General features: G+C 60.4%; 41 protein-coding genes and 1 tRNA gene (1 of these 42 cut by a window edge). 14 read left to right on the top strand and 28 right to left on the bottom strand.

From position 1 onward, the window contains the following. Together HMPREF2874_RS01060 and HMPREF2874_RS01055 are read left to right on the top strand one after the other, a co-directional pair. A protein-coding gene (locus HMPREF2874_RS01060; protein WP_070648567.1) for a GTPase crosses the window boundary here: on the top strand, positions 1-60 show its 3' portion. Its footprint begins 489 nt before the window's first position; 60 of the gene's 549 nt are visible here — the last part of the coding sequence; its start codon lies off the left edge, out of view; the stop codon is at positions 58-60. Positions 61-90: 30 nt separating this feature from the next. After that, positions 91-1,524 (top strand): D-mannonate dehydratase, encoded by a 1,434-nt coding sequence (locus HMPREF2874_RS01055; RefSeq protein WP_070648566.1) that lies wholly within the window; start codon positions 91-93, stop codon positions 1,522-1,524. Between the two features lie 11 nt (positions 1,525-1,535). Here the strand turns inward: HMPREF2874_RS01055 and HMPREF2874_RS01050 are convergent, their stop codons facing one another. Continuing rightward, positions 1,536-2,168, bottom strand: a complete 633-nt coding sequence (locus HMPREF2874_RS01050; protein ID WP_070648564.1) for a LysE/ArgO family amino acid transporter — start codon at positions 2,166-2,168, stop codon at positions 1,536-1,538. 204 nt (positions 2,169-2,372) lie between these two features. Between HMPREF2874_RS01050 and HMPREF2874_RS01045 the strand changes: the two genes are divergently transcribed. Together HMPREF2874_RS01045 and HMPREF2874_RS01040 are read left to right on the top strand one after the other, a co-directional pair. Beyond that, positions 2,373-3,290 carry a LysR family transcriptional regulator ArgP gene (locus tag HMPREF2874_RS01045; protein ID WP_070648562.1) on the top strand — a complete coding sequence of 306 codons (918 nt, stop codon included), beginning with the start codon at positions 2,373-2,375 and terminating at the stop codon, positions 3,288-3,290. A 14-nt stretch (positions 3,291-3,304) separates the two neighbouring features. Further along, the gene (locus HMPREF2874_RS01040) at positions 3,305-4,315 is read left to right on the top strand and encodes a hypothetical protein (RefSeq protein ID WP_070648559.1); all 1,011 of its coding nucleotides are present in this window, start codon (positions 3,305-3,307) and stop codon (positions 4,313-4,315) included. An 81-nt stretch (positions 4,316-4,396) separates the two neighbouring features. Here HMPREF2874_RS01040 and HMPREF2874_RS01035 read toward each other — a convergent pair whose 3' ends face one another. Continuing rightward, a complete protein-coding gene (locus HMPREF2874_RS01035) occupies positions 4,397-4,711 on the bottom strand; it encodes a cell division protein CrgA (protein ID WP_049333728.1) in 315 nt (104 codons plus the stop codon). 150 nt (positions 4,712-4,861) lie between these two features. Between HMPREF2874_RS01035 and HMPREF2874_RS01030 the strand changes: the two genes are divergently transcribed. Genes HMPREF2874_RS01030 through HMPREF2874_RS01025 form a run of 3 tightly spaced genes read left to right on the top strand, consistent with a single transcriptional unit; the run spans position 4,862 to position 6,436 of the window. Beyond that, positions 4,862-5,611 carry a class E sortase gene (locus HMPREF2874_RS01030; protein WP_070648557.1) on the top strand — a complete coding sequence of 250 codons (750 nt, stop codon included), beginning with the start codon at positions 4,862-4,864 and terminating at the stop codon, positions 5,609-5,611. 15 nt (positions 5,612-5,626) lie between these two features. Continuing rightward, positions 5,627-5,788 (top strand): hypothetical protein, encoded by a 162-nt coding sequence (locus HMPREF2874_RS09295; protein ID WP_049333732.1) that lies wholly within the window; start codon positions 5,627-5,629, stop codon positions 5,786-5,788. A gap of 15 nt (positions 5,789-5,803) precedes the next feature. Then, on the top strand, positions 5,804-6,436 hold the full coding sequence (locus HMPREF2874_RS01025; protein WP_070648556.1) for an aminodeoxychorismate/anthranilate synthase component II: 633 nt from the start codon (positions 5,804-5,806) through the stop codon (positions 6,434-6,436). A 210-nt stretch (positions 6,437-6,646) separates the two neighbouring features. Here HMPREF2874_RS01025 and pknB read toward each other — a convergent pair whose 3' ends face one another. From pknB to HMPREF2874_RS00955, 14 genes are all read right to left on the bottom strand, one after another. Then, positions 6,647-8,773, bottom strand: a complete 2,127-nt coding sequence (gene pknB, locus HMPREF2874_RS01020; protein ID WP_070648552.1) for a Stk1 family PASTA domain-containing Ser/Thr kinase — start codon at positions 8,771-8,773, stop codon at positions 6,647-6,649. Positions 8,774-8,820: 47 nt separating this feature from the next. Continuing rightward, positions 8,821-10,572, bottom strand: a complete 1,752-nt coding sequence (locus HMPREF2874_RS01015) for a protein kinase domain-containing protein (RefSeq protein ID WP_070648550.1) — start codon at positions 10,570-10,572, stop codon at positions 8,821-8,823. Then, positions 10,569-12,008: a peptidoglycan D,D-transpeptidase FtsI family protein gene (locus tag HMPREF2874_RS01010; RefSeq protein ID WP_049342958.1), complete on the bottom strand. Its 1,440-nt coding sequence runs from the start codon at positions 12,006-12,008 to the stop codon at positions 10,569-10,571. Before HMPREF2874_RS01010 ends, HMPREF2874_RS01015 begins: the two co-directional genes overlap by 4 nt. Further along, positions 12,001-13,461: an FtsW/RodA/SpoVE family cell cycle protein gene (locus tag HMPREF2874_RS01005; protein ID WP_049333744.1), complete on the bottom strand. Its 1,461-nt coding sequence runs from the start codon at positions 13,459-13,461 to the stop codon at positions 12,001-12,003. The genes HMPREF2874_RS01010 and HMPREF2874_RS01005 overlap by 8 nt, the downstream gene beginning before the upstream one ends. Next, a complete protein-coding gene (locus HMPREF2874_RS01000) occupies positions 13,454-15,169 on the bottom strand; it encodes a PP2C family protein-serine/threonine phosphatase (RefSeq protein WP_070648548.1) in 1,716 nt (571 codons plus the stop codon). Before HMPREF2874_RS01000 ends, HMPREF2874_RS01005 begins: the two co-directional genes overlap by 8 nt. A 3-nt stretch (positions 15,170-15,172) precedes the next feature. Then, on the bottom strand, positions 15,173-15,637 hold the full coding sequence (locus tag HMPREF2874_RS00995; RefSeq protein ID WP_049333748.1) for an FHA domain-containing protein FhaB/FipA: 465 nt from the start codon (positions 15,635-15,637) through the stop codon (positions 15,173-15,175). After that, complete coding sequence (locus HMPREF2874_RS00990; protein WP_070648546.1) at positions 15,637-16,566, bottom strand: FhaA domain-containing protein; 930 nt, start codon at positions 16,564-16,566, stop codon at positions 15,637-15,639. Before HMPREF2874_RS00990 ends, HMPREF2874_RS00995 begins: the two co-directional genes overlap by 1 nt. A gap of 230 nt (positions 16,567-16,796) precedes the next feature. Then, positions 16,797-16,883: transfer RNA gene (locus tag HMPREF2874_RS00985), tRNA-Leu, on the bottom strand. Positions 16,884-17,008: 125 nt separating this feature from the next. Next, positions 17,009-17,296, bottom strand: coding sequence for a PLDc N-terminal domain-containing protein (locus HMPREF2874_RS00980; RefSeq protein ID WP_070648544.1), 288 nt, complete (start codon positions 17,294-17,296; stop codon positions 17,009-17,011). A 203-nt stretch (positions 17,297-17,499) separates the two neighbouring features. Next, the gene (locus HMPREF2874_RS00975; RefSeq protein WP_070648543.1) at positions 17,500-19,071 is read right to left on the bottom strand and encodes an alanine/glycine:cation symporter family protein; all 1,572 of its coding nucleotides are present in this window, start codon (positions 19,069-19,071) and stop codon (positions 17,500-17,502) included. Positions 19,072-19,383: 312 nt separating this feature from the next. Next, complete coding sequence (gene lysX / locus HMPREF2874_RS00970) at positions 19,384-22,836, bottom strand: bifunctional lysylphosphatidylglycerol synthetase/lysine--tRNA ligase LysX (protein WP_083309803.1); 3,453 nt, start codon at positions 22,834-22,836, stop codon at positions 19,384-19,386. Positions 22,837-22,878: 42 nt separating this feature from the next. Next, entirely contained in the window at positions 22,879-24,237 is a 1,359-nt protein-coding gene (gene nhaA, locus HMPREF2874_RS00965; protein ID WP_070648539.1) for a Na+/H+ antiporter NhaA, read from the bottom strand. Positions 24,238-24,480: 243 nt separating this feature from the next. Beyond that, positions 24,481-25,005, bottom strand: coding sequence for a ferritin (locus HMPREF2874_RS00960; RefSeq protein WP_049333759.1), 525 nt, complete (start codon positions 25,003-25,005; stop codon positions 24,481-24,483). Positions 25,006-25,545: 540 nt separating this feature from the next. Then, the gene (locus tag HMPREF2874_RS00955; protein ID WP_070648537.1) at positions 25,546-26,094 is read right to left on the bottom strand and encodes a MarR family winged helix-turn-helix transcriptional regulator; all 549 of its coding nucleotides are present in this window, start codon (positions 26,092-26,094) and stop codon (positions 25,546-25,548) included. A 1,475-nt stretch (positions 26,095-27,569) separates the two neighbouring features. Between HMPREF2874_RS00955 and HMPREF2874_RS00950 the strand changes: the two genes are divergently transcribed. Together HMPREF2874_RS00950 and HMPREF2874_RS00945 are read left to right on the top strand one after the other, a co-directional pair. Next, the gene (locus HMPREF2874_RS00950) at positions 27,570-28,193 is read left to right on the top strand and encodes a superoxide dismutase (protein WP_049333763.1); all 624 of its coding nucleotides are present in this window, start codon (positions 27,570-27,572) and stop codon (positions 28,191-28,193) included. Between the two features lie 520 nt (positions 28,194-28,713). Beyond that, the gene (locus HMPREF2874_RS00945) at positions 28,714-31,554 is read left to right on the top strand and encodes a class I SAM-dependent DNA methyltransferase (RefSeq protein WP_070648535.1); all 2,841 of its coding nucleotides are present in this window, start codon (positions 28,714-28,716) and stop codon (positions 31,552-31,554) included. A gap of 147 nt (positions 31,555-31,701) precedes the next feature. On the opposite strand, the gene HMPREF2874_RS09450 is transcribed toward HMPREF2874_RS00945, so the two are convergent. The 5 genes from HMPREF2874_RS09450 to HMPREF2874_RS00920 all read right to left on the bottom strand — a co-directional run bounded on the left by HMPREF2874_RS09450 (position 31,702) and on the right by HMPREF2874_RS00920 (position 36,744). Continuing rightward, a complete protein-coding gene (locus HMPREF2874_RS09450) occupies positions 31,702-32,112 on the bottom strand; it encodes a hypothetical protein (protein ID WP_246823736.1) in 411 nt (136 codons plus the stop codon). Positions 32,113-32,388: 276 nt separating this feature from the next. Beyond that, entirely contained in the window at positions 32,389-34,131 is a 1,743-nt protein-coding gene (locus HMPREF2874_RS00935) for an ATP-binding cassette domain-containing protein (protein ID WP_141754186.1), read from the bottom strand. A gap of 544 nt (positions 34,132-34,675) precedes the next feature. After that, positions 34,676-35,488: an NUDIX hydrolase gene (locus HMPREF2874_RS00930; RefSeq protein ID WP_070648529.1), complete on the bottom strand. Its 813-nt coding sequence runs from the start codon at positions 35,486-35,488 to the stop codon at positions 34,676-34,678. A gap of 248 nt (positions 35,489-35,736) precedes the next feature. After that, positions 35,737-36,057, bottom strand: coding sequence for a putative quinol monooxygenase (locus tag HMPREF2874_RS00925; protein WP_005507364.1), 321 nt, complete (start codon positions 36,055-36,057; stop codon positions 35,737-35,739). A gap of 102 nt (positions 36,058-36,159) precedes the next feature. After that, positions 36,160-36,744, bottom strand: coding sequence for a TetR family transcriptional regulator (locus HMPREF2874_RS00920; RefSeq protein WP_070648527.1), 585 nt, complete (start codon positions 36,742-36,744; stop codon positions 36,160-36,162). A 173-nt stretch (positions 36,745-36,917) separates the two neighbouring features. On the opposite strand from HMPREF2874_RS00920, the gene HMPREF2874_RS00915 reads away from it, so the two are divergent. Together HMPREF2874_RS00915 and HMPREF2874_RS00910 are read left to right on the top strand one after the other, a co-directional pair. Then, on the top strand, positions 36,918-38,483 hold the full coding sequence (locus HMPREF2874_RS00915) for an MFS transporter (RefSeq protein ID WP_070648525.1): 1,566 nt from the start codon (positions 36,918-36,920) through the stop codon (positions 38,481-38,483). 290 nt (positions 38,484-38,773) lie between these two features. Continuing rightward, positions 38,774-40,075 (top strand): NADH dehydrogenase, encoded by a 1,302-nt coding sequence (locus HMPREF2874_RS00910; RefSeq protein ID WP_070648523.1) that lies wholly within the window; start codon positions 38,774-38,776, stop codon positions 40,073-40,075. A 406-nt stretch (positions 40,076-40,481) separates the two neighbouring features. On the opposite strand, the gene HMPREF2874_RS00905 is transcribed toward HMPREF2874_RS00910, so the two are convergent. The 6 genes from HMPREF2874_RS00905 to HMPREF2874_RS00880 all read right to left on the bottom strand — a co-directional run bounded on the left by HMPREF2874_RS00905 (position 40,482) and on the right by HMPREF2874_RS00880 (position 48,691). After that, positions 40,482-41,555: an alcohol dehydrogenase catalytic domain-containing protein gene (locus HMPREF2874_RS00905; protein WP_070648521.1), complete on the bottom strand. Its 1,074-nt coding sequence runs from the start codon at positions 41,553-41,555 to the stop codon at positions 40,482-40,484. A gap of 183 nt (positions 41,556-41,738) precedes the next feature. Next, positions 41,739-42,611: an anchored repeat-type ABC transporter permease subunit gene (locus tag HMPREF2874_RS00900; protein WP_070648519.1), complete on the bottom strand. Its 873-nt coding sequence runs from the start codon at positions 42,609-42,611 to the stop codon at positions 41,739-41,741. Continuing rightward, positions 42,608-43,483, bottom strand: a complete 876-nt coding sequence (locus HMPREF2874_RS00895; protein ID WP_070648517.1) for a metal ABC transporter ATP-binding protein — start codon at positions 43,481-43,483, stop codon at positions 42,608-42,610. The genes HMPREF2874_RS00900 and HMPREF2874_RS00895 overlap by 4 nt, the downstream gene beginning before the upstream one ends. Further along, positions 43,480-44,553, bottom strand: coding sequence for a choice-of-anchor M domain-containing protein (locus HMPREF2874_RS00890; RefSeq protein ID WP_070648515.1), 1,074 nt, complete (start codon positions 44,551-44,553; stop codon positions 43,480-43,482). Before HMPREF2874_RS00890 ends, HMPREF2874_RS00895 begins: the two co-directional genes overlap by 4 nt. Positions 44,554-44,646: 93 nt before the next feature. Next, entirely contained in the window at positions 44,647-46,401 is a 1,755-nt protein-coding gene (locus HMPREF2874_RS00885; protein WP_070648513.1) for an anchored repeat ABC transporter, substrate-binding protein, read from the bottom strand. Next, positions 46,388-48,691 (bottom strand): TIGR03773 family transporter-associated surface protein, encoded by a 2,304-nt coding sequence (locus HMPREF2874_RS00880; RefSeq protein ID WP_070648511.1) that lies wholly within the window; start codon positions 48,689-48,691, stop codon positions 46,388-46,390. Before HMPREF2874_RS00880 ends, HMPREF2874_RS00885 begins: the two co-directional genes overlap by 14 nt. A 260-nt stretch (positions 48,692-48,951) precedes the next feature. On the opposite strand from HMPREF2874_RS00880, the gene HMPREF2874_RS00875 reads away from it, so the two are divergent. After that, complete coding sequence (locus HMPREF2874_RS00875; protein WP_070648509.1) at positions 48,952-51,924, top strand: choice-of-anchor M domain-containing protein; 2,973 nt, start codon at positions 48,952-48,954, stop codon at positions 51,922-51,924. Positions 51,925-52,150: 226 nt separating this feature from the next. On the opposite strand, the gene HMPREF2874_RS00870 is transcribed toward HMPREF2874_RS00875, so the two are convergent. After that, positions 52,151-52,594 carry a DUF4190 domain-containing protein gene (locus tag HMPREF2874_RS00870; RefSeq protein ID WP_070648507.1) on the bottom strand — a complete coding sequence of 148 codons (444 nt, stop codon included), beginning with the start codon at positions 52,592-52,594 and terminating at the stop codon, positions 52,151-52,153. Between the two features lie 301 nt (positions 52,595-52,895). Here HMPREF2874_RS00870 and HMPREF2874_RS00865 point away from each other — a divergent pair, with 301 nt between their 5' ends. Further along, the gene (locus HMPREF2874_RS00865; protein WP_049342976.1) at positions 52,896-53,180 is read left to right on the top strand and encodes a pyrophosphorylase; all 285 of its coding nucleotides are present in this window, start codon (positions 52,896-52,898) and stop codon (positions 53,178-53,180) included. A 296-nt stretch (positions 53,181-53,476) separates the two neighbouring features. Beyond that, positions 53,477-57,671, top strand: a 4,195-nt coding sequence (locus HMPREF2874_RS00860) for a DUF6531 domain-containing protein (protein WP_246823735.1), incomplete at its 3' end; no start/stop codon positions are given.

Genomic DNA, 57,671 nt, shown 5'->3' with positions numbered 1-57,671 from the left:
CTACTCATGGGTGCGTATGCCCGTTTCATTGGAGCTGAACTCCAGAAGGAAAAACTATAAGGTATTCTCGACCCTGTAGAGTGGTATGTCATGAGCACACAGGACCAGAACACCGCACAGCAGAAGGACGCACGCCCCATCTGGGCACGACTGCGCACCAACGCGGCTGCGGGAGAGGTACAACCTCAGCAATACAGCAAGACCGATGTGCTGAAGCAGAGCAATACCTGGTTCCGCAAGCAGGGCGTGCCCCTCATCATTCCTGCACGTCAACGTGCTCTTGATGCCTTCCCGCGCTCCGTGCCCTGGATCCTGTGGGCGAGCATCATGCACGTCTGCTATATCTTCCTACGCGATATCCTCATTCTCGTAGTTGATGACGCAAGGGGTTCCCTCCCGGAATACATTAAAGCCATCACGACCAACACTGCACTCAGCGATGAAGTGCTACCCATGCTCGTGCTCGGTGGCATCTTCCTCGTGATGCCGATAATCTCCGGTGTGTTCATTACTCTTGCCCATATGCTCATGGTCCGCACCCCGCAATGGGTGCAGATTACCGCGGGCGTTCTCACCGTGCTGGTTGCCTGGGCGCTCTTCGTCACCGGAGTATTCGAAGACAGTAACCTTGACGGCTTCGACTTCGTCTACGACGGAGCCCAAGCCTTCCCGCTCATCGTCGTGGGTATCTACCTTGCCATCTTCCTCGGCGTAGACACTGTACTGGGCTGGTCGCTCAAGCACGCTATCCACCAGCTCGCCTCCCTGCCGCCCATGATCGCGAAAGTACTGCCCGTGCTCATGGTGTCCGTGCTCTTCATCTTCGTGAACGCAGACCTCTGGAAGCTCGCCAACGGGCTCAGCTTCCCGCGCACCTGGGCTGTTCTGGGGCTTATGGGGCTACTTGCCGTGTTTGTGGTCGTCACGACCTCCCTAGAGCGCACGGCGCGTCTCCTGGGGCAGCGGAAGGGTGATGACATTGCACGCTTCACCGACAGCGACTACGAACAGGCCGCAGCCCGCGAAGGCGGAATCTGGAACACCGCCCAAGACTGGGTCGAAGAGAAGAAAATCCTCAAACACCGACCCCTCAAAACCGCCGCCTGGGGCAACCTCATCATCATCCCCATGATCGGGCAGATTATTCAGGCAACCCTCTTCATGCTGCTCGTCTTCGGGTTCTTCATGGGGTTCGCCTCCATTGCCATTAATGACGCCACTATCGAATCCTGGATGGCGGTCAAACCCGAACACCTCAAAATCCTCGGCGTAGACACCAACATCAACGCCGTGGTCATCAAAGTGTCCATGATTGTTGCCGTGTTCTCCGGGCTCAGCTTCGTCGCAACCACCAGTAGCGACGAAAAATACGCCCGAAGCTTCCTCAAGCCAATGATCGAGCGAATCAAGCACATCCTGATAATTCGCGATATCTACCTGGGTCTGCTCACAATGCCCAAAAACGAAGTACTCGTACCCCTCAGTGAGGATAATAGTGCGGAAAAAGAGCCTGACAAGGGATAAAAGGCAGGGTGCTAGTGGGCGGATAGGTCCATGGTGAGCAGGTTGAATACCAGATACACCATGAGTAGGGCCACCGCCGCATCAAGTACACGCCAGGCCTCCGGGCGGGCAAAGAGCGGACGTAAAATTCGTGAGCCGTAGCCAATCATGAGGAACCACAGCACGCTACCGCAGCAGCATCCCAGGTAATACCACCAGCGGCCGGGATCGCCCTGCGTATTAGCCAGAGAACCGAGGAAAATCGTTGTGTCCAACCATGCCAGCGGATTGAGGTAGGTGACCGCCGCCGTGGTTAGCAGGGCCGCCTTCAACGACTGCGCATCCTCGGTACCCTCCTCAACGACAACCGCATGCGGGGTGAAAACACGCTTCGCCGACTCGTAGCCGAACCACGCCAAAAACGCCGCACCCACATAGCGGAACACCTCAATAAACCACGGCGCCGCATCCAGCAGAGCACCAAGACCCACGATACCCAAGCCAATCATCAGAGCATCCGAGAGTACGCAGAAGATAATAATCGGGGTAATATGCCTGCCCAAAATACCCTGACGCAGTACAAAAGTTCCCTGGGCACCAATAGCCGCCACCAAAGAAATCGTGGTGGTAGCACCCAGAAACAGCAAGGACAGGGAGGTGGACATCGTGAAACTTTCTATGCGGGTCAAACGGGGCGCGGGCTTCGCGGATATGCGGGTGGTGGCTCCTCTAATACCAGCCTGCCAGGCAAAAGCCCGTGATACAGGGATATTGCCGCGTTAGCTACAGTGTGAAGCACCAGAGACGAGAATACGGGAAAAAGGACCCTAAATCTATCTAAATATTTTTACACTGCGTAAGATATTCTTATGACACGTTTCAGTACCGACCAGCTCACCACCTTCGCCACCGTCATCGAATACGGCACCTTCGACGCGGCGGCAGACATTCTGCGAGTGAGCCCCTCTGCTATCTCTCAGCGCATCAAAGCCATGGAACAGATCGCCGGAAAGGTCCTGCTACGTCGAAGCAACCCCGTCACCCCCACTGACGCCGGACAAAGCGTGCTGCGCATCGCCCGCCAGAGCGAATTCCTGCAGCAAGAAATGGAACGCGAGCTCATGGGCGCCGGAGGATTCCAAAGCGTCTCCGTGGCGGTCAACGCCGACTCGCTCGCCACCTGGTTTCTGGATGCTGTGGGCACGCTCAGCCGCGAAGACAGCATCTTCTGCGACCTGCGACGAGAGGGAGAATTTCACTCCTCCGCCATGCTCCGCTCTGGAGAAGTCATGGCAGTCATTACCTCCAAACCCGAAAAAATCCCCGGCTGCTCCGTCGAAACCCTCGGTGTGGCACGCTACTGGTGCGTCGCCACCCCCGACTACGTACAGCGATACCTCCCCGGCTGGCCCAAGCGCGTAAGCCGCGAAGAACTCAATCACGCCCCCGTCGTCGAATACGACCGCAAAGACTTTGTGCAGGACGTGGCACGAGTCCTTATCGAACAAGAAGTAGGTCTGGAGGCTGAAGAAACTTTCACCCAAAGCCCCACCATCTACATTCCCTCCTCCCCGGACTATGCGCGCGCCGTCAGTGCCGGTATCGCCTGGGGCCTCATTCCCGAAGCGCAGTGTGCCGAGGAGCTCGTAAGTGGGCACCTCATCAAGCTCGCCGCAACCCCCGTAGAATTCCCTCTCTACTGGCAGCGCTGGAACATTAACTCGCCCGTCATGGAGACCGTAACCCGCCGCGTTCACGAAGCGGCACGAGGTGACCTCATCTACTAGGAAGGGGTGGTTCCGTGGGCTTTGTGGAACGTCACCAGGTGGCCCTCTACCTCGTCTCTATGGCAGTGGGGGTTGCCTGCGCGGGACTACCGGGCTGGAGTTGGGTTTCCGAGCAGCTTGTACCCTATGCACTGGGGGCGCTACTGTGGACTAGCTTTGCGCTCATGCCACTGGCCGGCGTGCGTACAGGTCACCACAAGAAGTTCACCCGCACGGTGGTGCTGGTTGCCGCTTTGGGGACTCCAGTTCTGGTTGCGCTGCTCGTTCCTCTCTTTATTCCCGAGGGTGGTCCCGTTGCTTTAGCTGCGGCGATTGTTCTGCTGGCTCCATGCGTGGATTACGTTGTGGTTTTTACGTGTATTGCCGGAGGGGAATATCGAGGTTTGCTGGCGGCAACACCCTACCTACTTAGCGCTCAGCTTCTTTCTGTTCCTATGTGGACTAGTGTATATGTGTATATGGGAATATTGAATATGGGGGTAGTTGGAGAAATATTCCCCCTCCCCGTCGAAAGATACCTCAGCCTTGCACCGCTCATCGTGCCCCTAGTAGCCGCTTACCTGGCGCAACGCTGGTCAACCCGCTCACCGCAGCGTCAGCAAACCTACGAACGCGTACGCAGTGCAAGCGATAAAGCCATGATTCCCCTCATGTGTTTACTCCTTGTACTCATGTGCTCTGCCTACGCCCCAGCCGTCCTTAACGAAGCACAAATCATTCCCCGACTCGCCGGACTCTACCTGACTTACGCCATCCTCGCAGGAGGTGCTGCATGGTGCCTCAGCAGGGTTTTGAGCCGACCCGAGCGTATCTCCGTAACCTTCAGCGCCGTCACCCGCAACGCCCTCATCATCTATCCCGTCGTCGCGCTCTGCGCACAACGCCTGGCACACAACGGGAACCCAGAAGCGAGCCTCATGAGCGCCACCGTACTCACCCAAACCCTCACCGAACTGCTCATCATGGTCGCCATGACCGCAATCTTCCGGGTCAGAACAAAGAAAAGCACAGCAGAGGCTCTCTAGCCCCAGCCCTACCAAACACTCAACTCCCAAACGCAGAGAGGCGGCCGCCCCGTAACGGGACGGCCGCCTCCTCAATACGCTCTAGCGCCAGCGGGTCATCATCAGCATACTCACCATCATGGCGCCCACGCCGATGCTGACGTTCCACATGCCCAAGTCAGGAATCGGGAATAGGCCCTGCGTAATGTAGAAAACAATAATCCACAGGATGCCCAGGGCCAGCAGCGAAAACATGATGACTCGGTACCACAGCGGAGTCTGCTCCTTCAGCTGCGTACCGCTCTCCATCTCATGGGCAATCTCGCGCAGACGAATCTCGCTTGCGTCCTCCACCTCAGACTTCTCGGACTTCTGAGACTTCTTCTTGGACGATGCCTTAGCCGAGTTGGACGACATACTTCCTCCGCTTATTGTTGTATGGGTAACCTAAAAATATACGTTTACACCTATCTTTGCAGACTTACGGGATGATTTCACCTCGCCCGAGCGTTAAACACAGCGTATGACGACTGAGAAACGCAATGCCACTAACCCCAAGGAGAGAGCATGAGCCACGGAAAGGCCCACGATGCCGCGCGCCGACCCCGCACCGTGCTGCAATGGATCATCCAGATTACCGGCGAGCTCCTCATTACTGCGGGCGTTATTCTGCTTCTCTTCGTTGCCTGGCAGCTGTGGTGGACCAATATCGACGCCGACCGTACCCAGTCCCAGGCCGTCAGCACCCTCGTACAGGAGTTTGACGCGCATCCGGCCGAAGCCCCGCCCAGCTGGGACCCTAACACCCCTCCCGCCGGGCTGAGCGAACCCGAACACGGTGAGGTCTTCGGAGTCGTCTACATCCCCAAATTTGGCGCGGATTATCATCGCCCCGCCACCCAGGGCACCAGCGCCGACGTGCTCGACTCCCTCGGACTCGGCCACTACGACGGGACTGCCATGCCCGGCCAGATCGGCAACTTCTCCCTCGCCGGCCACCGCCAAACCCGCGGTAAGGTCCTCAACGACATCGACCTGCTCACCGAAGGCGACCACATCTACGTGCGCACCAAAGACGGCTACTACACCTACACCGTCTACAGCCACGAAATCGTGCAGCCCGACCAGGTTGAAGTCATCGAACCTGTGCCCGGCCGACCCGGCGTGGCCCCCACCGAGCGTCTCATGACCCTCACCACCTGCCACCCTCGCTACGGCGATACCGAACGATACATTGTGCACGCCCGATTCGAATCGTGGCGTCCCGCCTCCGCCGGCGCCCCCGCAGAAATCGCCGCCTCGGTGGCCGGATCTTAAGGAAAGGAAAAGAACATGTACGGATGGATTTTCCGACACCTGCCCGGGCCCCTGTGGCTGCGCATCATTATTGCCATCGTGCTGGTGCTCGTAGCCGTCTACCTGCTCATGGAGTACGTCTTCCCGCACTTCGCCGAGTACGGCCCCTTCAACCAGAACGTCACCATCAACCATTAGCACTAGGACAACACCATGACTCGCATCCTTGTCATCGACAACTACGATAGCTTCGTCTTCACCCTCGTGGGATACCTGCAGCAGCTCGGCGCCGAGACCACGGTCATCCGCAACGACGAATACGACCTGGACCACGTGCTGAAGCTCGCGGAAGACCACGACGGCGTGCTCATCTCCCCGGGCCCCGGAGCGCCCTCTGAAGCCGGCGTCATTATTGACACCATCCGCTGGGCGGCTGAGGCAAAGAAACCCCTGCTGGGCGTCTGCCTGGGCCACCAGGCCATTGCCGAGGCTTTCGGCGGCACCGTTACCCACGCCCCCGAACTAATGCACGGCAAGACCTCGAAGATGGTGCACGAGAACGTTTCCGTCTTCAAAGACGTGCCCTGCCCCTTCACCGCGACCCGCTACCACTCGCTTGCGGTCGTACCCGAGAGCATGCCGGACGTCCTGGAAACCACCTCCACGACCGACAACGGCATCATTATGGGCCTGCGCCACCGCGAAGCCCCCATGCACGGCGTGCAGTTCCACCCCGAGTCGGTCCTGACCGAAGGCGGCTACCTGATGCTCGGCAACTGGCTCGAAGAAACCGGCCTGCAGGGCGCCGCAGAACGCGCTAAGAGCCTCTCGCCCCTCATGGCCTAATCCCCTTAGCCATTAGAGCCCTCAGTGGCTTATATCGCCTCCAGAAGCCCCGTAGTAGGCATACTACGGGGAAGCCTGGAGGCGATACTCTATCTGAGCCCATAGTCGCGAGCAAGCCCGGGCACACGGACAGGCACACGAAAGGGGCGGCGCCCCACACCCAACGGTGTAGAGCGCCGCCCCTTTTTCGCGGCTAACCTCTAAAACCCCTTAGCGGGAGTTAGCGTTCGCGTTATTACCCTGAATCGTACGGGTACCCGCAGTAGCGGACGCAGCCGGTGCCGGAGTAGCCGAAGCGGTAGAACGCTGCTGGTTCTGGTTACCGGTGGTAGCGTTCTGGTTACCGGTCGAGGCGGCAGGCTGAGTAGCCTGCTGGTTACCGGTAGAACGCTGCTGGTTCTGGTTACCAGTGGTAGCGTTCTGGTTACCGGTCGACGCTGCCGGCTGAGTAGCCGCAGCAGTCGGGGCAGTCGTCTGAGTCGGGGTAGCAGCCACGCGAATCGTCACGGTGCTGTTCTGCGGCACCAGGGTACCGGCCGCAGAGCTCTGCGAAAGCACGGTACCGGCGGGACGCTCGGTCGTCTGAACCGTCTCAATGTTGGTGTTCAGCAGAACATCCTGAGCGGTCAGAGCGGCAATCGCCTGATCCTTGGTCAGACCCACCAGCGAGGGGACCTTCACCTTACCCGAGGACAGGACAATGTTCACGGTGCTACCGGCCTCAACCGTCTGAACACCCTTATCGTCCGTCGAACCCTTCTCGGGGGACAGCTCAACCACCATACCGGCAGGCACCGAAGCGCTCTCCACGGTGGAGACACGGCCGTCCACCAGACCCAGGTCCTTCAGCGCGTTACGCACGTACGCCTCGCTCTGGCCCTGCAGGTTATCGGGCAGCTTAATCTTCTCCGGGCCGCTCGAAACGGTCACGGTCACGGTCGAGCCCTTATTAACCGTAGAACCGACACCCGGGTCGACGCTGATCACGTCGCCCTTCTTGATGTTGTCGGAGTAGCCCTGACGGTACTCCACCACGAAGCCTCGGTTACGCAGCTGGTTATCGGCATCATCGCGGGAAACGTTCACCACGGCCGGAACCTGAACCTGCGGAACCTCGTTCAGCTTGTTCTGGTAATACAGCACCGAGCCGACGCTAAATGCCAGTAGCGCGGCGATGAGAATACCAACCAGGAAGCGCGTCCACGCACGCTTGCGGGGCGAACCCTCATCGTAGTCGACGTACTCCTCATCCTCGTACGGTTCCTCTTCATCCTCGTAGTCGAAGAAGCCGTTGAGACCGCCGTCCTCCACCGAAGCCTCGGTAATCGAGGTGGTGTACGGTGCGTAATCCTCGCCCAGGGACGCGGTGGTTGCCGACGGCACGAACGCAGTCGTCATGGCGGCGTCCTGAGCCACTGTTTCCTCGCCGGGACGAATCACGGAGACCAGCGCCTGCTCGAACTCGGCAGCGCTCTGGTAGCGGTCGTCCGGGTTCTTAGCCAGACCCTTCAGAATGACCGTGTCCAGACCTGCCGGAACCTCGAGCGGGGTGAACTTGCTCGGGGGCTCGGGGGTGTCGGAGAGATGCTTAGCAGCCAGATCCACATTCGACTCGGCGTCGAAGGGGGAACGGCCGGCAATCATCTCGTAAATCACGCAAGCGGCCGAGTACAGGTCGCTACGGGCGTCGACCTCCTTGCCGCTGACCTGCTCGGGGGACATGTAGCGTGCGCTACCCATCACCACGTTCGCCTTGGTCAGCGCCTCGCCGGCCTCCTCAATCGCGCGAGAAATGCCGAAGTCCATGACCTTAATCTGGCCCGGCTGACCCTTCGCGATATCCTCGCTGGTACGGTCCAGCACCATGATGTTCGCCGGCTTAATATCGCGGTGAATGATGCCCATCGAGTGGCTGTACTGGAGCGCGCCCAGCAACTGCTCGGCATAGCCCAGCGCATCGCTCACCGGCAGGTGACCGCCGCGCGACAGGATGGTGCGTAGGGTGTGCCCCTCCACGTACTCCATCACGATATAGGGGATGAGCGTAGACTCGCCCGCGGCCTCATCCACGCCGTAGCTCTGGGAAGGATCGAACGAGCCGGTGTCATACACCGCAACAATCGCAGGATTATTCAGAGACGCGACGGCCTCCGCCTCCCGCTTGAAACGGGCACGGAAGGTCTCATCCTGGGCCTGCTCCGGACGCAGAATCTTAAGAGCCACCTTGCGGCCGAGGCGGGTGTCCTCAGCAGCGTAAACGGTCGCCATCGCACCGGTACCGATTACCTCGAGTACCTTGTAACGGTTATCAACCGTGTCGGGAACCGACAGGTCCATAAGTTCTCCTGGATCAATAAGACAAAAACTAAATCAAAACGTAGGGGCTAACGCGCCGTGGCGGAAGCCGACGCAGACGGTGCAGCGGAAGCGCTGGCACTCGATCCCCTACCCGAATTGGAAGAGGCCACATACATGTCTACATTACTACCAACCGTCACCTTAGTGCCAGATGAAGGGGTAGTACGAAGAACCGTGCCGGGGGCCGCGGTATCCGAATTCTCGTAGTGAAGAGAGACATTCACGCCGAGCGCTGCGACGGCCTTCGAAGCCTCGTCCACGTTCTTACCCTCAAGGTTCGACGGGAGAGTCACCGACTTCGGACCGGTCGAATAGCGCACCGTGACGCTATTGCCCTGCTCCAAAGTACCCGTCGGAGAAACCGAAATCACCGTGTTCTCCGGCTGAGTGGACTCCACACCCTCCGTCTTGGGGGAAAGGCCGAGGTTCTTCAGCTCGTTCACCGCATCCTGCAGCTCACGACCCTCGTAGTTCACCGCGTTCACGGTTACCTTCTTCTTGGAAGAGGTCGTGGCCGCAGCCTCGCTCGTCTCCACCGTCGACACCTTACCGGTGTTCGTCGGTTCCGAAGAGGCCGAAGCGCTCGCCGAAGACTCCGGGGACGTGCCGCCTCCACCGTTATTGGTGAAGAACACGGTCCAGATGCCGCCCAGAATCAGCAGGATTGCCAGCAGCATCGCGACCCACATCCACACGTTCGGGCCGCGCTTCGCTGCAGGAGCAGGAGTAGACTTCACGCGGCCCGAAGCCGGACGCATCGTCTGCTCGCTCGTGCGAGGAATCGGCGCTGTCGTCGGTTCCGGCGAGAAACGCCCGCCCGAACCGAAACGCGGTGCGGCGGAGGCGCTAATCGGCTCAGCCGCAACGTTCATAGTGTCCATGGCCACGGTTGCATCGTCGGCATTCTCCTCGGCCAGGAACTGGGCCAGGGAGGGCACAGCCTTCACCGCTGCCTTCAGGTCGCGGCGGCGAATCGCATCCACCGCAGAAGCCAGAGCGGTCGCATCCTTAGGACGCTGAGCCGGGTCCTTCGCCAGCAGGCACATAATCAGCGCGCGTGCCGCGGCCGGAATGCTCTCCGGAAGCGGCGGCGGCGGATCGTTCACCTGAGCCAGCGCAATCGCAATCTGCGACTCACCGGTGAACGGGCGTCGTCCCACCAGGCACTCGTAACCGATAATGCCCAGAGAATACATATCAGAAGACGCGGTCGCAGCCTGACCGGTAGCCTGCTCGGGAGCCAGGTACTGGGCGGTACCCATCACCTGACCGGTCGCAGTCAACGGCACCTGGTTTGCCAAGCGCGCGATGCCGAAATCGGTCACCTTCACGCGGTCGTCCGGGGTGATAATCAGGTTACCGGGCTTCACATCGCGGTGCACCAGGCCCTGCGAGTGCGCGGCAGCCAGCGCACGAGCGGTCTGCGCGATAAAGTTCAGGACGCGGTCCGGCGGCAGGGTACCCTCGCGCTCGATGATGCTCGACAGGGGGCTACCCGGCACGAGCTCCATCACCAGGTACGCGGAGTTATCCTCCTCGCCGTAGTCGAACACGTTCGCCACGCCGGGGTGGTTCAGCAGCGCCGTGTTGCGAGCCTCCGCGCGGAAACGCTCCAGGAAGCCGGGGTCGCCGGTGTACTCTTCCTTCAGAATCTTGACCGCAACGATGCGACCAAGCACCTTATCGCGAGCCTTCCACACCTCACCCATACCGCCAATTGCGATACGCTCGGTCAGGGTGTAGCGCCCGCCCAGGGTAATATCAGCCGCAGGCCTCACTTGTTCAACACCGCCTCAAAAAGTTGCTTACTTGTACCGGTTGCCAATTGTGCGCCGGTCGCCACGTCAATATCTTCGTACACCACCGCGATGGCAATCTGAGGGTCATCGGCCGGAGCGAAACCGGTGAACCAAGAATTATTCAAACCCGCCGTCGTCTCTGCGGTACCGGTCTTACCCGCCACCTTCACGCCCGCGACACCGGCATTACGTGCAATACCATTATCAACCGAATTCACCATCCACTGCTTCACCTGGTTGGCCACCTCGGGGGAGGTGGAGGTGCGGAGCTTCTCAGCCGAGAACTCCTGCAGGGTGCTCAGGTTGCTGGTCTTCACCGAACGAATCAGGTTCGGCTTCATCTGCACACCGCCGTTCGCGATCGCCGCGGAGGTCATCGCCACCTGCAGGGGCGTGGTCTTCACGTTGTACTGGCCGACGGCCGACTGAGCCAGCTGGCTCTGCGTCATATTCGAAGGGAACGAAGACTTCGACACGGTCAGCGGAATCTTCAAATCCTGACCGTACCCGAAGTTCTCGGCGGTCTTAGCGATACGCTCCTGACCCAGGTCCATCGCAATCTGCGCGAACGGGGCGTTACAGGACTGCGCCAACGCCCACTCAATCGTTGCCTGAGTTCGGGTGGAACACTGGCCGCCCGTGTAGTTCGGCAGGCTGATGTTCGTGCCCGGCAGAGGCAACTGCGCGGGGTTCGCAATAACCGACTCGGCGTTGTACTTACCCGACTCGAGGGCCGCGACCGCGTCAATAATCTTGAAGGTCGAACCCGGCGAGTACGTATTACCGGCAATCGCTCGGTTGAAGAGGGGCTGATCCTCATCTGCCGTTAGCGCCTGGTAGTTCGCAATCACGGAAGAACCCGAGTGGGAGGACAGCAGGTTCGGATCGTAGGAGGGGGATGAAGCCATCGCCAGAATCTCGCCGGTCTTCGGGTTCAGCGCCACGACGGCGCCCTTACGACCCTGCAGAGCGTTGTAGGCGATGTCCTGAAGCTTCGAGTTGATGGTCAGCTCCACGCTGGCACCCTGAGCGGAGGAACCGCTGAAGAGCTGCGCCACGCGATCGTAGAACTGGCTATCGCTCGTGCCGGCGAGCTCCTTATCCATGGCGGCTTCCAGGCCGGTCGCGCCGTAGATGGTGGAGAAGTAGCCGGTCAGAGCCGCGTACTTGAGCGGGTGGTTGTACACGCGCTGGTAGTTGTACTCATCATCGGACTTCACCGAGGAAGCAATCTCCGTGCCGTCCACCACGATGGAACCACGCGCCGAACCGTAGTTGTCGTACAGTGCTCGGCTATTCCACGGGTTAGCCATCAGGGTCTTCGAATCGAAGAACTGAATATAGCTGAGGGTACCCATCAGCAGGACAAACACGCACGCGGCTGACATCCACATGCGGCGAATCGCCCTATCCATTCTTCTCACCTCCAGAATCCTTTGCCGTGATACGGGCCAGGACGCTCGTCGCGCCCTCGGGCTCGTAGCTGGTATCCATATGGTCGATACCCTGCGATGCATCGTAACCGGCCACCAGGTGCGGGGCACGGGCACTATGCGAAATCGACAGCCACAGCGCCACAATAATCCAGTTGGCCACCAGCGACGAACCGCCCGCCGACATAAACGGAGTCGTCAGACCCGTCAGCGGAATCAGACGGGTCACGCCGCCAATCACCACGAACAGCTGCAGCACCATGACCGTGGACAGGCCCGCCGCCAGCAACTTACCGAAGCCGTCGCGGGTGCCCAGAGCCGCGCGGTAGCCGCGCGAAACCAGCAACATGAACATCATCAGGATGGCGCCCAGACCAATCAGGCCCAGCTCCTCACCCAGCGAAGAGATGATCATGTCGGAGTTTGCGTAGGGAACCAGGTTCGCTCGGCCCTGACCCCAGCCGCGACCAAACAGGCCGCCGTATGCCAGGCCGAATACGCCCTGTAGAATCTGGCCCGAACCACCCGGCGAAGCCTGGTAAATATCCGGGTCAAAGGCGTGAACCCACGCGTAGATGCGGGCGTGCACGTGCGAAACGTAGTTGTACGCGAAGTACCCACCCACAGCGATACCGATACCGGCCACGACCAGCCACGACAGGCGGCCCGTCGCCAGGTACAGCATCGCCATGAACAGGCCGAAGAACATGATGGCCGAACCCAGGTCCTTCTGGAACACCAGAACACCCAGGCTCACGAGCCAGGCCAGGAACACCGGTGCAAGGTCGCGCAGTCGCGGAAGGTTTACCGGACCGATGCGGCGGCCCGCCACCAGAATCAGGTCGCGGTGCGTTGCCAGGTAACCGGCGAAGAAAATCGCCAGCGTAATCTTCGCGACCTCGCCGGGCTGGAAGGTGCGGTTGCCGATGTGAATCCAGATGCGCGCACCGTTCAACTCCATGCCCAGGCCGGGAATCAGCGGCATGATGAGCAGAATCATCGACAGCACCAGGGAGGTGTACGTGACCTTGCGCAGCACTCGGTGGTCGCGCAACACGAACACGATGACCGCGCACAGCACCATGGACACACCCGTCCACATGAGCTGGCCGTCACCCACCGGGGCGGCAATCTGCGGGTCCAGGCGGTAAATCATCGTCAAACCGATACCGTTCAGAGCCACCACCAGCGGCAGGATGAACGGGTCGGCGTAGCGGGCGCGGAACTGCAAGACCAGGTGAATCAGGAGCGAACCGGCACCCAGCACGATGGTGCAGGGAAGCCACTGGCTCTTCGAAGTGTCCAGGGCGTGCTCCGGATCAATCAGGTACATGCCGAAAGAGCTAATACCCACGGCCACGACCAGCAACAGCAGCTCCGTGAAGCGACGCGCGCGCGGCGCATCGGAATCACGTCGGAACGACAGCTTAGCCACGGTTCTCACCGCCCTCCGTGCTCGGGGATTCGGTCGGGGTTTCGGTCCCTGATTCCGCGGGCTCGGGAGCCAACGATGCGGTCGCCGTCGGATCGGGGGTCGGCGAAGCGGAGGCGGATGCCGCCTGCTCCGCCTTGATGCGGGTCTGCTCGGCCTGGGTCTTCAAGCGCGACACAATCTGGTGCGCCTCGTCCAGGTCCTTCGCGGTAATCGAATTACGCAGCAGGGTGCGGGTGTGATCGGAGAGCTGCGAGGTCGAAATATCGGTATTCTCCACCACGTGCGAGAGGCGAATCGGGCCCAGCGCCTGCGGAATACCGTTGTACACCGCCACCGTGCCGTCGCTCTCGCCCACGTAGTAGCTACGCTCCACGTAGCGCAGGCCGGTCCACGCCGCCAGGGTCAGCAGAGCCGCCACCAGCAGGAAGATGAAGAGACGCACCGACCAGGAACGGCGGGAGGTACGCTCGGCCGGCTCCTCCGCGATGAGCTCCTCCAGCTCGGCGGGCAGGGGAGCGTCATCCACCTTCAGCGGCATGCGCTGAGCCACCGTGGCGCGGTGCTCCAGGGTACGGGAGGTCACCGCCGGAATCATGCCGGTCTCGGTCGCCACCGCGGCGGCACCGACCAGCTGATGCGGACGCGAACCCAGCTCGCCGCGCAGAATCGCGGCGTTGGTGAGGGCCGCGTCCACGGCGTTGTCGTAGGTTCCGATGTGGTGGCGCACCGCATCGGAACCGCTGTGCAGCAGGGTTCCGGCAAAGTCGCGGGCACGGCGGAAGCGACGCACGTTGTGGTGAGCGGACTCTTGCTCCAGCGCGGCGAGGGTTGCCTCCGCGGCCTCGGCGGTTGCGGCAATCTCGGGGAGCTTCTGCGTGTTCACGCTGACTTCCTGCTCCGCCGCAATCGAGTCGGGCAGCGCGGAATCGGGTAGCGCGGAGGGACCCACCGGCTCGTCCACCGGCAGCTCCTCGCGGTCGATGACCTGCAGGGCCACGACGGTCACGTTATCGGGCGCGCCGCGCTCCAGGGTCATGGAGATGAGCGTGTCGGCAACCTCCGCGAGGTCGTCGTGCGAACGCATCACCTGCTCAATTTCGGGTACGGAAACCACGGCGTCCAGGCCGTCCGAAGACAGCACCCAACGCTCGCCCACGACGGCGTCCAGGGTCTTGAGCTCCAGCTCGGGGGAGGCGTCAACGTCACCGAGCACGCGCATAATCACGTTCTTATGCGGGTGGTGTTCGGCCTCCTCCGGGGTAATGCGGCCCTCGTTCAGCAGGCGCTGCACGAAGGTGTGGTCGGTCGAAATCTGCTCGAACTCACCGTCGGCACCCGGGCGCAGGCGGTATGCACGCGAGTCACCGATGTGGGCAAACTCGATGCAATCGCCGTCAATCAGCAACGCGGTGCAGGTGGTGCCCATACCGGCAAGCTGCGGGTCGTTTGCGGCCAGCTCGTTAATAATCAGGTTGGCGCTCTGAATCTCGTCGGCCAGGTAAACGCCGCCGGTGCCGTTCTCAAAGTCGGGGTGGTCCAGCGGGGTCAGGTTCAGCACCGTGGTCGCGGAGGCGACATCGCCGCCCACGTGGCCGCCCATGCCATCGGCGACGACCGCAAGGTAGCGGCCGCCGTAACCGGAATCGTCGTTCTTGGAACGTTTGAGGCCCGTATCGGAGCGCGCCTCAAGACGGAAAGCAATCTTCATCGGCTACCCCCTCAGTTGCATGGTGGTGCCGCCCACGCGGAATTCATCACCGGGCTCAATCGGGGTAGCGCGAGTCAGCCGCTCACCGTTGACGTACGTGCCGTTGGTCGAGTTCAGGTCCTCCAGGAACCAGCGGGAACCCTGGGGGAACAGGCGGGCGTGACGGCCCGAAGCGTAATCGTCCTGCAGGGACACCTCAATATCGTTGGCGCGACCAATCGTGATGGGGTGGTCGCCCAGCTGCATCATGGCGCCGGCCTGCGCGCCCTCGGTAATAATCAACTGCGAGGGCCGCGAGGGCGGGGGCGTGATGTGGGTGGCCTCGGCGGAAGCCTCCACAGGCACTGCGCGGTAGTTCTTACCCAGACCCAGGTCGCGGCGTGCCGCGGAGACCACCAGGAACACGAAGAACCAGATGAGCGCCAGGAACGCGTAGCGAAGAATAGTGACTGTTAGTTCGGACGCCATTAACGGGCACCTCCGGTAGAACTATGGAAGATGATGCGGGTATTGCCCATGCGAAGGAGTGAACCGTTGGTCAGCACCACGGGAGAGCGAAGTGGAGCGCCGTTGACGAGGGTGCCGTTCGTGGACCCCAGGTCGGTGGCAACGACGGCGCCGTTATGCGCCGACAGCTGCACGTGACGACGGGAGACGCCCTTATCGTCCAGGCGCAGGTCAGACTCCGAACCGCGGCCCAGCGTGAAGGGCAGGTGGCTAATCGGGTGCATGCGCCCGTTGATCTCCAGGAAAAGACGGGGAGCCGCCGCGGCGGGGGCGGCCGGGGACGCCGGGGCACCGTGGGCGCCCTGCGGGGCGTGCCCACCCTGGCCGCTACGCGGGATGCGCGAGAGACGAGAGTTCGGCTGCGCCACCGGCTGCTGCGGCTGAACCGGCTGCGCGGGCTGAGGCTGGGCGGCGGGTTTCGTGATGCGCGTGGGCAGCGAAGACTCCCGGGGCGGGCGCACCGGCGCGTAGTTAGCGGCGCCGCGCAGGGTGGGGGAGGCGGGCGCATCCGGAACCGAGAACGGCTCGAAGGTGGCCACCACCTCGAATTCACCCTCGGCCAGGGAATCGAGAACGTTGAAGGTCACGCGCACCGCGCCGATGAGGGTGTATCCCTGGGCGCGAGCGTGAGAGATGGCCAGGTCGCACAGCTCCACGGCGAACGGGTTGCCCCACTCGCGCACGCGCGGAAAATCGACCGGCGCGAAGCGGAGCGTGTAAATATTCGGGGCCATGGTGCGGCCGCTGCCGTCCACGTAAGACTCGTCGTCCATCATGATGCGGACGCGGTTGGCGACATCTGCCTTCTCAAAGGTGCCGAAGCCCTTAGAAAAGCCGACGGTGCGGCCGATGCCCTGTTCCAGCTTTCCTAGCTTGTCGAAAAACTTCATGCCGCCTCCTTCTCAACGACCAATTCGAGCAACTACTGCGCTCGCGGTATACCTCAAAGGGTTCAGTTTAACGAGCGTGTCTGTGCGTTAGCTGTGTGTCCTGTGCGTGAACACACCCGGTTCCATTTTAGGGGATGCACGGGTGAATCGGCCCGGAATCCCGCGTATCGTCTGGGGATTGGGCCGTTAATGCATGAAAAAATCCCCGGTTCTTTCGAACCGGGGATCGTTGGTGCGCGAGGGGGGAGTTGAACCCCCACGCCCTCACGGGCACACGGACCTGAACCGTGCGCGTCTGCCTATTCCGCCACTCGCGCAAGTGTCTTACGGTGTATCACCGCAGGCAACACATAGAACTATACGGGGTGTGTGATGCACTGTCCAATTGAAATGGTGTGACCTTCGTTACTTTAATGGTTGGGGTGGGGGTGTTAGACCCGGACTACTCGGCCCGAGCCGCAACCTCACCGGCTTCCCCGAGCGGAGCCCCGTCCCGCTTCGCCGCCTCCAGCTCCCGCTGTGCGGCCTCCGCGCGCTCGGTACGAACCCGCAAAATCCAAACCAGGGGGCCAAGATACGGCAGGAACAGCACCAGCAGAAGCCACTTAAGCTTCTGCACCTCGGAAAAGTACGGGCTACGGTGCACCGTCAGCAGACCCCACAGGGCCAGGCCGATACCCAGCAGGAAAACCGCGGTCACCACGATATCCATTACGGGCTTCCAGTCCATTACTTCTCCTCACAATGCCTCAATAGCGCCCCGCCTACGCGCGGCGCACCTCCACCAGAATACCGGTGCACGCGACGCCCACCGGCCGAATCACACCGTTGGGCCCCCTAATAGCGTGAGGGCCCGCCCCCACATTCGGCGGGAACGGGCCCTCACACAGCTCTCAGTCGACGGCTCACGCTCGGTGAACCGCGTCAGCTAGCCTAGCGACCGGCCTTCGCAGCCTTCTTGGCGGCCTTCAGCTTGCGACGCTCGGCCGTCTTCGCATCGTACTCGGCCCAGAACTCGCGGGTCGTCACCACGTCCGTGCCATCCCAAGCCGCAAGGTTCTTAATCTCCGGAAGGTCCGAAGCCCTGAAGATCGGCTCCAGGCCGGCCTTACGCTGCGCCTCGTAATTCTTCAGCACCGCAACAACCTTCGGCGTCATCAGTAGCACCGCCGTCAAGTTCACAATCACCATGCCAGCGTTCAGCATATCCGCGGTCGTCCACACCAGATCCAGCGAAGAAATCGCGCCGAAGAACACGAACACCAGAACCAGCACGCGGAAAATCGTCAGGACCACCTTGTTCCCGGTCACGAAGCGCATGTTCGACTCGCCGTAGTAGTAGTTACCAATCACAGTCGAGAACGCAAACATGAAAATTGCGATAGTCAGGAAGTGAACCGCCCAATCGCCCAGCTGCATAGCCAACGCCGACTGAGTCAGCGAAGCGCCACGCGACTTATCACCGTAGGCCGGGTTCGACAGCAGAACAATAAACGCGGTCACGGTGCAGGCCATCATCGTGTCAAAGTAAACACCCAGGGTCTGCACGTAGCCCTGCTTTGCCGGGTGAGAAATCGTTGCGGTAGCGCCGGCGTTCGGGGCGGTACCCATACCGGCCTCGTTGGTCAGCAGACCGCGCTTCATACCCCAAATCACGGCACCCATGGTACCGCCGGTCACGAACTCCTTAATGCCGAACGCGCCCTGGAAAATCATCAGCAGCATGTTCGGGATCTGGGTGATGTTCAGCAGAACCACCAGCAGACCCAGCAGTAGGTACAGCACCGCCATAATCGGAACCAGCCACTCGGTCACCGAAGAAATCGCGCGAATACCACCGAAAATAATGGCCGCGGTCAGCAGCACCATGACGACGCCCACGACCATGCGGAAGCCCATGGAGTTCGTACCCGACACGTCGATGCCCAGGGAGTTCGAGGTCGCATCCACCACGGCGTTAGTCTGCACAGCAACGAACACGAACGCATAGGTAATCACGATGAACGCCACGAAGATGTAACCCATCCAGCGAGCGTTCAGGCCGCGCTTCATGTAGTACGCCGGACCACCGATGTAGGAATCCTTACCGCGCTCCTTGTACAGCTGACCCAGCAGAGACTCCGCGAAGGCAGAAGCCGCGCCCACGGCCGCGATAACCCACATCCAGAACACAGCGCCGGGACCGCCCATAGCGATAGCCAGGGCCACACCCGCCACGGTACCGGTACCCACGCGGGATGCGGCAGAGACTGTAAACGCACGGAACGAAGAGATGCTCTTCTTACCGTCAGCCTCACGAGCAACCGGGTCACCCAGAACACGGACCATTTCCTTAATGGAACGCCACTGCACGCCGCGAGTACGAATCGTAATGTACAGACCAGCCGCAATCAGGGCGTAGTAGAGGAAGTTGCTCCACATCCAGTTCTGCACAGCATACACGGAAGAAGTCAGTCCCGAGGTCTGCTCATTTATGTCCCCGATGATGTTCAGAAGAAAATCCACTCGGTACTCCAATCTAGAAAGCGCGAAAGCCCACACGTTCACACCGAAGGGTGGGTTACGAGGGGCTTCTCTGCTGGTGATGCGGCTTTAGATCCGCGGCGCGCGGTCAAAATGCGCACGATTAGTCATCTCATTGTGGAGTTCGCGGGCTTCGTTCGGCAACTTAAAAGTGGGGCAGAGCTCAAATTGTAACGAATACTTAATATAGGGTCGGGTTAAACATTCACGCCCCGGCGGGCCGCGAAGAGGCGGTGCCGGGGCGAGAAGGCGCGGTGCTGTGCCCTATCCTTGCCCTCTAATCTTGGCGGGACTTCACGAGCGCCGGGGTTTCACGAACGGGAACGAAAGCACGCCGCGAATCTGCGTCTGGGCCAGTAGCATCACGAGGCGATCAACGCCCAGACCCAGGCCGCCGGTCGGGGGCATACCCGTCTCCAGAGCGTACAGGAAGTCCTCATCCACCTCCATTGCCTCCGGGTCACCCGCGGCGGCCTTCAGCGACTGCTCCGTCAGACGCTCACGCTGCACGAGGGCATCCGTCAGCTCCGAATAAGCGCACCCCATCTCCATGCCGTTAATGACCAGGTCCCAGCGCTCCGCCAGGCCCGGTACGCTGCGATGCGGAGCCGCAAGCGGGCTCGTTTCCGCCGGGAAATCCGTGTAGAACGTCGGTTCCACGGTGACGGCCTCCACCAGCTCACCGTACAGCTCCTCGATGATGGCGCCCGGCCCCATGCCCTCGTGGACGCGCACCCCGTGACGCTGCGCGAGGGTCAGGAGCTCCTCGAAATCCGTCTGCAGGTCGACGCGGCGGCCCAGCGCCTCCGAAAGGGCATCGCACACCGAAACCACGCGCCACGGGCCCGAAACATCCGTCAGTACGCGCTCCGACGAGGACTTGGGGCCAAGGGGCAGCTGAACCGTGCCGAACACGGCCCGCGCGGCGTCCTTGATGAGCCGTTCGGTCAGCTGGCGCATCTGCACGTAATCGGCGTGGGGGCGGTACGCCTCCAGCACCGTGAATTCGGGGTTGTGGGTTGCGTCCGCACCCTCGTTGCGGAAGTCTCGGCCCAGCTCGTACACCGGGCCGCTACCGCCAACCACCAGGCGCTTGAGGTACAGCTCGGGGGCGATGCGCAGCGTCAAATCCTCGCCGTAGGCGTTGATGTAGGTACGGAAGGGGCGTGCGCTCGCCCCGCCGTGCACCGTGTGCAGGATGGGGGTCTCGACCTCGAGGAAGCCCTCGGTGTCCAGACGCGCGCGCAGTGCCTTGATAACCGCCGTGCGTAGGCGCAGGTTGTGCATCTGATCGGGATTCACGATCAGATCGGTCGAGCGTCGGCGCAGGCGGGCCTCGGGGTCGGTGAAGGAATCGAAGGGGATGGGGTGCAGGCTCTTAGCGGCCATACGCCATCCGGAGGCGATGAGCGAGGGGGTGCCCGTGTGGCTCGTGCCGTAGGTGCCGGTGGTTTCGATGAGGTCACCGGTATCGAGAGCTCGGGAGGCGAGGGTTAGGAGCTTCTCACCAACGAGCTCACGCTCTAGGATGACCTGCAAGGTCTTGCCGGCCTCAAAGAGCGTCACAAAGAGGACTCCACCGTGGTCACGCAGAGCGCGAACGCGGCCCGAAACAGTATATTCTTTTCCGGGAATATTTTGGTGAGAGAATATATCGAGGGCCTCGGGCACGCTGAGCACCATAACAGAGCCATCCCAACCGTGGGTTTTGGCGACATCCTCACCCTCGATGGGGTACGGGTTCATGCCGGCATCGCGCAGCTCCTGCAGGTGGCGCAGGCGGTGCTGCGTCTGCTGGCTACGGGGCACCTGCGGGTGCTCCTCGGCGCGCACCTGCTGCATCTCGCGCAGAAGAACCAGCTCACCCTCGCTCAGCGTGCGATGCTCCTCCCGCGAGCGTCGGGCGGACAAATCCGGCAGGAATCCCTCCGCCACGCTCGCCGCAACCGCAACGTTCACAAGCGCCAGCGTCGGCTCGAAAGCAAGGTAGCGGGGTACCCAACGCGGGGAGAACTTCAGGTTGAAGCGATACAGGCGACGCAGCTGCAAGAAACGGTCAAGCACGCCCAGGGAACGGGAAGCGAAACGGTTCCACGCCGAGGCACCCACCCGGTCGGCCGCGGCGAAAATCTGCCCAAACATCGCGAAATTCAAGGACACCCTGCGCACGCCGAGCGAAGCGGCCTGCTCCATGAGGGAGGCCACCATGAACTCCACCACCCCGTTGGGGGCCTCGGGGGAGCGGCGCATGACATCCAGAGAGAGCCCCGTGGGGCCCCAGGGTACGAAGGACAGCAGGGCCACCATGCGGCCCTCACCGTCGTGGGCCGATACCAGAACCGTGGACTGATCCGCCGGATCATTGACGCGGTTCAGGGCCATGGAGAAGCCGCGCTCCACGCGACCGTGCCGCCACGCCTCAATATTGTGCTGGACCTGCCGCTTCTGGGTATCGTCAAGCTCGGAGTAGCGGCGAATCTGCACCCCGTACCCACCTCGGCGCACACGTTGAACGGCCTGGCGAACCGCAAGCATCGAGGTGTCGTTGAGGGTGAATCGGTCGGTCTCGAGCACCGCCTCCTCGCCCATCTGAAGCACGCTCAGGCCCGCGCGACTATAGGCGCGCGCACCGGCCTCGCTGACGCTCAGGGCCGCTGGAACCCAACCGTAGCTGCGGGCCTGCAGCATCCAACGTTCGATGACGTCCTGCCAGGCGTGCGGATCGCCCACGGGGTCGCTGGAGGCCAGGCACACCGAACCCACAGTGCGGTAAGTGATGGCCGCCCTGCGGTCGGAGGAGAAGATGACCTGCTTATCGCGACGGGTCGCAAAGTACGAGAGGGAGTCGTTTGCGCCGTAGTGCTGCAGCAGGGCACGAATCTGTAGCTCCTTCTCGCCGTCCCACTCGTCGGGGGCGCGGTACCCGCGGGCCAACTGGTAAAGAGCCAGCACGAGGAAGAGACCATCGCCGACGGAGGCGATAAAGCCCACGACATCGGCGGACCACAGTCCCGGATGCATACGCTCGATGCCTAGCCCGTGCAGCAGCAACTCCCACGCTGAGACGTGGCGCAGCTCGGGCCACCAACCCACCTTGCAGAGGTACCACAGGGCAAGGGTCGTAAGGGCAATACCGCCCACCGCGGTCGCCAGGGCCCCGGCCCAGGAGAGGCGCCCCACGCGCGCGGGGAATGCCGAACGAATCGTCACGAGGAAGGGAACCAGCAGCGCGGCGCACAGAATCGAGAGCGTGTCGATGCTCGAGGAGAAGAGCCGGTCCTTGGGCATGATGCCGGCGGGAAAAAAGAGGGTGAAAGCGCTGTGCGAGGCCAGGAGAGCGCCGAAAATCTGGAAGGCAATGACGACGTAGAGGGCGGCGCGTTTACGAGCGATAAGCCCGGAAACCACCACAATCAGGGTGATGGCGCTGGGCAGAGTGTGCGTGGACGGGATGTTGAACAGGTCGGCAATGACCTCCCACCAGGTAAACCCGCGGCCGTGGCGCAACGGCGAGAGAATCCACGCGAACGAGGTGAGAATCGCGGCAAACGAGTACACCCCGATCACCCAGCGTGCCGAAATTTCCGCGTACCGGGAGGGGACGGCGAGTTTCTGCCGCCTCCTGCCGGTTGAGCGGTGGCGAGCATGCCCATCCGATACGTATTCCGCGCGTTCCGCGGGGTTGTCCGTCGTGCGACGGCCCCCAAGGGGAGTGCGGTTTTCGGTGTTTTCGATGCGGTGAGACATGGTTATCTTCGGCTGGGAATCGGGGTGTATCAGGTGAGCGTTTTAGGCCTTCGGCTCGGTCTTCGGGTCACGGTAGGTTCCCTCGAAGACGTCGGGGATGCCGTTGTCGTCAGCGTCCACGCTTTCCTTCTCAGCCAGGGCACGGTAGTGCTTGTTACGGCGAGACAGGATAGCCGCACCCACAACAGCAGCCAGAACAGAGCCGACGAGAATCGCAATCTTTGCGTCCTCGGTGTGCGGGGAGCCGTGCGGGAAGGACAGCTCAGCCACCAGCAGGGACACGGTGAAGCCGATACCGCCGGTTGCAGCCAGACCGACCACGTCAATCCAGGCGACGTCCGGGTCGAGGTTAGCGTTCTTGAATCGGGTCACGAGCCAGGTGGTGCCGAAAATACCGATGGTCTTACCTGCAACCAGCGCAACCATGATGCCGACCGCCACGGAGTCGGTGAGGGCGCGTCCGAGGCCTTCAAAGCCGCCTACAGCCACACCCGCGCTGAAGAACGCGAAGATGGGCACGCAGATGCCGGTAGAGAGGGGGCGGAAGCGGTGCTCCAGCACCTCTGCCAGGCCGTGTTCAGCGTGCGCTGCCTCGGAGCGTGCGGACATCTTCACGGGCACCAGGAAGCCGAGAACCACACCGGAAATGGTGGCGTGAATACCGGATTCGAGGAAGAGCGCCCAGGTGATGACGCCCAGGGGGAATAGAAGAATCCATGCGGCGAGCGGCTTCAGGTGCAGCATGGTCTCACCGCGGTACGCGATGAACGCGAAAAGGGCGAGGGGAATCAGCGCGAAGAGCAGGTACTCGCCGTGGAAGTTATTGGTGTAGAAAATCGCGATAATGCAGATTGCGATGAGGTCGTCGACAACAGCCAGGGTCAGCAGGAAGACACGCATCGCCGAGGGGAGGAAAGTACCCACGGCGGCGAGAACAGACACCGCGAACGCAATATCGGTTGCGGTGGGGATAGCCCAGCCGTGCAGTGCGGTGGGGCTGGTGAAGTTCAGTGCCGTGTAGATAATTGCGGGCACTGCAACACCACCGAAAGCAGCCGCAATCGGCACAATTGCGGTGGAGGGCGACTTGAGGTCACCAATCACGAATTCCTTCTTCAGCTCCAGGCCGGTGAGGAAGAAGAAAACGACGAGCAGGCCGTCCGCCGCCCAGGTGCCGATGCTCATCTGCAGGTGGTTGAAACCGGGGATGACCGGGCCGACCACGGTGTCTCGCAGACCGAAGTAGAAGCTGGATGCGGGGGTGTTGGCGAGTACTACTGCCAGCACCGTTGCGATAAGCAGGACGGTACCGCCGACGGATTCTGCGCGCAGAATGTCGGCTACGCGGCGTGAGTTGCTATATGAGCCGCGGCTGAGGGTATCTGGGTTGGTGTGAGTCATTCTCTCCTCTTTCTGCCGCGATATTATGCGGCATCTAAGGCTTTTAAGTTTACTCTGCACTGTATGAGTATTCGAGTATCCGCTGGCGGCTTTTAGCTCCTGGACGGTGCACTGTGGTGAGTTTTCAGGTGTTAAATGCATAAACGTTCCGCCCTCGCCGCGGTGTGCGGGGAGGGCGGAACGTTAAATATTCTGCAGCTATTCTGCGGGCTCGACTAAGGGCCTAGCCGCACGAATACGAGATTATGCGCCTGCGATTGCGGGTGCGCCGGACTCCTGACCGTGGTCGTCGCCCAGCTCGCGTGCAACGTAGTTCTCCAGGTCGAAGAGGTTGCCGTTTGCGCGCTTTACAACGGTTACGAGGGTCTCCATGGTTGCAACTTCCTCAACCTGTTCCTTCAGGAACCAGAGGATGAACTGCTCGCCCAGTGCGTAGTTCTCAGCGCGTGCTGCGGAGAACAGTGCCTCGATCTGGCCGGTGACAACCTTCTCCTGTGCCAGGGACATGTCAACGATTTCCTGGACGTTCTCGAAGTCGTTCTTGACGGCGGGAACAGCGGGGATCTCGACCTTGTGGCCGCGGTCCAGCTTGTACTGAACCATCATGAGTGCGTGCTCGCGCTCTTCGAGGGACTGGCGGTAGAAGAACTTAGCCAGCTGGGGCAGGTCCTCACCGTCGAGCCAGATAGCCATGGACAGGTACTGGTGGGATGCTGCGAACTCGTGGCCGATCTGCTCATTCAGAAGGTCGTAGAAAGACTTGGACATATGGTTTCTCCTTATATGGTGATTGCTTCTGGGCGCCGGACGGCGCGGTGCAACCTGTTGGTATTTATCGTACGGGGTACTGTGGGGCGTGTACAGAGAGAAAAGGCTAATCGGTGGGGCAGATGAGGTACCCCTGACATATTGTCACCATTACCCTTAGCGGAAAACCACGCACACCCGCGGCCGTGGCGGGGTAGTGGGGCGCAGTTCCGCGGTATGCCGGGGCACAACGGGGCATGAGCCGGATGCGTCGGGCCGCTTGTCTTGCCTCGTGCGGGGAAGTTGATGGCCCTCTCTGTGGTTTTCTGCGGGGTGGTCTTGAATCTTCGACGATGAGAAAAATTTTTAAAAATTACATGGGAACCCGTTGTAATACTTTGGATTATTCCTTTTTGGAGGCCTCTGAGTGGCAGGAATTTCGCCGGCGGGCCGTTAAAGCGGCGCACGCCTCCTTCCGAGGGGTTGATGTGCCGAACTCGGTAGGAGGCGTGCTTAGTTGTGCAGGGGAGTGTGTTCACTCGAATACGCCGCGGGCAACACTTAGCCCTCGGGGTACTCCCCACGTTTTAAAGCATCGATTGAGATGACATTCGAGGGGGTGTTGCCCAGGACTGCCTCGCCAATCTCCGCAAGCTGCTTGACCTGCTGGGGGGTGAGGTGGTCAAAAATCTGGCGGCGCACCTCAGCGACGTGGCCGGGGGCTACTTCCTGAACCTTCTTCTGGCCGGCCGGCAGGAGGTGACAGATGCTGACGCGGCGATCTTCCGCGCTGAGGGAGCGGCGCACGTAGCCGTCCTTCTCGAGGCGGGCCACCACGCGGGAGAGGCGCGCGGGGAGAGTATTTGTGGTGATGGCCAGTTCGGTCATGGTCAGAGAGAGGTCGTCTGACTCGGAAAGCATTGCGAGCACCATGTACTCGACGAAGCTAATGCCGGCCTCGCTCTGAAGCTGGTTCTCGAGGCGGCGGGTGAGGTTAAAGATGATGGAGCTGATAAAGAGCCAGCCCTCACGTTCTTCGGCAGAGAGCCAGCGCGGAGACTCAAGGCTTGCAGTGCCGTCCGGTTGCTGCGGTGTGGTCGGTGTGGACACGGAATCGGTTCCTCTTTTATCGGATGTGAATTTTATCGAATAGGAACTCTCCGAGGGAGAGATGTGGTGTGGTTGGCACCCATTGTAGCGAAGCAACAACCGCTCAAGGTTGAAATTGGTACGGTCAAGTAATACTTGACACTTTGGTGCTAATTTTTAGGAGGGTGCTAGGGTTGTCGATTTATAAGCATCAAGTGCAAAAACAGCAATCTGCATAGTGACCCAAGACACTTATAAAAAGATTTCCACCGCAAGTATAAACGAGAATGACTCAAAAATCATCTTTGGCCCACCGGGTGACTTCCGCGGAATATCAAGGATTTTAGGGGTATTGATGAAAATTCTGGAGAGTGCAAAGAACTTGCCCTGGGTGAAAAATAACAAAACGATAACAAATTTTTTAAAAAAACCCCGGTTTTAGGTTTGCAGACGTTATGAAACCGTGTACACTGGTTACATAACGGGGTCGAAGGAAGCCTCCGAGGCGAGACCGGAAGCTCGCTTCGATAGGTTCGACTCTCTATTTATCGGTGATTGTCGTCGGTGTACGAGTAACTCGTATTTCTACCGACGGATGTGCGGTGCGGATGCAGTTCGTGGTTGGGCTGCATTCCGTACCGTATCTTTTTAATTGCGTTTCTCTATCACTCACTCAAGAGCATCCCACCGCGGGATGCTCTTTTCTTTTGCCCTTTACGCCCCGACGTCGGCGTCGACGGAAATTTGGCACTCTGGTGCGGCTCCTCGGGGTAGTTTGATTCCCTGGCGTTCCGGGGGTACGTCTCCCCAATCTTGTCTCCCCCCGTTCCTGTCGGAAAAGAGGTTATCCACAGGAGTTTTCCACAGTGTGGAGAACTTACATGCGTGTGATTCTTGCTCCCTGCGCAGGGGGACCGATGTGCCTTAAAAATTCTGGGCGGCTGGAAAATTCTTGTAATTACAGGCTTCTGCGCTCGTTAAAACCGAGGGGGAATTCTTAAACCGAAAGGTTTCTCGCCTTTAAATCCGCGGATGTAGATTTTCTCCACAGTTGTGGATAACCCTGTGCACTTAATCCACCGCCTCCGGCGTAAGGAGGCGCGTAAGATCGCTCGGCGGCCCTGTTGGCACTCAATATTTTGGCTAGTAGAAGGAAAAACGCCTCGAATGAGGGCGAAAATTCTGTAGTTTATCCCCCGCACATCCCCAAAATAGGATGTTATCCACAGAAGTTTTCCACAGTGTGGAGAACTTACAGCACTGTTATTCACATGAGTGCATACCCCGATATTTCAAGGCAGAATAGGGTGCCGAACCTGAAAATCCTGTTGATACACAGGATTATCCACAGGTGTGGGGAAAGGTCTTTACTTAAAATCCACAGGCTCGAGCGAGGTCTTACATAAATGTGACGCTCCCCAACTCATGAAAAGTAAAGTAAACGCTACGCTGGTAATCTTTAATACAAGCCAAGTTTTCTAATGAAAGGCATCATCATGGCTGAAAAGTACACCCTCCCCGAGCTCCCCTACGACTACGCGGCGCTCGAGCCCCACATCTCCGCAAAGATCATGGAGCTGCACCACGATAAGCACCACGCAGCATACGTTGCAGGCGCTAACGCAGCTCTCGAACAGCTTGAAGAGGCACGCGAGAACGGTGCATACGGCAACGTCTCCAAGCTCTCCAAGGACCTGGCATTCAACCTGGGTGGCCACACCAACCACTCCATCTTCTGGAACAACCTGTCCCCCGAGGGTGGCGACAAGCCCACTGGCGAGCTGGCAGCAGCAATCGACGAGTTCTTCGGCTCCTTCGACAAGTTCCGCGAGCACTTCACCAGCGTTGCACTGAGCATCCAGGGCTCCGGTTGGGCAATCCTCGCGTGGGACACCGTCGGCAAGCGCCTCATTATCGAGCAGCTCTACGATCAGCAGGGCAACATCTCCGTTGCACTGATCCCCGTTCTGCAGCTGGATATGTGGGAGCACGCATTCTACCTGGACTACCAGAACGTCAAGGGCGACTACGTCAAGGCATTCTGGAACATTGTGAACTGGGCAGATGTTCAGGCTCGCTTCGAGCGCGCAGTGTCCCAGACCAAGGGTCTGGTCCTCTAATCTAAGGTTTTCGCCGAAGCGGTGACGTAGCCGCGGCGGAATAACCGAAACGGGTGCCCGGCGCCTCCACATTCGGAGGTGCCGGGCACCCGTTCGTTTGTTTATCCCTGAACCACGTGGTGCGTCAGAGAACGCGAGATTCTAGACGGTTACTGCGTGGTATACCGAGCCGCGGCGTCCCAAACGCGCTTTTTGTTCTACAAAACCTCGTTGGATTAGCTTGGGTAATGCGTAACGTACCTGCCGTGCACTCAACTCGGTGCTTTCCGTCTGGACGGTCTGCTCAATCGGGTCTATGCTCGCTGCAGAACGGTCTGTGATGCTCAAGGATTCTCCTAGTTCAAGGTCTTAACACTAGAGAATATGGATGTTCCGGATGGAAAACGACCCGATTCTTGACCTTGTGCGCGGGAGGCGTAGAAGCGGGAGCAGAACCTAGGTGACGAGGTACCTGCAAGGTTCAGATAAAGACTATGTATGATAAGGATGTTTGTATATCACACTCACTGGTAGGAGCACCATGTCTGCTGTATTTAAGCGACCTGACTACTATGACCGGCAGAAAGCAATTGACCATCTGCGAGACTTTGCAAGGTTCTGGACCCAAGAACGTATTCAGCAATGGCGCGATGACAATATTAAGAACCAAGAAAAGCAGTACGCACAGCAGTTTTGGTCAGATCTTCTCAGGAGCTTTGGGATTATTCCTGAACGAATTAGCTTGTTCGAACGCAACGCGGAGCGCACCAGCACTGGGCGAAATGGATATATCGATTTCTTCATGTCTGGTATCGCTATTGGCGAGGCAAAGAGCCTTGGTGAAAATCTTGACGCGGCAGAGGAACAGCTTTTCGACTATCTTGATTCCATTAGTCAGAATGAGTACCCGAAATATGGCATGGTTTCTGATTTTGAGCGTATTCGTATTATTCGCCTGGACGGTTCCGAGCCAAAAGTTGAGCTTCTTACCCGCGATATTGCAGACTATTACGACTCATTTGTTTTTCTAATTGGTAAGGAAAGCGTATCAAGGCAGGAGCAGGAAGAAGCTTCGATTGTTGCGGCTGATCTTATGGCGGAGCTCTATACCTCGTTTCTAGGCGATGACACCGATATACCGGTGGGAGAGGATGCTCCGAAGGACGCTGAAGAAGAAGATGAGCGTGTACAGCAGACGTCGATTCTGATGACTCGCTTGCTTTTCCTGCTCTACGGTGATGATGCGGGTTTGTGGCCTGCCGATCTTTTTTATCGCTGGGTAGAGCAGGAGACGACGTCATCATCACTAGGGCCACAGTTAAACCAGCTTTTTCAGGTGTTAAATACTCCGCCAGCTCGCCGTTCTCATCGCATGAGTGATTTAATGGCGCAGTTCCCATACGTTAATGGCGGTATTTTCAAAGATTCGTTGGATGCTGAGTTCTTCACAGAAGAGAGCCGTGAAGCTCTCTTGGATGCATGCCGTTTTCAATGGAATCGAATTTCGGTTGCTATCTTTGGCGCTATGTTTCAGCTGGTCAAATCCAAAGAAGCACGTCGTGCTGCGGGCGAGCATTACACCAGCGAGAAGAATATTCTGAAGACTCTTGAACCACTGTTCCTGAGTGAATTTCGCAAAGAGGCGGATCGTCTGATTCGCAATAAGACTACCTCTTTGAAGGACTTTGATAATTTCCTCAATGATCTTTCGACTCATGTGTTCTGTGACCCGGCCTGTGGAGGCGGTAACTTCCTGAACCTTGCGTATGCGAAACTACGTGAGATTGAGACCGACGTGTTGATTGAGAAGCGTAACCGTGGCGGTGAGTTTACAGCTTCACTGGATATTTCTATTGACCAGCGTCTTTCTATCAATCAGTTCTATGGTTTTGAGATTAACTGGTGGGCGGCAAAGATCGCTGAAACTGCAATGTTCTTGGTAGACCACCAGGCGAACCTGCGTCTTGCACAGGCCCTTGGGGACGCCCCGAATCGCCTACCGATTGAGATTGCTGCCCATATTATTCACGACAACGCGCTTCGTCTGAATTGGAAGAAAGCGATTCCTGAGCCAAAGGGGAAGACCTATATTTTTGGTAATCCTCCTTTCATCGGCGCTCGCTTAATGAGTAAGGCCCAGAAAGCAGAGCTTACTGAGGCTTGGGGTAATGCAAAGGGAGTCAAGAATCTTGACTATGTTACCGGTTGGCACATTAAGACGTTAGATTTACTGCGGGATCGGGTTGGAGAATTTGCGTTTGTAACCACTAACTCTATTGCCCAAGGGCAGAGTGTTCCCTTACTCTTCGGCACAATTTTTCACGAAGGATGGCATATTAAATATGCTCACCAGACTTTTGCGTGGGATTCCGAGGCACCAGGCCAAGCTGCTGTTCACTGTGTGATTGTTGGATTTACGCGCAAGAGAGGTACAAAGCCTCAGCTATTCTCGTACGAGACACCTAAAGGCGAGCCTCAAGAAAAAACTGTGTCGCAAATTAATGCCTACCTTGTGGAAGGCCCTAACGTACTCGTACGTGAACAGAAAACTCCACTTTCTCCAGTAATTACTCCAGCTATATTCGGAAGTATGGCAAATGATGGTGGGCATCTTGTTGTCAAGAAACAGGACTATGCGGTGGTCGCGGCCGACCCAATCGCCGCAAAATACTTGCGACCGTTCTACGGTAGTGAAGAGCTTCTTCACGATAAAGAACGGTGGTGTCTATGGCTTGAAGATCTCTCAGCTAGTGAATTGACAAAGTCATCAATACTGAAAGAGCGAGTCAATGCGTGTCAAATGCATCGTTCTTTAAGTACTCGTGCTGCTACAAGAAAACTGGCAGAGTATCCAACACTATTCGGGGAACCTCGTCAACCTAGGAACGATTATCTAGGAGTTCCAAAAGTAGTAAGTGAAAATCGTAAATACTTCATAGCACAACCTATGTCATCCAATGTGATTGCCAGTGATCTATTATTTACAGTTAATGACCAATCTGGGGTTGCTTTTGCTTTAATATCGTCGTCTATGTTTATCACATGGCAGAAGACTGTAGGAGGCCGTTTAGAATCGCGTATTCGGTTTGCTAACACGGTTACATGGAATACTTTTCCTGTACCTAACTTAGATGAGAAAACCCGCCAGAAAATTATTGCCGCCGGTCAAAAAGTTTTGGAAGCGCGAGCGCTCCAACCTGGTGTGTCGCTCGCAGATCAGTACAATCCTCGCGTTATGAAACGTGAGCTTCGTAAGGCTCACGATGCTTTAGATAGCGTGGTGGATAAAGCTTTTGGAGCATCGCGGAAACTCACTACTGAATCACAGCGTCTAGAGCTTTTGTTCCGGCACTACCTAGAGTTAACGCAAAGGCAAGGATAGTAAGTTGCTGCGGGAGCGTGCTCCCTCTGGCTCGTTACTTCGCCAGCTTCGGAATGTTATTGGGTTCCTCGCGTGTTCGGAATAACGTCCCTCAGCGTCTCAACCGCCCCTGCCGTTCCGGGAGCGGCGGTTGAGACGCCCGAGTAATTACCCCGTCTGCGAGGCGAAAAGCTGGGCGAAATGTGAGTTGCGCGCCATTAGTTCGGTGTAGGTTCCCGATTCGACGATTGCGCCCGCATCCATCACGTAAATACTGTCGGCATGGCGGAGGGTCCAGGCACGGTGCGAGACCAGAATTGTCATGTGTCCCGCCACAAAGAACGCAGCCGGAAGGCTCGTGCCTGCAATTGTCGCGCATAGCAGCAGAACCATCGCCACGGCAGCACAGAGAGTCACCACGGAATTTGCCTGCGTGGGAATCTCCTGCTTCGTAAGAGATTCACGGGCTGCACGAAGATGCTTCTGCATCTCGGGTTCACTCATCACCTCGGGATTCACCCGCGCCAGGGTGGTATTGAGTTTCTGATGCACGGCGGCATTCACGCGCGCCTTCGTCATGGTGAAGAGCGACTGCTCGCCCGCTGCACCAGAAGGTACGCCGCCACGAGGGCACCGATTACCGTGGCCTACGTGAGTGATGCTGTAGTATCGCCAGAAGCCACCGAACCCACCGCAGCATTCACCAGCACCACCTGCGCGCCCGGCATGAACGTAAGAAGCAGGGTCGTACAAACCGCGGCAAGGAATGGAACGGGTGCCCGGCGCCTCCACATTCGGAGGTGCCGGGCACCCGTTCGTTAAGCCCCGGGTTGCCGGTTCGAGGCGCTATTCGGCCTAGAGCGCCAGCGTGCGGTCAATGCGGATGCGGCGGCAGAAATCCTCATCATGACTCACCACAATGAGCGCGCCGGTGTATGCTTCGAGCACCTGCACCAGCCAGTCCACCGAAGAAATGTCGAGGTTATTCGTCGGCTCATCCAGCATGAGTAGCTGCGGCACCGGGTCGGCCAGAAGCACCTGCGCCACCGCGGCACGGAAACGCTCACCACCGGAGAGCTCACCGGTCTTGTGGTGCACGCTCTCTCGGCGGAAGAGCAGGCGCGCCAGTTGGTCACGCAGATGCTGTTCGCTCACGCCGGGATTAGCCCGCTGCACACTCTGCAGGAGGGTCAGCTGCGGGTCGAGGGTGATGCGCTGAGGAATGTACGCCCCCTCGAGGCAATAGTCGACGCGGTAGGCGGGCTGCACGGGGGAGCGGTACTCCGGGTCTTGTGCGTGGGCAATTGCCTCAAGGAGGGTGGTCTTGCCGCTGCCATTCGCGCCGGTGATGCGCAGATGCTCGGGGCCGCTGAGAATCAGGTGTTCTGGGTACTCCGCAGGGGTTCCCTGCCGGCTCTCACTATCAGTCTCAGTGGGTGAAAAATGCAGAGAATCAACCTTAGTGGGTTGCTGAACAGTAAATGTTTCACGTGAAACCCGAGAATCAACACGGTGAGAATCAACCCTATGTAGCTCCAGCACCTTGCGACCTGCGGGTAGGGGCTGCTGGCTCAGCTCGGCATAGATTTTCTCCTGCACGCGCACCTCATCCTGGGCGTTCTGGTATTCCTCCTGAGCCTGCTCCTGCTTGCCGACGCGCAGAACTCGAAGCTTTGCCGCCGCCTGACGTGAGGCGTCCTTGGCGAGGGCAAGAATCGTGTCCGGCTGGTCGTCCTTCCACACCTGCGCCATGTTCTTCGAGATAATCTCCTGTGCCTGCACCCACTCGCGATGCGCCGAACGCACCCGGTTCTTCGCCTCACTCACGCGGCGCTGAGCCGCCTGCTGCTCGGTGTCCAGCGCCTGCCGGTAGGTGCTGTAGTTACCCTCAAAGAGGCGCAGATGCGCCAGCCCCTGGCGGTCGGCGTGAAGCTCCGCAATCACGTTTACACGCTCCAGCAGATCGCGGTCGTGGCTAATGATGAGCGCCGGGCAGGGCAGCGCCTCCAGCGCCGTGAAGAGCTGAGCCTTCGCCGCGGAATCCAGGTTGTTCGTCGGCTCATCGAGCAGAATGAACTCGGGGTCAGAAACCATCAGCGAGGCAAGTGCGGCAATGACCGCCTCGCCACCGGAGAAGCTGCGCATACTGCGAGCAAAGAGCGCGCGAACCGCCTCCGGACTATCGCGATCAACCAGTGCCGCCGGGGTGAAACCGTAGGTCGCAAGAGCCGCCAGAGTGCGCTCCTCAACGTCCCAGTTATTGCCAATAGTGTCGTAGAGTTCGGGGGAGTATTCGCCGGATTCCACTGCCTGTAGTGCCCGCAGAATCTCGGAGATTCCGCAGAGCTCGGCGAGGGTCTGTTCCCGATCCAGACCCAAATCCTGAGGCAGATACGCCATGCGTTCCGGTGCCGCCAAAGAACCGGAATCCGGGGTCAAATCGCCCAAAATCAACCTCATGAGGGTTGTTTTTCCGCAACCGTTGTCGCCAATGAGTCCGGTCAGAGGTGCCGAAAACACCGCCGAAAGGTCTACAAAAAGTGCGGGCTCACTCGGGTGCGCGTACGAAATATGGTCGAGTGTAATGTGAAATGACATGGGCCGAGTTCCTTCGAGTAGGTGCTCGGGTCCCTCAATCGCCGGCGTAAAAGCCCTGCGGAGATTACGAGAAGGAGGTCCGCCTTAAGGGCGCGAAAAAACCCGAGCGTAACGGTGGATGTACCTGTGCCCGGGTGCATGCGCGCTGACGGAAATACGCAGAAAAATGGAAGCGCGCAGGGAGAATGTGCCTGCGCAAAAAGCTGCGTGAGCGCGCGAAAAAACTGTTAGGTCCGGGCTTATGCTCGGTGGGTCATTTCTTCGATGCCTCCTAGATTCCGAATACCACCCCGGTCGTGCCTTGGGTGGCTTCGGTCAAGCGATATGTTCAGTCCCTTAGGCTACCCCCACGGTGGGGTAGCGCGGATAGAGAGCTGATGGCTCAAGCATAGAAACTGTGCGGGTGCTGAGTCAAACACCCTCCCGCAAAACCGTCTGACAAGTGCCGATACCCCTTAGAGAATGCAAAAGGAAGGGCGACACCACGCGGTGCCGCCCCTCCTATAAGCATTAAATCTGCGCGCGTAAACCGCGCGAAACGCTATTACGCCTCGCGGCGCTCGCGGTACATACCCAGCGGGCCCGCATCCGCGTACGCCTGAGCGTCGTTGTAACGGTACAGGCGCGGCGGGCGGTGACGGGTGCCCTCCACGCGGCGGCCGGTGTCAATAATCGACTTCGACGCCGCAATCTGGCGGCGGAAGTTCGCCGGATCCAGGGTGCGGCCCAGAATTGCCTCGTACACCTCACGCAGCTGCGCCAGGGTGAATTCCTCGCCCAGGAAGGAGTGCGCAATACGCGAGTACTCGACCTTGTTCTGTAGGCGGTAGAGTGCGTACTCAATGATTTCGTTGTGGTCGAAGGCGAGCTCGGGCAGCTCATCCACCGGGAACCAACGGATGTTCTCGTGCACGCGGGTGTTCGCGACCTCGGTGGCGGGAATCGACGCCCAGTACACCACGGAAACCACGCGCTCGTGATCGGCGGCGGGGGTGGGAACCGGGGCTCCGCTCAGGCGGGCGGCGCGTGCCTCGGGGGCGCGCAGAACGTCGCCGAACGCGTAGAGCTGCTCCAGGTAGCCGGGCTCCAGGTTGGTGGCACGCTTCAGGGTAAAGCCGGCCGCCTCCTCCAGGGAGAGGGTCGGCTTAAGGGGGCCGCCGGGTAGCGCCCACTGGTCCTTGTAGGGCTCGCGGAGGCGGCGAACCAGCGGTAGCCACAGGGTCGGGTGGGTCTCGTTCTCCTTGGGGCGCAGGGCTAGGATAACGGTTGAAACGGCGAGGGATACGGAAGAGTGGTCCACGTCGTTGTGCTCTTCAACGGCGACTGCGCCGGGAAGAGGCTCAGATGCGATGCTCATTCAGGCCTCCTGTGCGAATGGGTATCGATAGGTGTGCATACTCTACTCATTTTAAGGGGTTAATAGGGTAAAAATGCACGCAAGGTGCCTAGTACCCAGAAAACGTGCATCATCTGTGCTGTGTCAAGGGGAAAAAGTTTAGGTGTGGCGCACGCGAAAGCGCCCCTCCTGCCTGTCCACAAGAACAGTGCGGAGGGGTGCTCGAGGGTCTAACTATGCAATTCTAGGGTGCATATCAGCGGTGCAGACTAGTCAATCTGCAGCTCGCCCATAGCGTCCCAGCCCTCGCCGTCAACCAGGCGAGAAACAATCTTCGGGGTTGCGGTCAGCATGGGGCGCATGTCCTTCAGAGCCTGCTGGAAGTGGTCAGAGTTCACATGCGGGCCAGCGGCGTCATCGTTGAAAGCTTCGAGCAGAACGAACTCGTTCGGGTCCTCGATGCTGCGGGACCATTCGAAGAACTTGTTGCCCTCCTCGGCGCGGGTTGCCTCGGTGAAAGCGCGGGTCTTCTCAATCCACTGGTCTGCGTATTCGGGCTTGACGGGGAACTTTACGGCAATAAAGATCATGGGAACTCCTTGGTTGGGGTGATGACGTATTACTTCAGTTTAAACCCTCGGTGCCTGTCGGTGCTCGGGTTTTCATCGGGGTGGTCGCGCGTGCGGGGGTCGTTAATCGGCAACCACCGCGGCCTTGAGAACCCGTAGTGCGCGTTCCAGCGCGGCGCGGTCGGACGTGAGCATGTCGGCGGTCTGCGGGTTGGCGGAGCCGCCTCCGAAGGCCGCGTTGTAGTACATTCCGTCACCCAGAAGTAGCACGGCGCGGGCGATGCGTTCGTCGCCGAGCTCGGCAAGAATGAGCGAGTGCCACCCCTCCTGTACACGGGCTAGGGTTTGCTGGGCGAGCTCATTATTGTTCTGAGCCAGGCGGCTGAGGGCAATGAGGGCCCGGTCGAACGGGGTGTTATCCGGCGTGGAGGAATTGATGTAGTAGGTGCTTGCCCCCTCGGGCGCCTGTTCCATTGCCGCGAAGTCCTCTTCGGCCAGGGTGACGGTGCGTTCGGCGAGTGCCTCGAGCAGGGCCTTCTTGGAGGAGAAATGGTAGAGCAGCCCGCCCTTGGACACCTTCGCGGCGGTGGCGACGGCGTCGAGGGTTGCGGCGCGTTCTCCGGTGTGAATCAGCAGGTCGACGTAGGTGTCGAGGATGTGCTCGCTAGAGTTATTGGCTCGTTGTTTGCGGTGGTTGGGAGTGCTCATGGGTACCAGTCTAACCGCTTGAAACTATACCGTCCAGTTGGTATAGTTAATCTTCGCCTGTTGGGCCGCGCCGGGAGCACACCGTCCCGGACCACCCCAAAAAAGACAGGCCGAGCTGATGCCGCCGCGTCCGCCGCATCAGCCGACACCTTATAGACGCACGAAAACAACCCATGACGAATCACAATCCGCACACCACGGCTCTGCCCATTCACGCCCCCGACCAGAAGACCAAGCGCTGGGCGGCACTCGGTGTGCTCATGCTCCCGGTGCTCCTGGTCTCCATCGACAACACAGTGCTTGCCTTCGCGGTGCCCGCAATCGCTAAGGCGCTGAGCCCCTCCTCCGCGGAGCAGCTGTGGATCGTTGACTCCTACTCCCTGGTGCTCTCCGCCCTGCTCGTGCCCATGGGCGCTATCGGTGACCGCATCGGTCGCCGCAAGCTGCTGCTCATCGGCTCGACCGGCTTCGCGGCAATCTCTGCGCTCGCGGCATTCGCGCCCTCCGCGCTGATGCTCGTGGTTGCCCGCGCCCTGCTTGGCATTTTTGGCGCCATGCTCATGCCGGCAACCCTGTCGATTATTCGCAATATCTTTGTGGATGCGACCGAGCGCCGCATCGCTATTGCCGTGTGGGCTTCGGGCTTCTCGGCGGGTGCGGCGCTGGGCCCGATTGTGGGTGGTTTCCTGCTGGAGCACTTCGACTGGGGTTCGGTGTTCCTGCTCGCTGTGCCGATTCTGATTCCTCTGCTGATTCTCGCCCCGATTATGGTTCCCGAGTCGAAGGACCCGAACCCCAGCCCGGTGGATCCGCTGAGCATCCTGCTGATTATGACCGGCATGACCGGCATTACCTTCGGTCTGACTCACACCTCCGAAACCGGGTTCGATGCGGTGGCTATCAGCACCATCCTTGCCGGCCTGTGCTTCATTGTCCTGTTCGTGCTGCGTCAGCTCAACCGCGAGAAGAACGATATTCAGCCCATGCTGGATGTGCGCCTCTTCCGCAACACCGTGTTCACCGGCGCGATTACCGCAAACCTCATCTCCATGATGGTGGACGTTGGCTTCATCTACTTCGCCTCCCAGCACCTGCAGTTGGTCTCCGGTCTGCCGCCCATGTACGCCGGTATGCTGCTGATTCCCGGTACCCTGGCGATCATTATCGCCGGTCTGGTGATTGCGCGCGTGGCGGTGCACTTCCACCCGGCGCAGGTGGTGTCTTTCGGTCTGGCGCTCCACGCTGCCGCGTTCGCGGTGCTCGCCTTCCTGGGTGCGCACAACGACTTGGTGATTATCCTGATCTTCATTGTGCTCGGTACCGGCATCGGTATTGCGCAGACCATTTCGAACGACCTGATGCTCTCCAGCGTGCCGCCGCGTAAGGCGGGTGCGGCATCCGCGATTTCTGAGACCTCCTACGAGACGGGTGCGGTGCTCGGTGCCGTCATCATCGGTGGTATGCTCACCGCCGTCTACCGTGCGAACGTGGTCGTGCCCGCCGGTCTGGATGAGACTCTCGCCGATAACGCCCACGAAACCCTCGGCGGTGCCGTGACGGTCGCAAGCCAGGTGGGTGGCGAGCAGGCAAATCAGCTGCTCTCCTCCGCATTTGCTGCCTTCGACTCCGGCGTGGTGCTGAGCTCCGCGTTCAGCGCCGTGCTCATGGGTGTTATGGCTGTTATCAGTTACCTCATGATCCGCAAGGCTCCTCGCGAAATGAAGCCCGCAGAACACTAAACGCAGAACACTAATATCGCCCCCGTTCGTCATGGGTCCGCCGCCCGCCCCGGCCTTCTTCGGAAGCCGGCGCGGGCGGCGTTGCGTTACCCGGAGGTGCTGCCCCGGGGGCGCCGCGCGAACCGGCGACCCGTCATGCGGATTTTCTAGCCCGCGCACAGCCGGTCACAGGTACGGGTGGTACGGTAGAATCCGGAAGATATTGCACCCGAGGCAACGCCCGGCCCGCGTGCGCGCGGAACCCGGGGCGACCGAAACCCCGGTACACGCGTTCAACGAGAAAGGCCGGAATGGGACTCAAAGACTGGATTGCACCCTTCATCACCCTGCTGATCGGTGCCAGCACCATCTTCATCTCCTATAAGAACTATCAGGCGCAGGCGGCGGCAAAGCCCTCCGAGCTGGCGCGACTGGAACTGTGGAGCAAGCTCCTCACCGAAGCCGGCATGGAAATTAGCGCCCTGCCGCCCGCCGATGAGCTGACCTCCGATCAGCGCGTCGTCCTGGAGAATTACCGGGTCTTCCTCAAGCGCGCCTCCCTAGAATCGAAGCTGCGTAAGGTCGGCATCGACAGCAACCGTATCTTCAGCCTGCTCATGAAGCGCGCCCACTCCTCGGTCAAGCCCACCCCCATCCAGATGGGCGACTCAATTAGCTACTACCGCCTGATTCTGCGTGCCCTGCTGTACATTTGGGTTCCGCTGGCCGTGATTTTCATCGGCGTGCCCATCATCGTGGTCACCATCGCCTACCTGATTGGCCTCTTCACGAACCACCGTGGTGACCTGTCTGACTTTGCGCTCTCCCCGCTGGCCGTGATACTCCTCATCCTGGGCGCGGCCGCCGTGGGTGCCCTCGTCATCCTGCAGAACCGCATCATCTCGGCCATTATCGCGAACAACGTGTACTTCTACTTCTGGGATATTTACGGGTCCAAGAAGAACTCCCGCGACTCGGCCCACGCCTACAGCGAGCGCCTGGCGGCTAAAACCTACGCCGACCAGCTGTTCCTTGGTCAGCAGGAGTTCGCCCACCAGTTCCGCGAAAATATGTACATGGCGGGTATTCAGGAGATTGACGAGTACCCGCGTGTGCTCAGTGATAGCGTGATGCTGCCGCGTAACTACCGGGTTGTTGAAACCACCGAGGGTGAGGACCGCATCGACCGCTTCGTGAACTGGGTGCGTTCTAAGATTGGCTTCGAGCGTCTGGAACCGCGCATCATCTACACGCTCGAACATAAGGACGCCCACAAGGATGAGCAGAAGGATTCCGCGCACGGTGAGCCGGTAGCTACCGAGCAGGGTGTTTCTGGGCAGCCCGTAGAGACTCCGGCTCAGGATAAGCAGGAGGATGTGCAGAAGGCTCCGGAGGCGCCTATCTCGGAGGAGCCCATCGTTGCGGAGGTGCCCGTTGAAGCGCCTGCCGAGGATCCGGCTGATGCACCCACCGAGCCCGTCACCGGAAGTGCCACCGAACCCTCCGCCGCAGCAGTTGCCGTATCCGGGGCAGACGACCCCACGGAGGCGTTCACCCGCATCCCGCACGATGCCGCCAGTGAGGAACCCGGCGCTGAGAAGCCCAAAAACTAAATAGCCCGCCCGGAACACAGAAAACCCCGGAGTACAGAAAATCCCCGCAGCGCCGGAATCCGGGCATGAGAAAAGGGTCGCAGCCTACGAGTTCGCCGTTGAACCGTAAGCGTACGACCCTTTTCTTTATTCTCTTCGGGGGCGCGCGAAATCGGAGGTACCGCGCGTTCCAGAAGAGCCTATCGATGCGCTCGTCGTGCATCGTACCGGCCATCTCGCCGGGTAGCCGGCGGGCGCATCACGTCTTTCGAGCCGTCCGCTACCGCGGACGGGGGATCCGCTCCCCGGGTGAGTCCTACCCTTTCTCACCCGGGGGCGCATCGAGGGACGTTCACGGTGTCATGAACCATCCCACCGGAACCCCACACTCAACACAGGAGTTCCGGGACCTTGACGGTATGCGTGCCTACCGAGGCGTGGGGGCGTCCTCGCGAGCGATAACAACCTTGACCGCGTTGTGCTCGGTCGCGTGCCCGAAGACGTCGTAGGCCTCCTCGAACTGGTCGAAGGAGAAATGGTGCGTCGCCATGGCCTTGGCGTTCAGGCGGCCGGAGCGAACCATGTTCAGCAGGTTGCCCACGGTGTTGCAGTTGACCAGGCCCATGTTGATGTTCACGTTAGAAATCCACATGGTGTTCAGCGGCAGCTCAACGGGCTTGCCGTGCACGCCGGCGTTCGCGATGTTGCCGTAGGGGCGAACAATCTTGGTGCAGGTCTCGAAGGTCTGCGGAACGCCCACGGCCTCGATAGCGACGTCTACGCCCAGGCCGTCGGGGGAGAGGGCCTTAATCTTCTCGATGAAGTCCGGGTCGGCCGCGTTGACCTTATCGGTGGCACCCAGCTCCAGGGCCTTGTCCATGCGGTTCTCGTCGAAGTCGACGGTGATGACGCGACCGGCACCGCAGAGGTTAGCGGTCATAATCGCGCCCAGGCCCACCGGGCCCGCACCAATCACGGCGACGGTATCGCCGGGCTTGGTGTTGCCGTTGAGAATACCCATCTCAAATCCGGTGGGTAGCGCGTCGGTGAGGAAGAGGACGTCCTCGTCGCTCAGACCCTCCGGAACCAGGTGGACCGAGGTCTCTGCGTAGGGAACACGCACGTACTCGGCCTGCGTACCGTCAATCATGTAGCCGAAAATCCAGCCGACGCCGCCGACGGTCTGGCAGTGCGAGGGGCGGTTGGCCTTGCAGTACGAGCACTTGCCGCAGCTGGTCACGGCCGGAATGATGATGCGGTCGCCGACCTTCAAATCGGTTACCGCGGAGCCCACCTCGGTGATGGTACCGACAGCCTCGTGGCCGAGGATGCGCCCGTGCTCCACCTCGGGGCAGTCACCCTTGAGGATGTGCAGGTCGGTACCGCAGATGGTGGTGGTGTCCACGCGTGCGATGACGTCCGTGGGCTCGAGGATGGTGGGGTTCGGGACTTCCTCCCAGGCGCCCTTCTGGTCGGGGCCGTGGTAAACATACGCTTTCATGCTGACTCCTCCGTTGAAGTTCATGTAAGGGGTAGCGATGACGTTATCACTGCCGATATCAACCTATAAGAAGTGTTTGATAGGTTGTACTTTCATTAAACAGGGAGTGTTAAATTAAGCGTCTTTATTACACGGAGTGTTCTCTTTGGTTCTTAAGGCTTAAGCATGGGGCCTCTTGAAGGCTTAAGCCGCTGCCTCCGAGCTCTGCTTGAGCTGGGCGCGCGCTCGAGAACGAACCGCCGTAACCGCCCAGACCAGCACAAAAGCCGCCACCATCGACAGCACAATCGTGCCACCGGTCGGCAGGTTAAACGCCCAGGACAGGTATAGGCCGACCACCGAGCAGATACCGCCGAACACCGGCGAGAACACCATCATCGACCCCAGTCGACGACAGGCCAGGCGCGCTGCCGACGCGGGAATCACCAGAAGCGCCAGCACCAGCACGTTACCGAGGGTCTGTAGGCCCAGCACCACGGAAATGGTCACCAGAACGTACAGCACAATGTCCAGGGCGAGCACCGGCAGGCCCATCGCGCGGGCACTCTCGCGGTCCAGGCTGACCGTCACAATCTGCCGGTGGAACAGCCACAGCACCAGCAGAATCACGGCGCCCATGATTGCGGCGTTGGTGATGTCCTCATTCGAAACACCCACAATCGAGCCGAACAAGAAATCCTGCACCGACCCCGAATAGCCCGGCGCCAAGGAAATAATCACAATACCCAACGCAAAAGAGGCGGCGAAGAAAATACCGATGACCGAATCCTCGCGCAACCGCTGATTCTGGCTAAAAATAGCCACCAGAATAGCCGTCACCACGCCCGCGGTCAGGCCGCCCACCATCAGGTTGCCGCCCAGCACGAACGCCACCGCAAGGCCCGGGAACACCGAGTGCGCCACCGCATCGCCAATGAAGACCATGCCGCGCATCATCACGTGGCAGCCCACCACACCCGTCACCACCGAGGCCAGCAGCACCGCAGCCAGGGCGCGCGGAAGGAACGCCAGGGACGGGTTGAACAGATCGGCCAGAAAATCGAGAGGAGTAATCAACGGGAACCCCCGGTAGAAGTAGCAGTATCAGCGTGGGCGGGGGAAGAAGCGCAGGAATCCGGCAGTTCGTGGCCGTACTCATCCAACGCACCACCGGCACAGGTGAAGCCCGTGCGGGCGTGGCCCTGCGCCTCCTCAATGTCGTGGCCGTGCAGCCACGTGTGCAGCTGTTCCAGGCTGAAGGAGGCCGCCGGACCGTCCAGGTGAATATTGCCGCGCACACCGCACAGGCGCGAACAGGATTCGCGCGCCGCCAGCATGTCGTGCGTGGACATCAGAATCGTGATGCCCTCGTCCGCCAGCTCGCGGTACAGGCGGGTCAGCGTGGTCTGGGTGGGGGCATCCACGCCCGTGAACGGCTCGTCCAGCAGCAGCAGGGAGGGGCCGGCCGCCAGGGCACGCGCCAAAAGAACCCTCTGGCGCTGACCACCGGAAAGCTCCGCAATGGAAGCATCCTGCAGGTGCAGAACATCGGTGCGTTCCATCGCCGAAAAGACCTGCACCCAATCCTTCTTCGCCGGGCGGCGGAAGAACCCAATCTCACGCACGCGGCCGGTCATCACCGTATCCTTGACGGTCAGCGGAAAATCCCACTGGAACTGGTGCTTCTGCGGCACGTAACCGATGTGCGCACGCGCCGCGCGGGGCGACTCACCCAGCACCCGAACCTGCCCGGACGCCGGGCGAATCAGGCCCAAAATGGTGCGCAGCAGCGTGGTCTTACCGGCACCGTTGGCGCCAATCAGACCCGCAAACTCGCCGCGCTCCAGGGTCAGGGACAGATCCTTGAGGATGGAACGGCGCGCGTAGCCCGCGTACAGGTTTGAAATCTCTAGAACGGGTTCAGTACCCGCTGTTACCGGCGCGCTCACGAATGGTCACCGCGCACTTCATCCAGTGCTTCACGCTGCGCGGAGGAGCGGCGACGGACCGAAAGGAAAACGCCCACGGCAATCACGGCTGCCACGCCTGCGGCAATAGCGCCCCAGGGGATAGTGAACTCTGCCTTGTAACCGCTCTGGTCGCTCGCCGCGGCGGCGGACGAAGAACCCGAAGCCTGAGTGCCGGCAGCCTGGGAAGCAGAGCTAGACGAAGCATCGGAAGAGGCAGAACCGCGCGCCTGCGCCTCCATCGCGTACAGGGTATCGGCGCTCGCGGAGTCACCCACCGCAAACTTCAGGTAGCGGGTATCGGTCACGGTCGAACCGTCAGAGAGCTCGGCGCTCGCGGTGACCTTCAGCAGGTACTCGCCGGGGGCGGTGAACACCCAGTTCGCGTGGGTGTGGGTGTTCTTCTCAACCCACAGCTTCTGCGGCTCGCTCTTGGTCGAAGACCATAGCACCTGCGGTGCCGAGAAGTTGCCGTTCTCCAGGTACAGGCTGAACGTGCCGGGGCCGCTCACCTGCTCCAGGGTTAGGTTTACGCCGCGGTTCAGCTTGGACACCAGCTGCGGATCCTGCGTGTTCCAACCCGGCCAAATCACGCCCTTGGTTTCGGTCTGCGGAATGACGTACACCTTCGAGCCGGCGGGTGCGCCCACGAAGGAGTAGCGCGGGTCGTTCGGCACCTCAAGGATCGCCTGGTCGCTACCGCGGTAGATGACCTCGTCCAGGCTGCGCCAGACGGGGGTTTCGCCGTGGTCGTCGTGGAGCATGAGCTCAAACTTGCCGTTGTTGAAACGCGGACCCATATCCACGTGACCGGCGGAGATTTCAATGCGGCCGGATGCGACCGGCTGCTCCGCCGACAGGGTCTGGGTGAGGGCGCGATCGCCGCGGCTCAGGTTGCTGTCGCTCGGCTGAGCCGAGGCGCCCTCGGTGGTTGCCTCAGCGGTTGCCTGGGTGGTCTCCGCGTGTGCCACACCCAGGGGCGCGAGCATGAGGCTGGCGCCCAGAGCCAGGGCTGACAGGCTACGAGTAGAGCGGGTGGTTGAGTTCATCATGAGGACTTCCTTGAATCATGACCTAGGTGGTGTGTGAAAGATTATCTAATGCTGATACGGCTATATGAGCTTGTGGATAGCTTAAAAACCGGGTTACGAGGAGTTAGTATCGGAGCAGCTAGCACCCGAAGAATCGCCGCCAGAACTAGCCCCAGAACACAGCGCAATCGTGTGAGCATTCGCCAACATCATCTGCGCGTAGTGGGGAGCCTGCGCATCCAGAGTGTCCGAATAGAGCACCCCGGTACGCACCTGCGCCTCCCGCGCCAGCTCCGTCAGAACCGGCGAACGCATCGCCGTGGACTTATCCAGATAAATCGCCGGAACCTTCAAATCTTCGACCGTGCGGCGCAGACGCTGACGCTGCTGAATACTCGGCTCGCCGCTCGCGCTGGCACTCACAAAACCGGCAATGTGCAGCCCGTAGGTGCTCGCCAGGTAGCGGTAGCCGTCGTGCGTGGTGACCAGGTTGCGCGCCGCCTCCGGCAGGGCCCCGTACACCTGGCGCAGCTGAGCGTCCAGGGCATCGAGCTCCTTGACGACCTGCTCGGTGTGCGCCGCGTACTCGCTCGCACCCGCCGGATCGGCGGAGGTCAGCGCGTCACGAATGACCTGCACGCTCGCCTTCGCGTTCGGCACCGAATGCCAAATGTGCGGGTCGATTTCGCCGTGCACGTGCTTGCCCAGAACGGCCTGCGCCAGCAGGTACACCTGGCCGCGATGCTCCGAAGCGCCCGAACGTAGGAAACGGTAGCTGCCGCCCGCGGGCACCTCCTGCAGGGTGCGGGAGGGGACCGCGACCACGGTGCGGTTCAGCTCGTACTCGACGGCACCCTGCGAGGAATCCGCGCGGAGCACGAGCCTGCCGTCGCCGGTGCGCGCCGTAATATCGGCGTGACCTGCGGAAAGAACCTTAACCTCGGCGGCGGGTACGTTCTGCTCCTTCGCCAGGCGGTCCACCAACTGTTGCGGATCGCGGCCGACCGCGCAGTACAGGGTGCCGCGCGAAGAACGCACGGACTCCGGGGCCTTCACCGAGGTGGCGCTCAGCTCAATGGCGTACTCGCCGGCGTCGCTAAACGCCCATGACAGGTGCGTATGCGCCTGCAACGGAAGCTCCAGCGAACCCATATCGCCGGTACGGATCGCGGTGTCCCCCTCGCGGGTGAGGTTCACGCCGCGCGCATGCGAATCGCACAGCATCTCCACCGCGCCGAAGGTCTGTGTAATGAACGCCGCCAGCTGCGCATTCGAGGAATCGGTGGCGGTGCGCGCCCGCACGCTCTGCACCTCAAAACGCATGCCGGCCTCCGAAGAGTCGGCGGGGGCGGACTCGTTCTGCCCGCCCTCCTCAACGCGCAAACCCAGCCAGATGGAGTCCAGGGAGGCATCCTCAACAATGGCTTCGAGCTTGCCGCCGTACTGCTCAATCTTCTCCGCAACCGCCACGGACACAACGCCGGCGGGCAGGTTCGCCTCAACCATTTTGCTGAGCTTGCGCTGCTCCAGTAGCAGGCCGTTCGTCAGGGCGCAGCGGGCGTAGGCGACATCGCGGATATCGCGCAGGCTCGGCTCATACGAGTGCGGGTCAGCACCGGCGGGCACTAGGGAGTGCACGCTGGCGCGGTCACCGGCAATCTGCTGCGCCAAATCCGCCAGGATCGGGGTTGTGGCGACCACGCGCATCCGGTCGGAGGAGGCGTTCACGGTGGTGGCGCATCCGCTCAACGCGAAGGCGCCAGCCCCCACTCCGGCACCTGCCGCGATACGGGAGGCGAGAGCGAGGGCGGCGCGTCGCGTATAGGCGTGCGAACCCTCGCCGGCGGTATGCCCGCTATGCGGTGTCACCGCGGCGTCCCTTCCGGCGTGCCGAACGCAGAATCATGGCGCCCAGCGCCAGGGCAAGAACCGAGGTGCTGACCATGAACGGGTCGATGACCACACCGGTGTTCGGCAGCTTACCCGCGGCGGCCGCCTTCTGGGCGGTGGCGAGCTCCTGGCTGGTCAGGGCGCAATCCTCGCCGGATGCGGTCTTACCGACGATGCGCACCTTGGATCCGTCGGGCTTGGTGACGATGCCGGTGGCTTCGTCAACGGTGCCGTTGAGCGGGTTCTTGGCGGTGCTCTTCTCGCCGCCGGTGGCGCCGTTAGCGTTGCCGCCGTCCTGCTTGGTGCCCGCCGCACCCTGGCCGTTGTCGCTGGTCGGGGCGTTATCGGGGTTGCCGACGGTGAAGTGCAGAACCGATTCGCTGCTGACCTGCTGGCCGTTCTTCAGGCGCGCAGTCCAGCCAATGGTCACGGTGTAGCGACCCTCGGCAGTGAACACCCAGTTGCTGTGCTGGTGAGTGTTCGCGGGCACCTGGAAGGAGCCGCCGCTACGCGAATCGAAGACCTTCTGACCGGCGGAACCGAAGTTGCCGGAGAGGAAGGTAGACATGGTGCCGGGACCCTCAAAACCGTTGAGACTCATGGTGACGGGGCCGTCGAGCTGCTTGAGCAGTTCGGGGTCCTGGGTGCTCCAGCCGAGCCAGGGTACGCCCTGCTGCTGGGTTGCGCCGATCATGTGCACGGGGGTGCCCGCCGGGGCGATGTCTTCCATGCCCGCGGGCAGGTTGAGCTTCGCGGCGTCATTGAGCACGAACTCGAGGGCGCCGGGGGAGACGTGGCGGGCGGGGCTGGTGCGGTCGTCCTTCACGCTGCTGGTGAGGTTGCCGCCGTTGAGCACGGGGCCCACGTCGAAGTGGCCGTGGGTGACTTCTTCACGGCCGCTGTGCTCGGCAGCGTTAACCACGGCGAGGGTGGGGATGCTGGTCGGTGCCTGGGCTGCCTGGTTGCTCTGCTTGCTGTCTTTCTGGGCGTCCTTGGAGTCCTTGGCGTCTTCGGCGGGAACCTCGGTGGCGATGCACTGCTGGTTTAGGCTGCCGGGCAGGCCGGAGGAGAGGATGCCGCCGCCGCTGTTGTTGCCGGGTGCGGTGACGTTCTGGGCGTTGGAGCCCTTCACGCTGCGGGAGTTGCCGCTCTTGCTGCCGTCCTTGTTTTCACCCTTGTCAGAGCCGTTATTGGTGTTGTCGGTGCCGCTGATGGCGGTAACACCGGATCCGCCCTGGGATACCTGCTCACCATTCGCGGCCGCCTTCGCGCCGTTCGGGTCGGTCACCTGCGCGGCGTTCTGACCGTTCACGGATGCGTCCACGCGGCGAATACCGGTGGATGCGCTCGCCTCAGCAGATGCACTCGCCTCGGCACTTGCGGAGATAGATGCGCTGGGGCTGCTGGTGGCGCTCTCGGTGGCGGTGGAGGTCGCCTCGGGGGTAGTGGTTGCCTCGCTCGTGGCGTCCTTGGTCGCTTCCTTTGCGGCGTTCTGCGCGTTCAGGAGCTTGAAGCCGTCCTCAGCGTTAGTGCCCACGGCGATGGTGTAGGTCGCCTCGGAGCTGACCGGGGTGCCGTCGGCAAGGGTTGCGGTGGCGCGGAAGGTCAGTTGGTAGATGCCGCGGCGGGTGAATGCCCAGCTGAGGTGCTCGTGACCGCCAGAGGTGATGGTGTGCGGTGCGAGCTGGTCGTTGGTGCTGAAGACGCGCGGGTTGTCGCGGCCGGATTCGGTGAAGACTTCGGCGCGGCCGCCTTCGGGTACGCTGCTGCGCACGAGTTCAAGGTTGATGGTGTTGTCCTTGAGTGCGCCGGGGCGGATTCCTTCCGCACCGAGGCCGGGGTAGAGCAGGCCGCGGGTGCGGGTGGAGGGAATGTAGAAGATGTCGGTGCCTTCGGGGGCAATGTAGTCGTAGCCGGCGGCGACGGTGGTGTGTGCGTCCTCGACGTCGGGCAGGTGGAAGACGGTGCGGGCGGGGTTGAATCGTCCCTGCTGGCCGGGGGCGGTGTCTGCGAGGGTGCCGAGGGTGAACTGGTTGCCGTCGAGGAAGGCGTTGAGCATTTCGGTGTGCACGCCCGCAATGACGTAGTCACCTTCGTAGTTGACGTAGGTGCGCGACTCGGTGCCCGCCTGGGCACCGGTCTGGTTTTCCTGCGCCTGTGCGGCGGTGAAGGTGCCGGCCTGGGGGAGGGCGAGGGGTGCCCCGAGTGCGAGGGTGCATCCGAGGGTGGTTGCGCTAAGTAGGCTCAGGGGTTTGGTGCGTCCTTGCATGGTGGCTCCTTGGATGACTGCTCGTTGGCTGGCGCGCTTGCCCGGTGCTTGTCCCGGCGACCTGTTGCCGGGGTCCGGGGTTTGCCGCGATGGCGGGTGCGCTCTGCCGTGTTTTCTCTTTGTGAATGTACGTGGTGTGCGTTTTTGGGCGCGCCTCTGCGCACATGTGTTTCTGAGAATCACTATACTCAGTTAGGTTCTGAATGACAATTATTTGCAAAAGCGCTACGCTAAGAAAGAGAAAAATGAGAAAGGTTGTCATGAGCTCTCAGAAGCAGACCCAACGACGGGTCACCACACACACTCCCGCGCTCTTCATCCCCGGCGGCAAGCCCGCCCTCCGCCGCGCCGCCGCATTCCTCTCCGCCGCAGCACTGCTCGCGCTCGCCGGCGCAGCCCCCTCCATCCCCGCCGCAGCGGGCCCCGACGACGGCAAAATCGTCACCACCAAGGGTCACGTCGACGCCCCCAAGGCATACTGGGACGAGCAGAACGGCACCTTCGTCCTCATGAACGAGGCGAACCCCTACAAGACCGGCGCAGACACCTACGAACTGGACAAGACCGTCAACTGGGTCGGCAAGGGCTACAGCGGCCGCGACGGCAAGTCGCAGTACACCATGACCCTGGGCGACTCGCCCTCCCTGGCGTTCCTTGGCGAGCCCGGCCAGACCCTCTACATGGCACCGCACCTGACCTCCGGCAACCAGGACCCCATCTGGGCTGGCCTGGGCGCCTCCGCTAAGGTGCCCACCGAACGTTTCCGTGACGGCGTGTTCGCCACCGACATCCTTTCTGTTGAGGGCCCCGGCCGCATGGAGCTCTTCCGCTACAACCCGGACGACGCCCCCGCCGACGTGTACCGCATGCTCTCCAGCAGCTCGAACGGTTGGCACTCCTGGCTGCTCGACAAGGGCAGCCACACGCACAACACCACGACCTTCACCCGCCCCGGTCGCTACGTGGTCACCTACCGCACCGTGGCGCGCTCCACCGACGGCCGCATCATCAGCTCCAAGCCGTCGAAGCTGGTCTGGCAGGTTGGTGGCATGCAGCCTACGCTCGGTGACGGAACCCCCACCGCCGTGCCCACGGTCGACCGCTACAACGCGGCACCCGTCGGTGACCTGGACACCGCAAAGTACGTGCTGTCCGTGGCGCCGCACCGCCTGGACGCCGACCCGGCTAAGAACAAGGACGCTGACGATAAGCTCAGCGACATCACCTTCACCGCCGCGAACAAGAACCTCAAGGGCACCCTGACCCTGTACAACAACGGCTACTTCCTGACTGACCTGCCGGTCGTGAACGGTACCGCCACCTGGTCTGAAATGCTCGGTAGCGAGGGCTCCCAGTTGCAGGCGGTCTTCACTCCGGACACCTCCGATGCGAATAGCGCGGAGGCGTCCCGCTGGATCTCGCACAAGCTTGCCTACGAGCCCGGCAAGGCTGAGAGCGTGTACAGCGACGACGGTAACGGCTCCTGGCCCGAAGAAATCCCGGACGAGGCGAACACCGTGCTCAGCACCGAGCAGTACACGCCGACCAGCATGGACTACGACGTGACCGTCACCCCGAACGGCAACGGCTTCAGCACCGTTGAGGTGCGCTTCAAGGACCCGAAGGTGCGCGGCTTCATGCGCGGCGGCTTCTACGCCCAGGACGACCCTGTGTACCCGTACCTCGACCTGGAAGGCTCCGTCGAGGATGGTGTGGCGCGCTTTACCTTCCGTGACGAGTCGTTCTACAAGGGCACGGCTCTGCGCGTGAAGATGCTGACCCACCCGGATATGAACGCTTCCGCCTCCACCACTGAGGTTGCGGCGAACTACGAGCCGGGCACGAAGTACACTGCGCACGGTGCGTTGGCTCCCGATAGCGCGCCGATTGCGGATGCGCCGAAGCCTGCTCCGGTGGATCCTTCGCCGAGTGCTGAGCCTACGGTTGCGCCCTCTGCTGAGCCGAGCGAGGCACCCAGCAGCGAGCCGAGCATTGCGCCCACGACCTCGCCGAGCGAGGTTCCGAGCGTGCCCGCAGTGCCCAGCGAGCCTGCGCCCTCCAGCCCGGCTCCGACGACTCCGGCACCGTCTAGCCCCGCGCCCGCGAACCCGACCCCGAGCGCACCGGCGCCCTCTGCTCAGCCGTCCACCCCCGGAACCCCGGGTCACCAGTGCGTGCCCGGTCAGATTGATGGCCGCGCCAAGATTTCGCACGGCCACCTGGACATTCAGGCGACCCTGAAGGACCGCCAGCTGTCCGTGGGTCTGCGCGACGACAGCGGCATCATTGACGCCGATTCGACGGTGCGCCCGCTTGATTCGGTCGTGTGGACGGTCAGCGAGAACGCCCGCCGTGTACGCACCGAACGTATGGCTGATGAGAAGCTGAACTTCATGGGCCCGGTCGGCACCGCCTTCTACGGTCTGCCGCAGACTCAGCAGAGCGGCCTGCCCTGGCCCGGCTACAACACGCAGGATATTGACTACAGCCAGCTACGCGGCCCGGTGCGCCTGCACGTGGTGCCGAAGGTCATGCCGCAGGGTGCACGCTTCGGCATGTTCACTGAGTCGCTGAATGGTGCGGATGTGCTGCTGGATTCGACGACCGGCAAGACCACGATCGACATTGATTACGCGACGCACGCGCACGCGAACTGGGTGTTCTCTGAGCCCGGCCAGTACATGTTTGACGTGCACTATTCCGCGACCCTGGCTGATGGTACTGAGGTGAGCAGCCCGGTGCAGCAGCTTGCGGTTGCTGTGGGTAAGAAGGCGTCGGATGCGTGCTCGTTTGAGACTGCCGTGCCGAAGGACCCGAACGCTGAGTCGGATGACTTTAGCGGTGTGCGCCGTGTGGATTCGGCAACCCCGGGCGGTGCTGGCGGTAATGCTGGTTCCGGTCAGGCTGGCCAGTCGGGTCAGTCGGGTGCCGCGCAGTCTGGTCAGTCCGGTCAGGCTGGTGCTTCTGGCGCCGCTGGTGACGTGAACGCGCAGGGCTCCTCTGACGGTTCGGCTGATGGTTCTGCTGGCGGCGTGTACCCGGGTGGTGTCTCCGGCGGTGGTACCGGTGGCGGCTCCATGGGTCAGTCCGGTGTGTCTGCTTCTTCTGGTGGTGCCCAGCAGGGCGGCCTGGCGCGTACTGGTTTTGGTGCGGCGTCTGTGGCTGTGGGCGGTGCGCTGGTGTTGGGTGCGGGTACTGTGATGGTGCTGCGTTCTCGCCGCCGCGCCTCCTAGTGTTCGCTGCGTGAGGACACGCTGATACGGTGAAGCCCCCGCGGCTGAGAGGATGACTCTCGGCCGCGGGGGCGTTCCTGTGTGGTGCTCCAGGATTTATCCGAACGGTCCAGATACATAACGCTCACGGAAGATACGGTTGAGGGGCGCTCGCAGGCACGGCGACTGCCGCACGTGCGAACGCCCCCCATCACACAGAGTCGGTTACTAAACCAGGCGGACCGGTTTACTTATCCATCTCGTAGACCCAACCGCCGGCGTTGCAGTAGCGCTTGCCGTCCTTCTCAGTGATGGAGTAGCCAGGCTCGTGGTTCTCGCACTTCTGGATAACCTCGCGGGCCTCTCGGTTAGACTTCTCAAGGTTCGCGGCACGAATCTGGAAGAAAGCAAACGTAGCAATGTACGCCACCAGAACCAGCACGAGGGCAGTAATCGCCATACCCTTACCCTTGCCGGTGCCATTCTTGACCATGACCAGAGCAATCACTGCGAAAACAATGGTCGGGATGGTTAGGAACGAACCAATGACAAAGATGCCGGTCAGTGCGGAGATGATGCCCAGGACCAGTGCGGTTACTGCCGCCCACTTCTTCTTCGGTGCCTCGGCGGGTGCCTGCTGGGCGAATTGCGGCTGCTGCGGTGCGGTCGGCTGCGGGGTGTTCTCAGACATGAAAGTCCTCATTTCGTATGTGGTTACGAGTTGCATGAATGTGTGCCCTCTAGTGGAGTGGCATATATCTCATAGAATACCGTACACAAGGAAGGTTCTTGGCGAGATGGGAACAAGCTTGTCTATCTACTAAGATGCGGTATCCACTGTTGGAAATTTTTCCTGCATGGGGATGTTGTGGGCGCTTTTTTATATGAGATGGTGTAGTGTTCAAAGTGGTGCGAAGCACTAAAGGTGCGTATTTGATATTCGCGTGTCTAATGCACATCTTCCGGCAATTCATCGACGAAAGAGGATCACCGTGTCTGATCGCGTACTCTCATCGCAGGCAGCCAAGGATGCTATTACTGCTCTGCAGAACATCATCAACGGCGGCCTGCAGAACGAGATTAATAACCTCAACCAGCAGGGTAACCAGCTGAAGGACCCCAACAACTGGGACGGCCCCCTGGCTGAGCGTTTCCGTAATGATACCTGGCCCGGCGTAGAAAACACCCTGCGTAACCTGACTCAGGAACTGACCGACCTGCGTGAGCAGCTCAACCAGATTTCTACCGATATTTTCCAGGCAGGCGGCGGCGCCTAAGCCTCCCCTGGTGAACGCCGTTTACCGCCCCGATCCCCGGTTATGGGGCGGTGTGCGGTAGGCGGCGTTTTCTGTCATTTGGCTTCAACACACGTTACTTCCAGGCATGATGTACGTGCCTGTCTTAACGTGTTTAATCACCCCACTTCCGCACTTAGATACTTTTCAGAGGTTCTATCATGTCTTCCGGCCCGAACCCCCCCTACGCTAACAAAGAGGACGTTGTTTTTAATAATGAGGTCTCCGATAATCTTGCTAAGGCGTGCCGCAAAGTAGCGCAAAACATTGAAAATGCTATGCCTGGGCTCAAGTCCTCTTTGACGACTGCTCTTGAGGACTTTGAAGGACACTATGCGGACGTCACCGCCTCTAATATTGATACTGCAATCAGTGATGGTCGTGATATTGCCACCGTCTTCCGTCAGTTGGCTGGTGTGGTAGACAACCTTAAGGAAGCGGCTCACAGGGAGCAGGCGAACCGCCAGAAGGCTCGTGAATACGAGAGCGAGTGGTTTGGTCTCCACAAGGCGTGGGATGACTTCTGGGGAAATGCTCCGGCTAAGGCAGAGCCGTATATTCCAGATACAACAATTAATACTAAGTCGCTGGGTACTCGGGAGAATACTGAAACTCGTTCGTCGGGTATGGCTGTTTCTTCGGCGCGCCCTTCGACTGTTCGGGACCTCTCTACCACCTTGGGAAATCTCGGCACTGAGTTTGGCTCTGAGCCCGGCAATATTCGTAGCCTCGCTGCTGAATTTGCGGCTAAGTGTCAGTGGGGAACCATTGACGCTGAAAATCTCATCAGCACGTTTGAATCGTGGAATCAATCGAACGCCAACGATAAGACCTGGCTGGGTATTGTAGCCGATACCTTCAAACAGGCCGGCGGCAATGGTGAGATTAGCACCGTCTCGAATGAGACATTGGACAATGCGCTTGCTGCAGTGAATGTCAGTACCGAACGACCTGATTTGGAAGTTCCTGCACCGGCTGTTGTGGGTAAGCCTGCCACCAGCGGTTATGCGAATGATCCCGTGAACGTTGCGACCGGTAACTTCATCGAAGAAGAGACCGACATGGCATTCTCCGGCGTGGTTTCTGCCTGCTCTGTAACTCGCATGTACAACAGTGTGACCGTGTTCGGTCAGCACGCTGTATCCGGCGTGTTCGGCGCTGGCTGGTCCTCGAATATTGAGAGCCGCGTGCAGCTGAACGCTGAGAATGCTGTCTGGACGATGCCTGAAGGTCGTGAGGTCACCTTCGACCGAATGATTCGTGAGGACGGCACCCACGGCTATGCTCGTGCTCCGCGTGAAGCATGGTGGCTTGAAGAGCTACCCCTCACTCAGCTGACGGGTGAAGAGGGCTCTATTGCTGACCCTTCCCTGCGTTATATTTTGCACGCGACGGGCTATGAAGCCTCGTCTCTGCTGCGTATCTCCGACAACTCTGGAACCCAGCACATTTTTAGCCTCACCGGTATTTACCTGGGCATGAGCGCTGGGGCGGGTACTGCTGTCGCATACCTGCACGATGAAGACGGCCGCGTTGGCGCTATCATGCATCAACGCGGCGCACGTATCAACGTGGAGTACACCGAAGGTGGTCTTGTCGGTGCTATTCATTCTTCTCGCGGTCAGTCTGTGCGTTATGAGTACGTCACCCTTGATGGTCGTACTCACCTGTGTGCTGTGCACGGTGATGCTGGTACCCGCCGTTATGAGCACGACGCTGCTGGCCTGATTCATCGTGTGGTGGCTAGTACCGGCACTGTTGAGGTGACGAACTACTACGACCCGACCGGTCGCATTACTGAGCAGGACACCGAATACGGTCGTCGTGTTCGCTACCGCTACCTGCCGAACGGTATTACTGACGTTGCGAATGAGGATGCCTCCTACACGAACCTGTGGGTTAGTGACCAGTACGCACGCCTGACCGCTATTGTTGACGCGGAAGGCGGGCGTGCTAGCTATGGCTACGATGACTTTGGCAACCGCGTGAGTGTGGTGGACCGCGATGGTTCCCGCACCACTCGCTACAGCGATGAGCGCGGCCGTATTATTCGCGAAATCACCGATGAGGGTGCAGAAACCCTCTTCGCGTATGACGAGCATGACCGCGTAGTCTCCGTGGCAATGAGTGCTATTGAGACGGACCCGCGCGCTCGCCGTGCCGCTCGCCTGGCTCGTCGTGCCCGCCTGGAGGCTGAGACCCAGGGCCGCACCCTCGATGAGGCTACTTCGGGGCAGGAGTCTGCTCAGAGCCCTGCCGTGAGCCCGATGACTACGGTGACTTACGAGTACGCGAATGATTTTGAGCGTAACCCCTCTTCTATGACTGATGGCAACGGTCATGTGACCCGTTTTGAGTGGGCTGATGGCCTGCTGCAGCGCGTGGTGAGCCCTGAGGGCGTTACCGTTTCCTTGGAGTATGACGAGTGTGGTCTGCTGACCGGTATTCGTAATGCTGAGCAGCAGCTGACCCGTTGCGAGTATTCTGCTGCGGGTCACCTGGTGAAGATTGTTTCTGCTCTTGGGCTGGAGACTGAGTTCACCTATGATTCTGCCGGTCACATGGTGTGCCGCCAGGACCCGGATGGTTCCCGCTGGCGTTTTGAGTACGCTGCTGGCGGTCGCCTGGTAGCATCGGTGGATCCTGCCGGTGCTCGCACCGAGTATGAGTACGGTCCGAGCGGTGACATTGTGGCAGTGGTTGACCCGCTGGGCCGCCGCATGGAACGTTCCTTTGACACGAACGGCAATATTGACCGCATTACCCTGCCGGGTGGCGCGCAGTTCAGCTACGCCTACGATGGTTTGATGCGCCTGGTCCGCACCATTGACCCCGCCGGTGGCGTGTGGACTCGCGAGTATGATGCCGCAAGCACTCTGACCGCGTTGATTGACCCGACCGGTGTGAGCGTACGTACTTCCGTAGATTCCTCGCGCAAGACCTTCACCACTAACGATGGTGTTGACCGCGTGCGTATCTCGTGCGACCACCTGGGCCGCCCGGTGCGCAGCGAGGTTCTCCCCGAGGATTCTGGCCCGCAGGTTAGTGCAGATGCGGACGACCCGACTGTCTCCACGATGGTTTATGACGGCGCGGGTAACCCCGTGCAGGTACTGGACGCTGAGGGCGGTCTGAGCCGTTACGAGTACAACGGCTCGAACCAGATGGTGCGCATGGTTTCTCCTGCGGGTCGTGTGACCGAGTACAGATATGATGCGTGCGGTCGACTGGCTGCAACCTATGAGGCTGCCGGTACTGCTGAGCAGTCTGTGACTCGTTACGAGTACGACGCTGATTCCCGTCTGATTCGCCAGGTGTACGGTGACGGTTCTGAGGCGCGCGTTCGCTATGACGCGTGCGGTCGTGTGCTGTCCATTACCGGTTCCGGTGTGGCTTCTCCGGTGTTCTACACCTGGGATTCTTGTGGCCGCGTGAAGAGCATCCGCGATAACAAGTGGGGTACTCGTTCGTTCACCTATGACGCCGCTTCTCAGGTGGTTGCGGTGACTAATGGCGCCGGTGGCGTGACCCATTACCGCTATGACGAGGCGGGTAACGTTACCTCCGTGATGGACCCTGCCGGTCGTATTACCAGCTACGAGTATGATCTGATGGGTAATGTTCTGGCGGTAACGGATCCGCTGGGTGTGCGCACTACCTCTACCTATGATGCTGCCGGTCGTCTGCTGACCAGCACTGACGGTAATGGTGCTGTACATTCCTTCGGTTATGACCGTGACGGTGTTCCCTGTTCCCATTCGGTGAATGGTTCTTTGCTGTACCGTATGGAGCGTGATTCTGCGCGCCGTACGATGACGACTTATGATCACGCGGGTGTTGATGCGTTTGGTGCTCCCGTAGTGACGGTTGAGTCCTACGACCGTTTGGGCCGTCTGGTCCGTCAGCGCCGTGAGTTTGGTGCTCAGATTCCGCAGTCTTTCCGTACCGCGTACATGGATGAGACCGGCGGCTATGAGCTCTCTTACGCTTACGATGCTGACGGTCTGCGCACTGAGTTTGTGCACCCCCTGGGCTCGAGCGCTTATGCGTATGATGCTGCTGGTCGCATGGTCAAGCAGACTGATACCACCGCGTATCGCCTGGATGGAACCGCTGTTACCTCTGAGTCTCGTGTGGAGTCTTCCTTCGAGTACAACGCGGTAGACGCGCTGGTGCGTGCACAGGTGTCTGACTTGGCGGGTACCTGGGTTCGCGAGTTCGGTTACCGTGGCGCGCACATGACCTCTGTGACTGAGCAGCCCGCTGGGGCAGACTCTTCTGAGGTTCTGCATACTGAGATTATTCGTGATGATTTGGGCCGTATTAGCGGTGTGGATTCGCCTGCTGGCCTGGTCATGTACACCTACACTGACGCGCAGATGCTCTCTTCTGCTGTTCGCGGTACCGAGACTCTGCGTTGGGCCTATGATGCCGCTGGTGCGCTGGTGCGTGTTGAGTACTTTGATAGCGCCC

This window comes from Rothia sp. HMSC068F09 (genome assembly GCF_001812775.1).
GTDB classification, from domain to species: domain Bacteria; phylum Actinomycetota; class Actinomycetes; order Actinomycetales; family Micrococcaceae; genus Rothia; species Rothia mucilaginosa_A.
The sequence above is the reverse complement of the archived record's forward strand: the minus strand, read 5'-3'. Positions and strand labels throughout refer to the sequence as shown.

Coding starts and splice junctions, on each gene's coding strand:
- HMPREF2874_RS00870 (WP_070648507.1), bottom strand. CDS start 52,594: ATGTCTGAGAACACCCCGCAGCCGACCGCACCGCAGCAGCCGCAATTC.
- nhaA (WP_070648539.1), bottom strand. CDS start 24,237: ATGACTCACACCAACCCAGATACCCTCAGCCGCGGCTCATATAGCAAC.
- HMPREF2874_RS01035 (WP_049333728.1), bottom strand. CDS start 4,711: ATGTCGTCCAACTCGGCTAAGGCATCGTCCAAGAAGAAGTCTCAGAAG.
- HMPREF2874_RS00925 (WP_005507364.1), bottom strand. CDS start 36,057: ATGATCTTTATTGCCGTAAAGTTCCCCGTCAAGCCCGAATACGCAGAC.
- HMPREF2874_RS01055 (WP_070648566.1), top strand. CDS start 91: ATGAGCACACAGGACCAGAACACCGCACAGCAGAAGGACGCACGCCCC.
- HMPREF2874_RS00920 (WP_070648527.1), bottom strand. CDS start 36,744: ATGAGCACTCCCAACCACCGCAAACAACGAGCCAATAACTCTAGCGAG.
- HMPREF2874_RS00980 (WP_070648544.1), bottom strand. CDS start 17,296: ATGGACTGGAAGCCCGTAATGGATATCGTGGTGACCGCGGTTTTCCTG.
- HMPREF2874_RS00935 (WP_141754186.1), bottom strand. CDS start 34,131: ATGTCATTTCACATTACACTCGACCATATTTCGTACGCGCACCCGAGT.
- HMPREF2874_RS09450 (WP_246823736.1), bottom strand. CDS start 32,112: ATGACGAAGGCGCGCGTGAATGCCGCCGTGCATCAGAAACTCAATACC.
- HMPREF2874_RS00890 (WP_070648515.1), bottom strand. CDS start 44,553: ATGATGAACTCAACCACCCGCTCTACTCGTAGCCTGTCAGCCCTGGCT.
- HMPREF2874_RS00910 (WP_070648523.1), top strand. CDS start 38,774: ATGGGACTCAAAGACTGGATTGCACCCTTCATCACCCTGCTGATCGGT.
- lysX (WP_083309803.1), bottom strand. CDS start 22,836: ATGTCTCACCGCATCGAAAACACCGAAAACCGCACTCCCCTTGGGGGC.
- HMPREF2874_RS01050 (WP_070648564.1), bottom strand. CDS start 2,168: ATGTCCACCTCCCTGTCCTTGCTGTTTCTGGGTGCTACCACCACGATT.
- HMPREF2874_RS01010 (WP_049342958.1), bottom strand. CDS start 12,008: ATGGATAGGGCGATTCGCCGCATGTGGATGTCAGCCGCGTGCGTGTTT.
- HMPREF2874_RS01000 (WP_070648548.1), bottom strand. CDS start 15,169: ATGAAGATTGCTTTCCGTCTTGAGGCGCGCTCCGATACGGGCCTCAAA.
- HMPREF2874_RS00880 (WP_070648511.1), bottom strand. CDS start 48,691: ATGCAAGGACGCACCAAACCCCTGAGCCTACTTAGCGCAACCACCCTC.
- HMPREF2874_RS00945 (WP_070648535.1), top strand. CDS start 28,714: ATGTCTGCTGTATTTAAGCGACCTGACTACTATGACCGGCAGAAAGCA.
- HMPREF2874_RS00990 (WP_070648546.1), bottom strand. CDS start 16,566: ATGAAGTTTTTCGACAAGCTAGGAAAGCTGGAACAGGGCATCGGCCGC.
- HMPREF2874_RS00930 (WP_070648529.1), bottom strand. CDS start 35,488: ATGAGCATCGCATCTGAGCCTCTTCCCGGCGCAGTCGCCGTTGAAGAG.
- HMPREF2874_RS00915 (WP_070648525.1), top strand. CDS start 36,918: ATGACGAATCACAATCCGCACACCACGGCTCTGCCCATTCACGCCCCC.
- HMPREF2874_RS00960 (WP_049333759.1), bottom strand. CDS start 25,005: ATGTCCAAGTCTTTCTACGACCTTCTGAATGAGCAGATCGGCCACGAG.
- pknB (WP_070648552.1), bottom strand. CDS start 8,773: ATGGACCTGTCGGTTCCCGACACGGTTGATAACCGTTACAAGGTACTC.
- HMPREF2874_RS01045 (WP_070648562.1), top strand. CDS start 2,373: ATGACACGTTTCAGTACCGACCAGCTCACCACCTTCGCCACCGTCATC.
- HMPREF2874_RS00950 (WP_049333763.1), top strand. CDS start 27,570: ATGGCTGAAAAGTACACCCTCCCCGAGCTCCCCTACGACTACGCGGCG.
- HMPREF2874_RS00875 (WP_070648509.1), top strand. CDS start 48,952: ATGAGCTCTCAGAAGCAGACCCAACGACGGGTCACCACACACACTCCC.
- HMPREF2874_RS09295 (WP_049333732.1), top strand. CDS start 5,627: ATGTACGGATGGATTTTCCGACACCTGCCCGGGCCCCTGTGGCTGCGC.
- HMPREF2874_RS00995 (WP_049333748.1), bottom strand. CDS start 15,637: ATGGCGTCCGAACTAACAGTCACTATTCTTCGCTACGCGTTCCTGGCG.
- HMPREF2874_RS01025 (WP_070648556.1), top strand. CDS start 5,804: ATGACTCGCATCCTTGTCATCGACAACTACGATAGCTTCGTCTTCACC.
- HMPREF2874_RS00905 (WP_070648521.1), bottom strand. CDS start 41,555: ATGAAAGCGTATGTTTACCACGGCCCCGACCAGAAGGGCGCCTGGGAG.
- HMPREF2874_RS01030 (WP_070648557.1), top strand. CDS start 4,862: ATGAGCCACGGAAAGGCCCACGATGCCGCGCGCCGACCCCGCACCGTG.